The sequence below is a fragment of the Bradyrhizobium sp. IC3123 genome (assembly GCF_020193625.1).
Lineage (GTDB): Bacteria > Pseudomonadota > Alphaproteobacteria > Rhizobiales > Xanthobacteraceae > Bradyrhizobium > Bradyrhizobium yuanmingense.
The window spans coordinates 172,084-227,608 of the sequence record NZ_JADYVF010000010.1 but is presented as its reverse complement, the minus strand read 5'-3'; the positions used below and the strand labels follow the sequence as shown (position 1 = coordinate 227,608).

The window sequence follows — 55,525 nt, the reverse complement described above, 5'->3', positions numbered from 1 at the left end:
TTGGCCGCCTCGGCACGCCGTTCGCCGCCAACTTCTTTGGCGTCACGCCGGACCTGATGACCACGGCCAAGGGCATCACCAACGGCACCGTGCCCTGCGGCGCCGTGTTCGCCAGCCGCAAGGTGCACGACGGCATGATGACCGGCCCGGAGAACCAGATCGAGCTGTTCCACGGCTACACCTATTCGGCGCATCCGGTCGCCTGCGCCGCGGGCATCGCGACGCTCGACATCTACAAGGACGAAGGCCTGCTCACGCGCGGCGCCTCGCTCGCCGAATACTGGCGCGATGCGCTGCATTCGCTCAAAGGCCTGCCGAACGTCGTCGACATCCGCAATTGCGGCCTGATGGGCGCGGTCGAGCTTGCGCCGCGTGGCGGCGCGGTCGGCGCGCGCGGCTACGACATGCTGGTCGAATGCTTCAACAACGGCCTCTATCTTCGCACCGGTGGCGATTCCGTCGCGATGTCGCCCCCGCTCATCGTCGAGAAGAGCCACATCGACCAGATGATCTCGATCCTCGGCGACGCCATCAAGAAGGTGGCCTGATAATTGCTCTCGCCGCTAGCGAGTTGTGTCCTTGCAGCGGCGAGCGCCGCGGGAGTTTGACGAAGCGTGAAAGTTCTGATCCTCGGCAGCGGTGTCATCGGTGTCACCTCTGCCTACTACCTCGCGCGTGCCGGCCATGAGGTGACGGTCGTCGACCGCCAGCCGGAGCCGGCACTGGAGACCTCCTTCGCCAATGCCGGCGAGGTGTCGCCCGGCTATTCCTCGCCCTGGGCCGGCCCCGGCGTGCCGGTGAAGGCGATCAAGTGGCTGTTGATGAAGCACGGCCCGCTGGTGATCCGGCCGAAGCTCGATCCTGTCATGTGGGTCTGGCTGCTCAAGATGCTGCGCAACTGCACCAGCGCGCGCTACGCGGTCAACAAGAGCCGGATGATTCCGATCGCCGAATACAGCCGCGATGCCTTGCGTGATCTGCGCCGCGACATCGGCATCCAGTATGACGAGCGCTCGCAGGGCACGCTGCAGCTGTTTCGCTACCAGGCCCAGCTCGACGGCACGGCCGAAGACATCGCCGTGCTCAAGCAATATGGCGTTCCCTTCGAAGTGCTGAACCGCGAGGGCTGCATTGCGGTCGAGCCGGCACTTGCCGGCGTGAAGGAGAAGTTCGTCGGCGGGCTCCGTCTGCCGCAGGACGAGACCGGTGACTGCCACATGTTCACGCAGGCGCTGGCGAGGCACGCCCAGGCGCTCGGCGTGCGCTTCCTGTTCAACACCTCGATCGACCGTATCGTCACCGATGGCGCGCGCGTCAGCGGTGTCGCCACCAGCGCCGGCCTGCTGCAGGCGGACGCTTACGTGCTCGCGCTCGGCAGCTGGTCGTCGCGGCTCCTGGCGCCGCTCGGTATTTCGCTGCCGGTCTATCCGGTGAAGGGCTATTCGATCACGGTGCCGATCAAGGACGCCTCCGGCGCGCCGGAATCCACCGTGATGGACGAGAGCTACAAGGTCGCGATCACCCGCCTCGGCAATCGCATCCGCGTCGGCGGCACCGCCGAAATCTCCGGCTATTCGGACAAGCTCTACGACGCACGCCGCGCCACGCTCGATCATTCGCTGACCGACCTGTTCCCGCGCGGCGGCGACCTGTCCAAGGCGACGTTCTGGAGCGGCCTGCGCCCGATGACGCCGGACGGCCCGCCCGTGATCGGCCGGACCCACTACGCCAACCTCCACCTCAACACCGGCCACGGCACGCTCGGCTGGACCATGTCGTGCGGCTCGGGCCGCGTGCTCGCCGACATGCTGTCGGGGAAGAAGCCGGACATCGACGTCAGTGCGCTATCGGTGGAGCGGTACAAGCACCGGTTTGGGTGAGTTCTTCCTCTCCCCGCGTGCGGGGAGAGGCCGGAATTTGCGCAGCAAATTCCGGGTGAGGGGGAGCCTCAGCGAGTCCCGTTGTGACCGTTTGTGTGGACAGAGCCCCTCACCCCGACCCTCTCCCCGTAAGAACGGGGAGAGGGAGAGCAGTCAGCCCGCCCCCGTGACGCAATTCACCCACAGCACCACGGCCTTCGCATCCTGCGCCGGATTGGAAAACCGGTGCGGCCTGCGGCTCGCGAAGCGAAAACTGTCGCCCGTCTTCAGCGACCACGTCTTACTGTCCACCGTCAGCATCATCTCGCCTTCGAGCACGAGCCCGGCCTCTTCGCCGTCGTGGGTGTAGAGCTCATCGCCGGTGGAGCCGCCCGCCTCCAGATGCACCAGAAACAGATTGAGCTTGTTGTCGCTGCTCGCGGGGCTCAGCAATTGCTTCGACACGCCGGTGCGCCACAGTTTCAATTCCGGCCGCTGCAGCCCGCGCGTTACCACCTGATCCGATGCGCCGTCGGCGCTCGGGCTCGCGCCGAACAGCGCGGCGATGCCGACGCCGAGCACGTCGGCGAGCGTCGCCAGCACCCGCAGCGACGGCGACGACAGCCCGCGCTCGATCTGGCTGAGGAAGCCGATCGACAGCTCCGTGCGCGCGGCGACCGTCTCCAGCGAGAACTGCCTGACTCGCCTGAGATCCCGGATGCGGCGGCCGACCGCGACGTCCATCGCCGGCTCGGCCGGCTTGGCAGCGGCTTTGGCTTTCACCTTGGCCGGCCTGTTCCTGGCCGGCTTTGCGGCGGCCGGTTTGCGCATTCTTTTGCCACCGCTCACGTCAAACCGCTTTCTTCATGTGCATGAAAACCGCTTGCATCACCCGCGAAAGTGTGGCCAAATTTTCATATTGGTGAAAATAGGCCGAAACGGGCCGGCCCGCAACGTTTGATCGCGACATGAGCGCGCCGCCGCCGGCCAGGCCCAAAAGGGGGATGCGATGAAGCGTTTTGTTCAGGCCGCAGTTGCGGCGCTCGCCATTGCCACAGCGGTGCCGGCAGCGGCGCAACAGGCTCTGAAGGTCGGCTCGACTCCGACGGGCATTCCCTTCACCTTCCTCGACACCAAGACCAACACCATCCAGGGCATCATGGTCGATCTCATCACCGAGGTCGGCAAGGATGCCGGCTTCAACGTGCAGATCGAGCCGATGGCGTTCTCGGCGCTGATCCCCTCGCTGACTTCGAGCAAGATCGACATCATTGCGGCAGCGATGTTCATCACGCCGCCGCGCAAGGAGGTCATCGACTTCTCCGACCCGATCTACAGCTACGGCGAGGGCCTCGTGGTGCCGAAGACCGACACCAAGGCTTACGCCACGCAGGAGGACCTGAAGGGCGAGACTGTCGGCGCCCAGGTCGGCACGGCCTTCGTCGACGCGCTGAAGAAGACCGGCCTGTTCTCCGACGTGAAGGCCTACGACACCATCCCGGACATCCTGCGCGACGTGAACACCGGCCGACTCAAGGCCGGCTACGCCGACTATCCGATCCTCGCCTACAATCTGAAGCAGGGCGGCTTCCCCGAGGTGCGCCTGGTTGACGGCTACAAGCCGGTCACGGTCGGCTCGGTCGGCATCGGCGTGCGCAAGGGCGAGAGCGCACTGCTCGGCAAGATCAACGCTTCGCTGGCGAAGCTGAAAGCCAACGGCACCATCGACAAGATCCTCGATAAATGGGGCCTGAAAGCACAAGGTTGATCGATAGAAGCTGATCGAAGGCTGCCCGATGAAAGGCTTCTGGCGCGACGCCGTCGAGTTCTTCCCGATCCTGCTGAACGGCGTCGCGCTGACGATCATCGTCACGATCGGCTCGCTGTTGCTGTCGACGGTGCTCGGCCTGGTCTGGGCGATGATGCGGGTCTCCGGCATCAAAGCGCTGTCGATGCTCAGCGCCAGCCTGATCAACGTGATCCGCGGCATCCCGATCATCGTGCTGTTGTTCTACCTCTATTTCGTGATGCCCGATCTCGGCGTTACGCTCAGCGCGTTGCAGGCCGCGATCCTCGGGCTCGGCATCGCCTATTCGGCCTACCAGGCCGAAAACTTCCGCGCCGGCATCGAGGCGATCGACAAGGGGCAGATCGAGGCGGCGCAGTCGATCGGCATGGGCTGGTGGCTCACCATGCGCCGCGTGGTGCTGCCGCAGGCCGTGCGCATCGTGCTGCCGCCCTACGGCAACGTCATGATCATGATGCTGAAGGATTCCTCGCAAGCCTCGACCATCACGGTCGCCGAGCTCGCGCTGCAGGGCAAGCTGATCGCGTCCTCGACGTTCAAGAACACCAGCGTGTTCACGCTGGTCGCCCTGATGTACCTCACCATGAGCATTCCGCTGATCCTCTTGGTCCGTCACTTCGAGAAGCGGGCCGGCAAGCGATGATCGAGCTGAGCGACGTCCACAAGAGCTTTGGCAAGGTCGAGGTGCTCAAGGGCATCACGGCGAGCGTCGAGAAGGGTGAGGTGGTCTGCATCATCGGCCCCTCCGGCTCCGGCAAGTCGACCATCCTGCGCTGTATCAACGGCCTCGAAAGCTACGACCGCGGCGAGATCAGCGTCGAGGGCTTGAGGGTCGATCGCGACGCGCCCTCGATCGTGAACATCCGCACCCAGGTCTCGATGGTGTTCCAGCGCTTCAACCTGTTCCCGCATCGGACAGCGCTGGAGAACGTGATCGAGGGGCCGCTCTTCGTGAAGAAGGAGCCGCGCGCCCAGGTGCTCGAGCGCGGCCGCGCGCTGCTCGCTCAGGTCGGGCTTGCGGAAAAGGCCGATGCGCATCCGCCGCAGCTCTCCGGCGGGCAGCAGCAGCGCGTCGCCATCGCGCGGGCGCTCGCCATGCAGCCCAAGGCGATCCTGTTCGACGAGCCGACCTCGGCGCTCGACCCCGAGCTGGTCGGCGACGTCCTCGGCGTCATGCGCAAGCTCGCCGACGACGGCATGACCATGGTCGTCGTCACCCACGAGATGGGCTTTGCGCGCGACGTCGCCGATCGTGTTCTGTTCATCGATGGCGGCGTCATCGTCGAGCAGGGCCCGGCGAAATCGGTGCTCAATCAACCGCAGCACGCGCGGACGCAGGACTTCCTGCGCCGCGTGCTGCATCCGCTCTGACCGGTTTCGACATGACGCGCCTGCCTCTGCCGCCCTCGCTCTATGCCGATACCGCCGTGGCGCCGGTTGCCACGCCGCTGCTCGATGTCGACAAGAGCGTCTCGGTCGCGATCGTTGGCGGCGGCTACACCGGCCTTTCCACCGCGCTGCATCTGGCCGAACAGGGCGTCGAGGCGCTGGTGCTGGAGGCGCAGGAGCCGGGCTGGGGCGCGTCGGGTAACAATGGCGGCCACACCAATCCCGGCCTGAAGCACGACCCTGACAAGATCGAGGCCGATTTCGGCACCGAGCTCGGCCGCCGCATGATCGCGTTCGCCTACGGCACGACCAACTTCACACACGATCTGATCCGCCGCTACCAGATCCCGTGCGAAGCGCGGCAGAACGGCACGTTGCGCGCAGCTTACAATGAGAGCAGCGCCGCTGCGATCGAGAAGACCGCGCAGCAATGCATCCGCCGCGGCATGCCGGTGACTTATCTGAACCGCGAGCAGCTCCGCGACATGACCGGCACCGATCGTTACATCGGCGCGATGTTGGATGCGCGCGGCGGCGATCTGCATCCTCTCAGCTACGCCCGTGGTCTTGCCCGCGCCGCGATGTCGGCGGGCGCGAAGGTTCATGGCGGGACACCGGCATTGTCGCTACGCCGCGAGGGAACGCGCTGGCGCATCGAGACGCCGCGGGCGGTGGTTCATGCCGACAAGGTCCTGCTCGCCACCAACGGCTTCACCGACGATCTCTGGCCGGCCCTCCGACGCACCATCGTGCCGGTGTTTTCCTCGATCGCCGCCACCGCGCCGCTTTCCGACGCAGTCTCCCGTTCGATCATGCCGACGCGTCCGGTGCTCTACGAGAGCGGCCATATCACGGTCTACTATCGCATCGATCAGCAGAACCGTCTGTTGATGGGCGGGCGCGGCCCGATGCGCTGGATCAGGTCGCCGCATGACGTCGCCTATCTCATGCGTTATGCGGAGCGACTCTGGCCGCAGCTCAAGGGCGTTGCCTGGACCCACGGCTGGAACAGCCGGCTCGCCATCACCGCGGACCATTATCCGCATGTGCACGAACCCGCCGAGAGCGTTTTGATCTCGCTCGGCTGCAATGGCCGCGGTGTCGCGCTTTCGACTGCGATGGGCGCGCAGCTCGCCCGCCGCCTGATCGGCGGCACCAAGGCCGAGATCGACATGCCCATCACGGGCATCAAGCCGATCCCGATGCACGCGTTCTGGCCGGTCGGCGTGACCACCGCCGTGATCGCGGGCCGGGTGCGGGACCGGCTCGGCATATGAAGAAGGCGCCGCTCGGTGAGGAGCGACGCCTTGCTCGAATCTTAGATCGGCTTTAGCAGCGACCCTGCTTCCAAAGTCCGGGCGGGCACGCGTGACCGCGCCAGCCGACCTTGCGACCGTGGTACCAGCCGAACGACTTGCCATGGTGATGATGGCCCATCTTGTGGCCATGACCATGTCCATGTCCGTGCCCACCCTTCGCCAGTGCGGGGCTCGTAAATGTGAAGCCGGCCGCAATGATCAGCGAGGCGGCGAGCGCAAGTTTCTTCATGATGTCCTCCGGTGGGGGCGAGCGCATTTGTCCGTTCAGTGAACGAACGGTGGGAGAGTAAGTTCCCTGCGAATGTGGAGGAGTCGTGACGCTCGCCTGGATACGTAATTGCGCTGGCGCTCAACGCGCGCTGGCATGTCGAGCGAAGTCAAGCCTCCGCCACCGCATCGGCCCAGGGTTGGAAAATCTCGACCGCGCCGGAATTGAGCTCGCCCTCGCGCATCACGACGCTCGGACAGGCGAATTTCTGCGGCAGCGCCTGCACCCGGCTCTCTTCATAGTCGAAGCGCGCGGCCAGAGCATTGCGCACCTCCGCCGGCAGCCGCGCATCGCCGATCACCACCGCGCCTTCGCTGGCGTCGATGCGCGGCTGGTGAATGGCGGCGTCGAGGTCCATGCCGTAATCCATCGCGAAGGATACGAGCTGCATCACCGACGGCAGGATGCGGCGTCCGCCGGAGGCGCCGATTGCGAGGCGCTTGCCATCCTTCGTCGCGGCGATGACGGGCGTGTAATTGCAGAGGCAGCGCTTGCCCGGTGCGAGCGAGTTCGTGGTACCAGGCGTCGGATCGAACCACATGATGCCGTTGTTCATGGTGATGCCGGTGTGCGGTGTCACGTATCGCGAACCGAACGACGAGAGCAGCGTCTGCGTCACCGCCGCGATGTTGCCGTGACGATCGACCACCGAGAAATGCGTGGTGCAGGCCGGCGCGAGATATTCGGCGCCGAGCGAGCGCTTGCCGTCGGCATCGCCCATATCCTTGAGACGCTCACGGAAGGCGGCCTGCAGGGCGAGCGCATATTCGACATAGGCGGCGGCATCCGGCGCGTCTGCCGGCGTCAAGCTCTGCTGCAACAGCCGTAGCGCATGCGCCATCGTCGGCCCTGCGGTGAGCTCGGGGGTCGCGAACACCTCGCCTTCGCGATAGGGAATCGCCAGCGGCTCGCGCAGATGGGCGCGGAAGGCTGCGAGATCCTCCACCGACAGCGAGCCGCCGTCGGCCTTGATGTCGGAAGCAATGCTCCTGGCGAGATCGCCCTGATAGAAATCACGCGCGCCCGCGTCCGCAAGATATGACAGCGTCGCCTTCAGGGCATCCTGCGGCAGCCGCGTCTCAGCCTTGATGCCCCACGGCGCGGTCGGCGGCAGGCCGTCCTTCAGATACGCGGCCGCGCTCGCGTGGTAGCGTCTGAGATCGGCGGCCGAGCCCGCGATCGTCACCGTCGTCCACCAATCGACCAGCAGGCCTTCGCCGGCAAGCCGAGCTGCCGGCGTGACCAGATCCTTCCACGGCATCTTGGCGTAGCGGCGGTGCGCCTCTTCCATTCCGGCGACGACGCCGGGCACGGCGATCGAGCCGGGGCCGTGGATGTTGCGATCGTCCTTCACCCTTGGCCAGGGAAACAGATCGGACGACGCGCCTTCGCCGCTGAGCGGATAATCGGCCGTGCGCAGGCTTTGCGGCGCGCACATGCCGTAGTCGATCACCTCATAGCGATTTTCCTTGGCGCGGTAGAGCACCATCGCGCCGCCGCCGCCGATGCCGCTGTTCCAGGGTTCCAGGACGTTGAGGGCAAACGTGGTCGCCACGATCGCGTCGACGCAATCGCCGCCGGCGGCCAGCACCTGCGCCCCGACTTCGGCCGCCCGCCGCGATTGCGAGGCGACGATGCCGCCCTTGGAGGTGACGGCGGGCTTGCGGACTGTCTGGTTGAGGCTGAACTGGTGAGGCATGGTGTCGTCTTGATGCTCGTCGATGGCTTCGCTGCGTTGAATGCGAGGCTCCGCAATTGGCGAAGCGCGCGGACAATGGCACATTGCCGCCAACGAGAACATCCAAAGGCAGGCGCGGCATGGCTGGTGTGATACAGGCGCGGGATGAGAGCTTTTCGCTGCGGCCATCCTTCGAGACGCCCGCTTGAGGCGGGCTCCTCAGGATGAGGGCGGAGTGCGCGGCAGCAGTTTCAACGGACACTGATGCCAAGGAGCCTCATCCTGAGGAGGCGCGTCAGCGCCGGCTCGGCGTGCACGCAGGCTGTCGCGATTCATATGCGATAGCCTTGGAAAGTGAAGTGCGGGGCTGCTCCCCAATGCCGTCATGCCCGGGGCTTGTCCCAGGCATCCACGTCTTTAGATCCGCGCCCCCAAAACGTGGATGGCCGGGACAAGCCCGGCCATGACGGAAGATACAAATGTCCCAAAAAGCGCGGTAAGCGCCGCCTCAGTGCTAGCGATCCAGCCGGCTGGCCTGGTACTTGGCGCGCCATTTCGGGCCGGGTCCGCGCATGTAGTGCAGCTCGGGGCGGTAGGGATTGGCTGCGACGCGGATCAGCGTCTGCCATCTGGTGGCGACGAAGCTGAGGGGCTGGCGCAGCAGGCTCAATGAAGCGAGCAACATGGCATCACCTCAATGCGGCTTGCCGAGCATGGCGGTGAAGGGGAGGTCGAACAGATCCTCGCCGTCGGAGCCGCTGACGTGGATCACCCAGTCGCGCCAGTCTTCGGCGCCGGGGGTCTGGATCATCGAGTTCATGATCTGAGCGGCGCGGTCGCGCGCCTCGGTCAGATTGGCGACTGCGGCGCCGTAGCGGTCGATCAGCGTGCCCTCGGTGTTGGAGCAGTGAAAATAGACCTGGACCATAGGCGCCTCCTGTAGAAAGCGATTGGGACGGCAAACCGATACCACCCCAAGCATTCGCGAAACATTCGGGTCGAGCCCGGTAAGGAAATCTACGGATATTGGTCGGACCCAAGGTCGTTACAGGTTTAATCACAGGCGGGTGATGACTGGACGGCGCCGCGGCGGCATGGAACAACGCCCGCGGGAAGGCGGCTCACGGTGAACCAGTTCACATTCGATCGCGAACGGCCAAATTTGCGCTTGTCTGCAGCGGTCGTTCTTGCAGCGGGCTTCGCCGCCGCGCTGCTCGGCTTCGCCCCGGCTTCGTCCGAGCCGGTCAGAAAGAGCGGCTACGCGATCGGCACGGAAGCCTGCGGCAGCGGCGATCTCGCCTTTCCCAGGATCCAGATCGACATGAAGGCGGGATTTTGCGCCGGCCTCGTTGCCAGCGAAGAGGACCGCCTCAAATTTCCGCGCTCGATCGTCCAGGTGCCCGGCCGCGACCTTTTGGTGGTCGCCGACATGGGCGGCTGGGGCCACACCGACGGGCGGCTGCTGCTGCTCGATCCGCGTGGCCCGCAGGGGCAACGCTTCAAGGAGCTGCTGACGGGGATAGAATACCCGTTCGCTCTCGTCATCGGCCCGGACAAAAAGCTTTATGCCTCGACCGCGGAGACGATCTTCCGGTTCGACCCGCTCGCGGACAATCCACGCAGCACGGTCGAGACCATCATCCGCCACTTGCCCGGCCGTCGGATCACGCTGCCCGATGGCACGAGGACCGATGAGAGCGCGCATCCGCTCAAGCAGTTCGTGTTCGACCGGAACGGCCGGCTGTTCGTCAATGTCGGCTCGCACAGCGACGATTGCATCACGCCTGCGCCGATCACAAGACCCTGTGCGGCGGCCGAGGGCGTGTCCGCGCTGGCATCGATCTGGCTGTTCACGCCGCCCGCAGGCGGCGTCTTCCCGGCATTGAAACCTGGCGATCCCGACCCGCCGCACATTGTCTATGCGCGCGGCCTGCGCAACTCGATGGCGCTGGTGCTGCACCCGAAGTTTCCGGACGCTGGCTACGCCTTCCTGCAAGGCGAGAACGCCCGCGACCTGCCCGACATCTTCAAGCCGAACGAGGAGATCAACGCGATCGAGCAGGGCAGGCACTACGGCTGGCCCTATTGCTACGATTTGTCGACGCCGAGCCCGGAATTCAGGCTAGTGCTGCAATCAGGCACGTACAAGTCGTTCTGCTCGGCCAATGTGCTCTACAAGGCGCCGTTGTCACTGCTGCCGCCACACGGGGCGCCGCTCGCGATGTTGTATTACCACGGCGCGAAATTCCCCGAGCTGGAAGGCAAGCTCTTGGTTGGCCTGCACGGCTATCGGCCGACCGGCAGCCGGCTGCTGGTCTATGACGTCGACGATCACGGCTTTCCAAAGCCCAGCGCGGCACCGGTGCGCTATCACGTCAGTTGCGCGGCCGAGCCGACCCGCAGTTTCCGGACCGACGCCGGCGAGGTCGCCGCCGCGCCGTTCGAAGAGCTGATCGCCGGCTGGCACCGCGTCAACGGCGCGCGGCCGCAAGGTGCGCCGGTCGGCATGACGGTGACGGAGGACGGCGCGATCTGGCTGGTCGAGGACAAGAACAGGACCGTGATCCGGATCGATCGCGCGGCCGGCGAGCGACCTCAACCGCTCCCCTGCGATACGCGCAGCCAGGCGATGATCGACCAGCTCGCAGCCTTCGTCGCCAGGGACCCGCAGAACAGCGTTCGCCTCACCATCTTGCGCAAGGGCCTTGTCGAGAAACATTGCGTCGGCTGCCATTCGGATTTCGGCCTGAGCGCGGGGCAATCGGATGCGGAGAAGGACAGGGCGGTGCTGCACTTCATGCTGGCGCAGGACGGCTGGATCTACCCTGGCGATCCCGACGCCGGCAGGCTGCGGACGCGCCTGCGCGGCCTAGGCGCCGAGAAGCTGATGCCGCCGGGCGGCGAGAGCCTGCCGAAGCTAGAACCCGGTTACACGCGCCTGCTCGATACCGCGGACCTGTTCGTCGCCAAAATGGTTCCGGGCACGCGGATGCGGATCAAGCCGGGCCCGCCGCAGCGGAAGTTTTTCAGCAAGGCCAACAAGGAATGCGGCGAAATACCGGCCGGAAAGGTCGTCGTGGTGACACAAAGGAACGCTGTAGACAGACCCGGCTTCAGCCGATTCTTCCGGCCAGCCGATCCCTATCTGAACGGCGAGTGCACCGACGGCGATGGCTATTACATCCGGCAGGAACTTCTGGTGCCTGTGCAGTAGCATCCTGCTCACGACGCTGCCGGCCGCTGCCGAAACAAAACTGTTCGAAAGCGCACAGGTGACGCCCGCCAGCGAATACACCTTCGGCATCGAAGGGCCGGCCGCCGATCTCGACGGCAATCTGTTCGTCGTCAATCTCGGCAAGCCCGGCACCATCGGCAAATTGCCCGCTGGTGGCGCCGCCTCGGAGCTGTTCACGACGCTCCCCGAAGGCAGCGTCGGCAACGCGATCCGTTTCGATCGCAGCGGCACCATGTTCATCGCCGACTACAAGAAGCACAACATCTTCGCCATCCCCAAGGGTGCGACCAAGCCCGCGGTGTGGTTTCACTCCGGCGAGATGAGCCAGCCCAACGACATCACGATCGCGCCGGACGGCACGATCTATGCGAGCGATCCGAACTGGAAGGGGCGCGAAGGCCACATCTGGCGCATCGCCAGGGGAGCGGACGGTACGGTGCGGGGGCAGGTGATGTCGACGCCGCGCGCCATGGGCACCACCAACGGCATCGACCTCAGCCCTGACGGCAAGACGCTCTATGTCGGCGAATCCAGCAGCGGCCAGATCTGGTCCTATGCGATCAGCGGCAACGAGCTGACGGCTGCAAAACTCGTCAAGGCGTTTCAGCCCGACACCATCGACGGCCTGCGCACCGACGTTGCCGGCCGCCTCTACGTCGCGCGCATTCTCAAGGGCACGATCGCGCTGATGAAGCCGACCGGCGCTGTCGAGCGCGAGATCCCGCTGAAGGCCAAGGAGCCGACCAACATTGCCTTCGGCGGCAGCGACGGCAAGACCGTCTTCGTCACCCAGCGCCAGGGTGGCTTCATCGAGTCCTTCCGCACCGACCAGCAGGGCCGCGAGCACTGCCTCCAGCGTGGGGGTTGCTGAGCTTCGCAAGCGCTCTGCTTTCCGCGCAGGGCAGCGCGACGATGGACGGCATTCTTCTTGCTTGCATCCGGCGGCCGTGGCGATCAAGACTCTGCGGCACGTCCAGTAGCAGGCGACCACGGAGTGTTTGAGTGAAAGCCGTCCATACCGAGCTGCACCGCAGCCACGACCCGCAATTCTTCTTGGTGCGTGGTGTCGTCAAGCGCACCACAGAGCAGCCCGAGCGCGCCGATCGCCTGCTCAGGGGATTGAAGGACGGCAGGCATCAACTGGTCGAACCAACCAAGTTCGGGCCCGGTCCGCGCGCACGCGTTCACAGTCCGGAATACCTGTCGTTCCTCAGCGAAGCCTGGGACGCCTGGACGGCGCTCGGCGATTCCGGCCCGGAGATGATCGGCAATGTCCATCCCGTGCGCCATGCCGCGACCTATCCGACCCACATCGTCGGCAAGCTCGGCTGGCACACCGCCGACACCGCAGCGCCGATCGGTCCGGGCACGTGGGCCGCGGCCTGCGCCGCCACCGACGTTGCGGTCACTGCTGCGCAGATGGTGATGGACGGCGAGGACGCGGTCTACGCGCTCTGCCGCCCGCCCGGCCATCACGCCTATCGCGATATGGCCGGCGGCTTCTGCTTCCTCAACAACAGCGCGATCGCGGCGGCGCATCTGCGGCAGAAGCACGAGCGCGTCGTGATCCTGGACGTCGATGTCCATCACGGCAACGGCACGCAAGGCATCTTTTATGCCCGGCCCGACGTCTACACGATCTCGATCCATGCCGACCCCGTTGCGTATTATCCGTACGTATGGGGCTATGCGCATGAGCGCGGCGAAGGACCCGGCCTCGGCACCAACCTCAACATTCCGCTTCCCATCGGCACCGGCGATGACGGCTATCTCCAGGCGCTGGACATCGCGCGCAAGGCGATCGAATCCTTTGCACCCGGCGCCCTCGTCATCGCACTCGGCCTCGATGCCTCCGAGCACGATCCGCTCAAGGGATTGGCCGTCACCACACCCGGCTTCCGCCGCATCGGCCAGGCCATCGCGAAGCTGGGCCTGCCGACCGTGCTCGTGCAGGAAGGCGGCTATCTCTCGGACATTCTCGGCGCCAACCTGACCTCTGTGCTGGCGGGATTCGAAGAAGCGCGGTGATGCTTACCTCTCCCCGCTTGCGGGGAGAGGTCGGAATTTGCGCAGCAAATTCCGGGTGAGGGGGTACAGGTCGCGCGGCGGTCCCCTGTGCGGAGAGAGGTCCCTCACCCCGACCACTCAACGCGAGCGAAGCTCGTCGCGTCCCCGTAACAACGGGGCGAGGGAGAAGAAGCCGCGTCGCTCGCGACTCAAAACATCCCACTCGGCGCACGCGCCTTGCAGACACGAGCCGCCTCACTCAGCCGCTTCGCGGAGGGGCCAGGCATGGCGGCTGATGGGAAGGCCGCCGTCCGCGCGGGAGCCGTCGGCGATCGCGAGGCGATGCGCGGGCGATGGCGAGCACAGCGAGAAGCGCCAGGCGTCCGGATCGTCGACGATGTCGGGCTTGAAGCTGATCTCGATGGCCTCGCGTGACACCTGCATGGCGAAGGCGTCGAGCGGCAGATTGAGCCCAAAGCCCCTGGCCTTCAGATAGGCCTCCTTGAGCGTCCAATAATCGAAAAAGCGCTCGATCGCCGCGGCCTCCGGCAGTCCGCGCAAGGCTTCGACCTCTTCCGGCGCAAAGAAGCGAAGCGCGGTGGACAGCGGCGCGACGCGCCGCGACACGGTTTCGACGTCGACCCCGACGGCCTCATGCCGCGACACCACGCAGGCGACGCAGCCGTCGGCATGCGACAGGCTGAAATGCAGCGCGGTCGAGGTGGCTGGTGCTGCGACGAACGGCCGGCCATAGCGGCCCGCGCCAAACGACCAGTCGGTGGGCGCGACGTTGGAAGCGACCTGTGACAGCGCCAGGCGCAACATCGCATGCGCGAAGATGTATTGCCGCCGATGCCGCTCGAACACGAAGCGATCGGCCCGGGCCCGCTCGTCGACGGAGAGCAGGCGTCGGCACGCCTCCGCCGCGCCCGGCACGTCAATGCTCTCGATCAGTCCGACAAAGAGTTCGATTCTGTCGTCTGCCATCAATTGGGCCCATGGCGTCGGGCGAGGCCAAATCCCTCGGTGCCGACGGAAGAAACAACTGCGCAAGAATCAGCCGAGAGGACCGTACCTAGCGGTCCACCCGGGCGAATTCTTGTCGATTTGCAGGCCGGTTTACAGGCGCAAGCTTGTGCGAGCCCCCAAACTCGACACGCAAGCGGCCGCTCCGAAGATTCGTACGGCCGTCCCCGACCGACGAGTTTACTTCTTCTTGGACTTCTTCTTCTTGGACCCGCGCAGAGCCTTAAGGCTGGCGTCGACATCCTTCAGTGCGAGCTGGAGTTTTTGCTTCTCGAAATTGAGCAGGTCTTGCAGCGCCTTGCGGTCCTCCGCGCTGAGCGAGGTCTTCTTGGTAAATTTGATGAAACCCATAACACTCCCCCGGTTGAAAATGATCATCCCAAATCAAAATCCGAGAATAATCTTGCGCGACGACGCCAAATAATCAAGCTGCAACTTGATCATTCACAGCTTTGGGGCGTGAACCCGTATTCTGGCGCGATGTCGCGGCATCAAGCGGCCCTGCGCGCGAGCAATCTGCCGAGTGGTGCGTTGGGCTGGGCGATCGCCGCCGTTAGCAGGGCGACGAGGTCCTCCATCCATTCGCCGACCGCTCGGCCCTCGAGCAAATCGCGCTTGTAATTGCAGGAGCCGGTAATGCCGGTCGGGCGCTCCTTGAGCATCAGCGACAGCCAGGTCTGGTCGATCGGCAGCACCGGCTGGCCTTCGCGCGCGACGTTGCCGATCGATTCCGTCGCGAGATCCGGGAGATCGAACGGCCGGCGCAACGGATTTTGCAGCGTGAAATAGACCTGGAGCAGCGAGGCCGGATCGATCCCCTCCTGCTCCAGTCGATCGGCCAGGACGTTGAACGGCAGCTCCTGCCGCGCATGCGCCTCGAGCACGCTCTGGCGCACCCGCAGCAGGGCCTGCGTGAAGGACAGGTCCGGCGTGATTGTCGTGCGGACGATCACCGTGTTCTCGAACGGGCCGATGATCCGGTCGGTGTCCGGCTGGGTACGATTGGCCATCGCGGTCGCGACCGCGATGTCGGTGCGGCCCGCCCTCGCCAGCAGCATGGCCTTCAAGCCGGTGAGCAGGCACATGAACAGGGTGCAATTGTGCTGGCCGGCAAACGCCGTCAGCCGGATGATCAGCTCGCGCTCGAGGCTGACCGGATGATGTCCGGTGGCGGCGCCCGGGCTCGATTCGCCTTCGAAGAGGGGACCCGCCCCGCGCAAATTCTCGATCCAGTCGGCAGCCTGGCGGCGCGCCGCGTCGGTGCCGCACCACCAGCGCTGCCAGCGTGCGACATCCGAAAAGGCCGGCGGCGGGCTCAGTAATGGCGCGGACGGATATCCGGCCAGCGCGGCATAGCGGCTCGACAATTCCTCGAACAGCACGCCGATCGACCAGCCGTCGACAACGGCGTGATGCAGCGTCAGCAGCAGCACGTGGTCGTCGTCGTGGAGCCGCAACAGCCGGGCGCGCAACAGCGGCGCGCGCGTGGTGTCGATCGGGGTATAGGTCTCCTGCTCGATCAGGAGATCGATCTTCCTGAGCTCGAGCGCCTTGCGCCGCTTGTTGTTGTGGGGATGACCGTCGCCGATCGTCTCGATCGTCATGATTCGGCCGAGCGTGCGCGGCGCGGCGATGCAGCTTTCGGGCTCATCGCCGTTCCAGGCGAACGCGGTGCGCAGCGATTCGTGCCGGCGCACCACGTCGTCGATCGCCTTTGCCAGGGCGGCCGGATCGAGCGGGCCCTGCAGGCGGAAGGCGAAGGGCAGGTTGAGCTGCGGCAGGCCCGGCAGATTCCGCTCGATCTGCAGCATCTGGTCCTGCCCGATGGAAGGCGCCGGCGGCCCGCCTGCAGCCGATCGCGGCAGGCTTGCGGCAGGCTTGTGCGGCTTCGTGGCCAAGGCCTGTTCGACCCGCCGCGCCAGCCCCTCGATCGTCGGCGCCTCGAAGATAGCCTTGATCGGCAGCGAGACGCCGAGCGCCCGCGCGATGCGCGCCATCACCTGGCCGGCCAGCAGCGAATGGCCGCCGAGGTCGAAGAAATTGCCGGTGACACTGATGCGCTCGACGTGCAGCAGGTCGATCCAGATGTCGGAGAGCACCTTTTCGGTGAAGCGCCGGGCCGGGACGACCGCATCCGGGCCGGACGTTTCCGCCGGGACGGACGCCAGCAGCGCCGAGCGGTCGATCTTGCCATGGGCGTTGAGCGGCACCTGATCCAGGAACAGGAAGGCGGAGGGGACGGCGTGGACGGAGAGGCGGCTCTTCAGGAAGTCGCGCAGCTCGATCGCACTGCTGCGGCTGCCGGGCTTGGCGACGACATGGGCGATCAGCCTGATGTCGCCGCCCGCCTCGCGGCGCGGTTCGACGATGGCGGCGCGCACACTTCGATGCTCGGCAAGCGCGTTCTCGATCTCCTTGAGCTCGATACGATAGCCACGGACCTTGACCTGATGGTCGGCGCGGCCGAGGCATTCGATCGTTCCGTCGGCGCGGCGCCGGGCCAGATCGCCGGTCCGGTAGAGCCGGCTGCCGGCCTGGCGCGAGAACGGATCGGGCAGAAAGCGCTGCCGGCTCTGCGCGGGATCGTTGACGTAGCCGCGGCCGATTCCGGCGCCGCCGATGCAGAGCTCGCCGGTCACGCCGATCGGTTGGGGCTGGAGGTTTGCGTCGAGCACGTAGAGCTGCGTGTTCGGCAGCGGCGCCCCGACCGGAACGTTGGCCGTCGCGATCGCCGGCGCCTTGGTCAGGCGGTGCAGGGAAGCGTCGTCCGAGCATTCCGAAGCGCCATAGGCATTGATCAGCGGCACCCTCGGGCAGCGCGCAAACCAGGCGCGGCAGAGCTCGACGGGCAACGGCTCGCCCGTCGAGATCAGCAGCCGCAGCTGCGCGAAGGCGCGCCGGATCGGCGCCTCGTCCATGCGCTCGAGAATGAGGCGCAGCAGCGAGGGCACGATCTCGAGCACCGTGATGCCCTCGCGCTCGATCTCGCGCGCCAGCAGCATCGGGTCCTGCACGATCGCGTTGCCGCAGACATGGACGCGCGCGCCGACCATGGGACCGGCGAGGAGTTGCCAGACCGAGATGACGAAGCTCTGCGGCGCGGTCTGCGCGATCACGTCCTTAGGCGAGAGACCGAGCTCGGAGATGAGCGAGGCCAGATGGTTCGACAGGCCGCGCTGCTCGATCATGACGCCCTTCGGCGCGCCGGAGGAGCCGGACGTATAGACGAGATAAGCAAGGCTCGAGGCGGCGCGCCGTGCGCCGCGGGCCGGCTTTGTCGATCCGGATGCAAGAGCGTCGTCGAGCTCGGCCACGTGGATGCGCTCGACCAGCGGTTCGAGCAGGGCCTCGACCATGGCAGACTGAGCCCGTCCGGTCAGCAGCACGCGGGCACAGCTCGATCCGAGGATGGTGGAGAGCCGTGCCGTCGGCTGGTCGGGATCGAGATTGAGGAAGGCCGCGCCGACGCGCTGCACCGCGATCATCGCGGCGAGCAGGTCGGGCCCGCGCTCCGCGAGCAGGCCAACCACGCTCTCGGCGCCGACGCCCTCGCGGGCCAGCCAGCACGCGGCCGCTCCACTGCGGCGCGCCAGCTCGCGATAGGTCAGGGACGTCCGACCGTCCGAGACCGCGACGGCGTTCGGCGTCGTCCTCGCCTGGCGCTCGAAACGTTCGCTCAAGTTGCCGCGCGTGGTGAAATTGGCCGGCACGCCCCGGCCTTTCGCCAGCGCTTGCCGGCGGTCGGCCTCGGTCAGGAGCGGCAGGCGCGAGACGCGCTGCTCCGGATTGGCGATGACGGCCTTGAGCAGCGTCTTGAACTGGGTCGCCATGGCTTCGATCGTCGCGGCATCGAACAGATCGGTGGCGTATTCGAAGAAGCCGGTGAAGCGGCCATCGGCCTCGACCAGTTCGAGCGTGATGTCGAAGCGCGCCACCCCGGGATCGACTTCCAGCCGCCGCGTCGACAGGCCGGGAAAGCGCGCCGCCTCGATCGAGGCGTTCTGGAGGATGAACATGGTCCGGAACAGCGGATTGCCGTCGCTGCGGCGCGCCACCTGCAACGCGCGCAGCACCTCCTCGATCGGTAGGTCCTGGTTGCGGTAGGCGTCCAGCGTGACCTGCCGCACCCGCCGCAGCATCTCGCCGAAGCTCGGATCGCCGCTGAAATCGTTGCGCAGGACCAGGGTGTTGGCGAACAGCCCGATCAGGCGTTCGCTCTCGATCTGGTTGCGATTGGCGATCAGCGATCCCGTGGCGACGTCCTCATGGGAGGTGTGGCGGAACAACAGGCACTGGAAGGCGGCGAGCAGCGTCATGAACAGCGTGACGCCCTGGTTCTGGCTCAGCGCGCGCAGCTCGGCCGACAGGGGTTTTGGCAATTCGAGATAATGGCGCGCGCCGTGTCCGCTCCAGGTCTCCGGCCTCGGCCTGTCGGTTCGCAGCGGCAGCATGGTGACGCCGTCGAGCTGGGTCCGCCAATAATCGAGCTGCTCCCTGGCCGCGGGCGTCCGCGCCCAGCTTTGCTGCCAGAGTGCGAAGTCGCGATATTGGAAAGCGGGCGGCGGCAGTGCGGTCGAGTGCTTCCTGCGTGCCGCGGCGTAATGGACGGCCAGCTCCTGCCAGAACAGCCGCTGCGACCAGCCATCGGTGGCGAGGTGATGGACGTTGATCACCAGCGCATGGCTGTTCCTGTCGAACGACAGCAGTATCGCCTTCAGGGGCGGCGCGTGGGCCAGATCGAACTGATGTTGCGCAAGCTTGAGCGCCTCGCGCCGGATGGCCGCAGGCCGCCTCTCGGCAGGGCACGGTTTGAGCTTGATGCGCTCCAGCCGCGGCGTCGATGAGAGCACGAGCTGCACCGGCTCGCCCTGGCGCTCGATGAACACCGAGCGCAGCGCCTCATGGCGCGTTGAGATCGCAGCCAGGCTCGCAGACAGCGCGGCGGCGTCGACGAGGCCCTTGAGGACGGCGACTTCGACGACATTGTAATTGTACCGGGTCGGGTCCAGCCGCGAGAGCACGTACATCCGCTGCTGCTGGAGCGACAGCGGTGCGTCCGTGCCCGCAAGCCGGCGCCAGCTCGGCAGCGCCGTCTCGCGCCGGCTTGCGGCGGTCTCGATCCGGGCCGCGAGCGCTGCGACCGTCGGGCAGTCGAAGATGTCCTCGAACGAGAACTCGACATTGAAGCGGTCGCGCAGGCGCGAGCGCATCTGGGTCACCGCGAGCGAATCCGCGCCGAGCGCGAAGACGTCCTGGTCGGCGCCGACCTGCGGCAGCTCCAGCAGGCCGGCCCAGATCTCGGCGAGCTGGCTCTCGACCGCATTGCGCGGCGGCCGGGTCTCGTCGCCCACGTCGACCGTTGCAATCAGCCCGGCGAGGGCGTTGCGCTTGACCTTGCCGCTGGCGCCCTTCGGCAGCGCCGCCACGCTGCGGATCAGGCTCGGCACCTTGTAGGCCGCAAGCCGCTTTCGCGCGAATTGGCGCAACTCGTCCGAGGTCGCCCCGGCATTCGGCCGCAGCACCACGACGGCCGCGACGTTCTCGCCGAGCTTGTCGTGCGGGACCGCGAACACGCCGGCTTCCAGCACCGCCGGATGGCTGAGCAGGACGTCTTCCACCTCCAGCGGCGAGATCTTCTGCCCGCCGCGGTTGATGACGTCCTTGATGCGGCCGACGATGAAGAGATAGCCGTCGTCATCGAGATAGCCGAGGTCGCCGGTCCTGAACCAGCCGTTGCGGAATGCGGCCTGCGTCGCCGCCTCGTCATTATAATAGCCGCGGCTCATGTTCGGCCCGCGCAGCACGATCTCGCCGTGCGCGCCGCTTGCGAGCGTGCGGCCGGTCTCGTCCATGATCGCGATCTCCGGGCCGGCGGCGCGGCCGACCGAGCCGACCTTGCGCAGCTCGAACGGATTGGCCGCGATCTGCGAGGCCGCCTCGGTCATGCCGTAGGTCTCGAGCACGGGAACGCCGAACGTTGTCTCCAGCCCGGCGAGGATCGCCGGCGCGAGCGAGGCCGACGCCGACCGGATCACGCGCAGCGACGATGGTCGGGCGCGGTCCGGATTTACTTCCGCCGCCGTCAGCAATGCGCGATGAATGGTCGGCACCGCCGTGTACCAGGTCGGCTGCAGCTCCCGCATCCAGCCGAAGAACGACGCTGCGTCGAAACCGTCGGTGCAGATCACGCTGGAGCCCGCGGCCAGCGCCGTGAGCAGGCCGGAGATCAAGCCATGGGCATGAAACAGCGGCAGGACGTTGAGCAGGCGATCATGCGTCGTGAGCGACAGCACATGGCCGGCATTGTAGGCGGACAGGCAGACATTGCGGTGGGTCAGCGGCACCATTTTCGGCCGCGCCGCCGTGCCCGACGTCAGCAGGATGAACGCATCGTCGTCGCCCCGCGAAGCGCCGCCGGCATTGGCCGGTCCGATCGCCGGAGCGACGAACGCGCAGCCGCCGAGATCGTGGGCGGGTCCCGCCACGAAATCGATCAATGCGATGTCGAGCACGCGGGCGGCGTCGCGGCTCGCCGAGTTCATGTCGGCCCGGGTCACGAGCGCGGACAGCTTCAGTTCGCTGAAATAGCGTTGCAGCTCGTCCGCCGTCAGATCCGGGTTGACCGGGACGCAGGCGCAGCCCGATGCGACAGCGATCAGCGCCAGCGCAGTATCGGCACCCCGCGGCAGCGCGACCGCGACGCGGTCTGCGGGACCGATGCCGAGTTCACGCAAGCTACGCACCAGTTGCCGGATCGTCGCGGCCAGCGCGCCATAGCTGAGCGCCGGCCGGCCGGGAGCGAGGAGTGCGGGTGCCGCCGGCGTCCTGCGGGCGTAGAATTCGAGAAGGCCGCTGATATGCGCGAACACCTTCGTTTCGACCGTGGTGCCGGCGGAAGCTTGGTCCGCTCCGGATGCAATGTCCGACAACGCCATTCCCTTTTGGTCCGATTAAGTTATTCTTCCAAGAAGTTGGGGAATGCGTCCAGTCCGAGGTGAAGTTTGGACCCCAAAATCTGTGGTTGAGGGGCCCTCGAGCCCTTCGACGGAGTAAGGGTCGGGCAGAATCGCGATGCTGGAGAACGAGCCGAACACGAGTTTGGAAGGTGGGCTGAAGCACTGGCTCGAAAGTATCGGCCTCGGGCACTACACCGATCTTTTCGCGCAGCACCGCCTCGATCTCGACGTCATCGGCGATCTCACCGAAGCCGATCTGGTCGAGCTCGGATTGCCGCTCGGCGATCGCAAGCGGCTGCAGCGGGCGATGGCGGCGCTGTTTCAAGCGGAAACCACGGAGGCGCCGCGTCCGCAAATCCGGGCGGAGGTCGGAGCCGAACGGCGCCAGCTCACCACCATGTTCTGCGACATGGTGGATTCCACCTCGCTGTCCGCGCAGTACGATCCGGAGGACGTCCGCGACATGATCGCGGACTTTCGCGAGACCTGCGTCCGGGTGGTCAAGCAATACGAGGGCTTTGCCGCCCGTTTCGTCGGCGATGGTATCCTGATCTATTTCGGCTATCCGACCGCACATGAGGACGATGCCGAGCGCGCGGTGCGCGCCGGGCTCGAGATCGTGCGGGTGCTGTCGATAGCGCACGCGGTCGAGCCGCCGGGCGCGCTCAGCCATTCACCGGCCGTCCGCATCGGGATCGCGACCGGCCTCGTCGTGGTCGGCGACCTCGTCGGGCAAGGCACCGAAGAACGCGACTCCGCGGTCGGGGAAACCGTCAATCTCGCGGCGCGCCTGCAAGGCCTGGCGCCGCCCAACGGCGTGGTGATCTCGGCCTCGACGCAGGCGCTGCTGAAGGGAAAGTTCGATTACCGCAATCTCGGCGTCCACGACTTGAAGGGAATTTCCGAGAAGGCCCAGGCCTGGCACGTGGTGCGCGCCTCGCGGGTGGAGACCCGCTTCGCTGCGGCAATGGGTACGCGGCTGACGCCGCTCGTCAACCGCGAGGAGGAGATCGCGCTGTTGATGGGGCGCTGGCAGCAGGCCAAGGACGGCGACGGCCAGGTCGTGGTCAAGTTCGGCGAGCCCGGAATCGGCAAGTCGCGCATCATCCAGGAGATCTTCGAGCGGATATCGGGCGACCGCCATGGACAGGTCTCGCTGCAGTGCTCGCCCTATTACACCTCCACCGCGTTCTATCCGTTCGTCGAGCAGCTCAAATTCTCCCTCGGCCTCGATCGCGAGGATTCGTCCGCGCTGTCGCTGGCGAGCCTGGAGAACGCGGTCGCCGCCACCGGCGGCGACATCGAGCAGGTCACCCCGCTGTTTGCCGCGCTGCTGTCGATACCGACCGGGGACCGCTATCCGCCGCTCGAGCTGTCGCCGCAGCAGCAGAAGGATGCGACCGTCGCGGCGCTGGTCAACCATTTCCTCGGCCTTGCGCGCGATATGCCGCTGGTGATCGCGTTCGAGGATTTGCATTGGATCGACCCGACCTCCCGCGAGGTGATCGACCTTCTGGTCGACCGGGTGCAGAACCAGCCGATCCTGGCGATCGTCACCGCGCGCTCGGAATTCCAGGCGAGCTGGAACGCGCATTCGCACATCACCACCCTGGTCCTGAACCGCTTGAGCCGGCAGCTGCGCACGACGCTGGTCGAGCGCGTCGCGGGACGCGAGCTGCCCAAGGAGGTCGTCGAGGAGATCATCGTCAAGACCGACGGCGTGCCGCTGTTCCTGGAAGAGCTGACCAAGACGGTTCTGGAATCCAATCTGCTGACCGAGCGGCACGGGCGCTACGTGCTGTCGGGACCGTGGCGGCAGCTCGCAATCCCGGCCACCCTGACCGACTCGCTGATGGCGCGGCTCGATCGGATGGGACCCTTCAAGCGCATCGCGCAGATCGGCGCCACGATCGGCCGCGAGTTCTCCTACGAGACGCTGCACGCCGTTGCCAATGCGCCGGCCGAGCAGATCGAGGCGGCGCTCAGCCATCTGCAGGAGGCCGGGCTGATCATGCGCCGCGGCCATCCGCCGGATGCGCTGTACTCCTTCAAGCACGTGATGATCCAGAACGCCGCGCATGCGAGCCTGTTGCACAGCGAGCGGCGCAAGCTGCATGCGCGGATCGCCCAGGTGCTCGCCGAGATGTATCCGGAGAGGACCGAGCGCGAACCGGAGCTGCTCGCCCATCATTTGACCGAATCCGGCCAGAGCGAGGGCGCCGCCAGCTTCTGGCTCAAGGCCGGCAAGCAGGCGGCCAAGACCGGGGCCAATCTGGAGGCGATCGGCCACCTGCGCCGCGGCCTTAACGTCGTGCAGGCCCATGCGCGCATGCAGGGCGCCGACGAGATGGAGCTCAAGCTGCGCATCGCGCTCGGCAACGCGCTGATCGCCGCCAAGGGCTACGCGGTGCAGGAGGTCGAGGAGAACTACATCCGCGCGCTGGAGCTCGGCCGTCAGCTCGATGACGACGAAAAGGTCTTCGCTGCGACGCGCGGGCTCTGGGTGTGCCATTTCATCCGCGCCGATCTCACCCGCGCGCACGATCTCAGCGTCGAGCTGTTGAAGTTTGCCAAGCGCGAGCGGCTGAACGAGCGGACGCAGCCGGCGCAGCAGACCGGCTATCTGATCGAGGCGCACCGCGCGATCGCGATGACCATGCTCTATCGCGGCCGCTTCGCAGCCTCGCAGCACCATTTGCACCGCTGCATCAACCTGTTCAGCCCCGATCTGCACTCCGACCTGATGGAACGGCACGGCATCGATCCCGGTGTCGTTTCGCTGTCCTATCTCGGTTACCTCCTGTGGTTCCTCGGTCGGCCCGACGCGGCGCGCCAGCACAGCGAGCAGGCGATCGCGAACGCCGAGAAGATCCGCCACCCTTTCACGCTCGCCTTCGCGCTGGTGTTCGGCGCCTATCTCCGCCAGCATTTGCGCGACGTCGAAGGCACGCGCGACTACGCCAATCGCGCCATGATCATTGCCACCGAGCACAATTTCCTGCACTGGAAGCAGCAGGCGGCGATCCTGCGCGGCTGGGCGCTGGCTCAGCTCGGCGAAGCCGACGAAGGCCTCGGCCAGATGCGCTTCGGCCTCGACGAGTACGAGGCGATGGATTCCTGGCTCGCCGGCTGCTGGTTCCGCTGTCTGCTCGCGGAAACCTACGCCAAGGTCGGGATGCGCGACGCCGCCTTGCGCGCGCTGGATGGTGCGCTTGCGACCGCAAGGCGGACCGGCGATCACTTCTATCTCGCCGAGGTCTATCGCATGCAAGGCGAGATCACGCTGGCGGGTGGCGACCCGGCGTCGGTACAGGAGGCGGAGGACCTGTTCGGCCTTTCGCTGGAGACCGCACGCAAGCAGGGTGCGCTGTCCTGGGAGCTTCGCACCGCCCTCGGCCTCGCGCGCCTGTCGCAACAGGCGGGCAAGCGCGAGCACGCAAGACTCCTGCTCATGCCGATCGTCGGCAAGTTCAGCGAGGGCTTTTACACGCCGGACCTGAAGCAGGCGTTGCAGCTCCTCGACGAGCTCGGTTCTATAACATGAGCGATCTTGCCGCCGCGCGTGCGCGCTACGCTGAGTTGATCGCCAGGCGCGAGCGGATTGCCTCGAAGCGTCTGCTCGCCGCGCTCGCCGCCGTTCCGCGCGAGGAATTTCTGCCAAGGGGACCGTGGCGCATCAAGGGCGAGGCAGCGCGCAGTTACCGGCTGACGCCCGACGCCGATCCCCTTCATCTCTACGACAACGTGCTGGTCGCGATCGATGCGCGCCGCAAGCTCGACACCGGCCTGCCGAGCCTGTGGGCGCATTTGATCGACACTCTCGACGTCAAGCGGGCGGACCGTGTGGTGCAGATCGGCTGCGGCCTCGGCTATTTCTCGGCGGTGCTGTCGATCATGGTCGGCGAGAAGGGCCGCGTCCATGCGATCGAATGCGACGAGCGGCTCGCGACCCGGGCGGCGAGCTATTTGCGCGGCTATGGCAATGTCACGGTCGTCCACGGCGATGGATGCAAGGACGTGAGCGAGCCCGCCGATGTGATCATCGTCCATGCCGGCTTCCCGCACCCGCACCCGCTCTGGCTGCGGTCGCTCCGTCCGCGCGGCCGTCTTCTGGTGCCGCTGACGCAGCGCGACCGCGAAGGCGCCGCCCTCAAGATCACGCGGAGGGCCAGGGGTTTCGAGGCAGAGGCGATCCAGCAGATCCGGATCTTTCCCGGCCGGGGCCGCGGCGTGACCGCCCTCGACGACCGCGTCGCCAACTGGTGGCAGCGCGCCTCAGCCCTGGCGCCGCTCCGCTTTCGCGGGCTGGAGCGGGGGCTGCCGTCGGATGGCTAACACTTCGTTTCGCTTTACCTTGATTTCGATCGTGAGTTTCCGGCATCTCGCATTGCCGCTATCAGTGCCGGTCTGATGGCCATTTGAGCGTGCTCCATGCATTCCGTTGCCCTGCTGACTGCCAGCTACGCCAAGGATATCGAACGCTTTTCGCTGCTCAGCGAGAGCATCGACACCTGGCTGTCGGGATACACGCGCCATTATGTACTCGTTAACGATGAGGACGTGCCGCTGTTCGCGCGCTTCGCGTCCGACAAGCGGGTCATCGTTCCGGCCTCGCGCTATCTGCCGAAATGGCTGTTCGCGCTGCCGCCGGCGCTCCAGTTCGGCAGCCGGCGCGTCTGGCTGTCGCTGCTGTCCTCGCCCGTGCACGGCTGGCACATCCAGCAGATCCTGAAGATCGCCGGCGTCCTCAACGCGCCCGAGCAGCGCGTCTGCATCCTGGATTCGGACAATCTGTTCTTCCGCGAGTTCGACGTCAGCCGATATGCCGGCGCCGAGACGACGCCGCTGTTCGTCACGCGCAAGGCGATCGCCGCCGACCACCCGTTGCACGGCCTGTGGCTGCGCACCGTCGACCAGCTTCTCGGCATCAAGGAGCGCGCGTTCCCGGCGGACGATTATGTCGGCAACGCGCTGGTCTGGGACAGGGACACGGCGCGTGCGATGACGGACGCGATCAAGTCGGCGACCGGCCTGAGCTGGGCGCTGGCGCTGTGCCGGAAGAAGAAGTTTTCGGAGTATCTGCTTTACGGAAACTTCGTCGCCAATGCGCCGGAACACCTGGCGCGACATCGGCTCACCGAAGACAGCATCGCGGTCTCGCACTGGGACGACACGCCGCTCGACCGCCCGGCCATCGAAGCGATGATGCGCACGGCCTCGCCCGAGCAGGTCGCGCTTTGCATTCAGTCCTATTCGTCGACGTCGATCGCCGACATCCGCGACGTGTTCCGCCTGTCCTCGCGCGAGCGGCGCGCGCCGAGCCTGGCCCCCGATCATATCGGCGATGTGGCCGCGTTCGAAACGCCGAAGACGCGTTGATCTCTAGGCGCCCTTCGTGAACTTGCTGATGACGTCCATGAACGGCTTCGGCTTGAACTCGCCGTCGAGCGGCAGGGGGCGGTTCGGCTGCTTGTCCTTGCGGGCAAAGGTGCCGTTGATCCAGCTGTAACGGTCCGAGATGCCCCAGGTCAGGATCGACCGCACCGGGCCGCTCGCGGCAACGGCCGTCAGCAGGTCGTCGACGCGCTTGGCGACGACGGCGTCGCGCTCCGCAGGACTTCCCGCCAGCTTCTGGTCGTCGACGTCGAGCTCGGTGATGAGAACCTCGAGCCCCCAGGAACGCAGCTCGGTGACGAATTCGGCGAGCCCGTGCGTGTCGATCTCAAGCTCGGCGTGAAGATGCGCCTGCAGCCCGACGGCGTGGAGCGGAACGCCCTGATCGAGCAGGTCCATGATGAGGGTGCGATAGGCGGCCCGCTTGGCGATGAAGGAATCTTTCGCCGATTCGATGTCATATTCGTTGATCGCGAGCTTGACGAAGGGGTCGGCCGCCGCCGCCGTGCGGAACGCCAGCGGAATCCAGCGATCGCCGAGATGTTGCGTCCAGAAGGTGTCGCGCCGGTCCTTCGGGCTGCGCGGATTATCCGGGATCGGCTCGTTGACGACGTCCCACGACGTCAGCTTGTCCTTGTAGTAGGAAACGACGGTGCTGATGTGGTCGAGATAGGCGCGTTCGACGCCCTTGCTGCCCTTGATCTGCTTGGTCCAGTCCGGAATGTCGTGATACCAGGCGAGTGCGTGGCCGCGCATGGTCAGATCGTTGTCGCGCGCGAAATCCAGGATCGCGTCGGCGCGCTCGAAGGTGAACGTATGGGCGTCCGGCCGCAGCATCGGCCATTTCAGCTCGAGCACCGGCACCACCTGCGTGCAATAGGTGCTGATGGCCTCGCCGAGCCGCGGATCGGCTTGCAGGTCCCAGAGCGTGGCGGCTGCGCCGTAGCCCGGGCGGCGTTGGACGCGTTTCGAGGCCGGCACCGCGGACGCCGATGCGCCCGCCGCGAGCGTTGCGACACTGCCGAGCAGGAATTCGCGTCGGTCGAGCCCGGTCACGCGTGCCGCTGCATCGCGGCTTCCGCGATTTCGTAATAGTGAAGCGCGCCCTTCTCGAGCGTCAGGTGGTCCAGCACATAATCGCGCGGCGCGAAGCCTCCTGCGTCGACCTGCGACCAGAAACGGCCCCAGCCCGCCGCGAAGCTGCCCGCATCAGTGAAGGTCATGCCGCAGCGCGCGTCGAAATAGGGCACCGAGGACACGTTGCCCTCGTATCGCACCTTGTCCGGGAAATATTTCGGATCCTGCCAGGGTCCGCCGCGATCCCAGGCGAAGACGGGCACGCCGCTCGACAGTGCTTGCTGGCAGGCGATGCCCTGGCTCTCGTGCTCGCAGAGGAAGATCATGCTGCGGCAGCGCGCCAGCGCGGTCTTGTAATCCTCTTCCTTGTAGTGCCCGTAGCGGATCGTTTCGACCGTGCGTCCGCTGGCTTCGAGAAACTTTCGGATCGGCTCGATCAGCTCCGGTTGATACCGGTCGTAATCCCAGCGGACCTTGTCGTAGAGCAGCACGTCGATCTTCTTCTGCGCGGCCGGCGCCGGGACCCACAGATCCGTCTCGATGCCGACGGGCCAGGCACCGACATGGGGCCAGTGCGGACGGAACATGTCGGCATACCAGGCGCACGGCAACAGCACCTGCCTCACGTCGAGATCCTCTAGAGTTTCTGGTGCGTCGATTGGATGGTCATACATGGCGACGCCAAGCAGCAGTGGATTCTTCCACTTGAACCAGTCGAGCACGAACGGCCGGCCGATGATGCAGGCCAGTTCCTCCGGATGCTTCCGAATGTAGCGATAATCGTTGACGCGGTAGCGAATGCCAAGCCGATCGAGACCTGCGCACAGATTGAGCAGAACGCGCCGCTGTCCGCTGATGAAGGACTTGCCCAGCAGCAACCGGCGCAGCAGCGGCCGAAGGTGACGGTCGCCGGGAAACCAGCGGTCGTCTCGTTCCTCGAAGAAGAGGTTGAGGACCATCCTGTCGCGGCCCTTCGCGCCGGGATACGCCGGAGCCGCGGGAGCAGTGGCGGTTCGACGCGGCAGGGAGGTCGATCTCGCCCGTGTTCGTTCGACAACGTCCATATCAGTTACATCAGTGCGTCGGAGGAGTCGGGCGACGTTTCGCTATCATTGCTTCTTTTCTGTGATCGCGCCCGCTCCTTCAAGGACAGGGCAAATTTAACGCTAACGCGCGATAACCGCGTGCTCGCTCCATTAGCGATCCGATTTGCAGGGTTATCCGGCTATCCTTGACTTGTCCTTGACCTATCCTTGGCAATGCCAGCGGCGAGCCCCGATTGTCGCACCCAATCGTCTTAACGATCCGTTAATCCTGATGGCCGCCCACGGTCCCGTGCTCGCATGCTGAACCGCCATTTCTCGATCTATCTCGTCGCCTACATCCTGCCTGCGGCGGTGGGCTTCTTCGCCGTCACGGCCTATACGCGGCTCCTCAGCCCGGCGGAGTACGGCGTCTATGTCGTCGGCATCAGCCTTGCCGGGATTCTGGGCGCGATCTTCTTCGCCTGGATCAAGCTGTCGGTGTCGCGCTATCAGGCGATGTCGGCGGAGGTCGATTTTCGTGGCACGGCAATCGTCGCCTTCGCGCTCACGGCCGCGGTGCTCTGCGCCACCACTCCGCTGGTCGTCCTGTTCCGCAGCGATGTCAGCGTCGAGCTGCTGCTCGCCAGCATGTTCGTCGCGATCATGGCCAATGCAGTCGATGTCGGCCAGGAGTTCGAGCGCGCTAAATTGCGCCCCTACCGGTTCGCGGCGATCTCGATCGTGCGCAGCGTCTCCACCGTCGGCTTCGGTCTTCTCGGCATCTGGCTCGGCTGGGGTGGATTGGGGCTGCTCGCCGCATTCGGTCTGGGATCCCTCGCCGGCATCATTCTCAATCTCGTCGGCGACCGCACCAGCATCGCGCGCTTCCAGCGCAGCCAGTTCATGCAATTGGCGCGCTACGGCCTGCCGCTGACGTTGGCAGGATTGTCAGTGGCCGTTTATTCGGCCTGCGACCGGCTCATCGTCGCCTATCTGCTCGGCAAGGACGCTGCCGGCATCTTCGGCGTGGCCGCCGATCTGCCGCGCCAGTTCATGGTCATGATCGCATCCAGCGTCGCCGCGGCGACCGTGCCGCTGGTGTTCCGGTCATTGTCCGAGAACAACGGCGAGACGACGCGGGAGCGGCTGACCGAAAGCCTCGAGCTGCTGCTCGTCGTGGTGGCGCCCGTTGCGGTCTGGCTTGCGCTTGCGGCGGACCAGGTGGCCGGAACGCTCGTCGGGATCGACTTCCGCGCCGGCGTCTCGGCCCTGTTGCCGACGCTGGTGCTTGCGCGCTTCTTCGGCATCGCCAATCAGTTCTACGTGCAGATCAGCTTCCAGCTCGCCGAGCGGCCGTTCATGCTGGCGACGCAATCTTTCCTCACGCTGGTGATCAGCGTGATCCTGATGTTCGCGCTGATCGGCGGCTACGGCCTTTACGGCGCGGCGCTGGCGACCTTGGCGACCGAGGCGATCGGCTTCCTCGTCGCACTCGTCCTGATGCATCGGGCCCATCCGGTTCCGTTCGAGCTCAATCGCCTCGCCGGCGTCGCTGCCTCCGCGGCCGCGATGGCCGCCGCGATCCTGATTGCGCGGTCGCAAGTGGGCGGCACCGGCCTCGTGCCGCTCGTCATCGTCAGCCTCGCCGGCGGCCTTGCCTATGCCGCCGCGGCGTGGCTGCTGAATGTTGCGAACGTGCGAACGTTGTCGCTGCGTTTCCTGCGAACGTTGAACCGCAAGGCTCTCGGCGTCTAGCGAGGGACTATCCGCGCGTTCGTACGGTTGCACCAAAAGGTGATCCGGACATTCTGCCGCAGCGATCGAGGCAGCTCCGGACCGCCCCCGGCTGAAGGCCGCCTTCCGCCTTCGCCAACCCTCGTATATGAGAGATTTGTCGCCCGAACGTACCGAATCCCGCCACAGAGGGAACGTAAGGCGGCTGCGATTTCTTAATCCAATGATTCCAATCTGACACGTGAGCGACACCAGCCGACTGGCAGCTCGACCGAGGATGGCATGAAAAACCGATCGACGACGGCGCAATCCATCAGGGCGGTGGGGCGCCGGGGGCCTGCCGGAATCATGGCGCTCGTGGCGGCGGCGACCCTTGCGGCGGCCACCCCGGCGATTGCGGCCAAGCAGCAGCGCCAGGTGGCCGAGGCAGTCGCGCCGCGGGTGGCCGGCGATCCGGTCATGGCGATCGTGTCGATCAAGAGCCAGCAGGTCACTTTCTACGATGCCGACGGCTGGATCGTGCGCGCGCCGGTATCGACCGGCACCACCGGACGCGAGACGCCGGCTGGCGTCTTTGCCATTCTCGAGAAGAACCGGGAGCATCGCTCGAGCCTTTATGACGATGCCTGGATGCCGCACATGCAGCGCATTACCTGGAACGGCATCGCCCTGCATGGCGGACCGCTGCCCGGCTATGCCGCCTCGCACGGCTGCGTGCGAATGCCGTTCGGCTTCGCCGAGAATGTGTTCGACAAGACCTATATCGGGATGCGCGTGATCGTCTCGCCGCATGACACGGTCCCGACGGAATTCTCTCATCCGTCGCTGTTCGTGCCAAAGCCGGAGGCCATCGCGGCCGTGCCCGGCCGTGCCGACAAGCTCTCCGCCGAGGCGGAGGAGGCCACAAGGGCGGCCGACGAGGCCAAGAAGGCTGCGTCCGCCGCCGCGAAGGAAGCCGCCTCGCTCCCGGCCGCGTTGCGCAAGCTGGAACAGCAGAAGACCCGCGCCGATGCCGAGCTCGCCTTCGCCGACAAAATGCTCGCAAATGCCAAGACGGATCAGGCCCGCGCCAAGGCCGAGGAGCTGAAGCAGAAGGCAGCAACCAAGGCTGCCGACGCGGCGACGCAGCTCGAGGCCGCCAGGGCCGCCGCGCAGCCGAAGCGCGATGCGGTGGCTGCGACCAAGGAAGCCGCGAAGACCGCTGCGGCCAGAAAGACCGAGGCCGTGAAGGCGGCGACCGACGCGAAGCTCGCGGGCGAGCCGGTCTCGGTCTACATCAGCCGGGCGACGCAGAAGCTCTATGTGCGTCGGAACACGCACAAGCCGGCGCCCGACGGCGGCGGCGAGGTGTTCGACACCAGCATCGAGGTCCCCGTCACGATCCGCAATCCCGAGCAGCCGATCGGCACGCATATCTTTACGGCGATGGCGAAGACCGGGACGGGCCTGCGCTGGAGCGTTGTCACGATCGAGAACGGCGATGAGGCCCGCAACGCACTCGACCGCATCACCATCCCGCAGGACGTATGGGACCGCATCGGGCCGACCGCGTTGCCGCGCTCCTCGATCGTCGTCTCGGACGAGCCGCTGAGCAGCGAGACCAATTACCGCACCGAGTTCGTCGCGGTGCTGAGCAACGAGCCGCAAGGCGGCTTCATCACGCGCAAGCCGACCGCGCCTGCCATGATCGCCAGCGATGACGGCTGGGACAACGGCTTCGGCTTCTTCTACCGCGATCCCTACGTCCAGCCGGCCAACCCGCGCCGGCGCAGCCAGTACCAGTACTATCAGCCGGCGCAGCCGTTCCAGCGCGGCTTCTGGTAAAGGACGCGCCGCCTCGGCCAACGCCCCTGCTACGGGCGGGCCTCGATCACGATCGCCTGGATCTTGCCCTCCACCGGACCGGATCCACGGCGGGCCCGGATTGCCTCCGCAACCGTATCGGTCGCAGCCTGAAGCTTGCCGGCATCCCGTGCCTCGATCTCGCTGCGCAGCGGCGTGCCCTGGCAGAGCGCAATGGCGACATCTTCGGCTAAAGGCGCGCGGCTGATTTCGGATCGGGTTTCGATCGAGATGTCGCGGAAGCCAGCTCGTTCGAGATCGCTCCTGATGACGGCCTTGTCGTGATAGCCGTGCGGCGTCCGGACCATGAAACGCGGCGGATCATTGGGAAACAGCTTCTCGAGCGCGACCGTTGCTTCATGCGTGAGCGCATTCTCCTCGATGCGATCCCAAACGTTGAACACGAACGTGCCGTCCGGCTTCAGGACGCGCCTGACCTCGCCATAGGCCTTGATGCGGTCCGGAAAGAACATCGCGCCGAACTGGCAGCAGACCACGTCGAACTCGGCGTCGCCCAAGGGCAGGGCCATTGCGTCCGCCTGGCGCCAGGTGATGCGATCGTCATTCGCCTGGCGCTGCGCTGCGACCGCGAGCATCGGTTCGTTGAGGTCCGTTGCAACGTATCGAACGCCGCGCGGCAGCGCCGCCGCCACGGCACGCGTCACCGCACCGGTGCCCGCTGCGATCTCGAGCAATACAGCGGGAGAGCGTGCGGCAACGCGCCTTGCGATGTCCTCCGCATAGACGGCGAAGATCATCGGGACCAGATACTCGTCGTAGATTTTCGGAATCGAGCCGGCGAAAACCTTGTCAGTGTCGGGCATGCTAGCCTCGCTGAAGGTTCGGACACGAGGCCACGTTACCATGGTTTCCCGCAAGAGCCAGCAACGGCGTACATTGCGGGCAATCGGTTCTACGATCTCCCGCCGCCGATCTCGCGGATCGGCCGCGTGCCGTCCCAGCTCATCGCGGCCTGCCGCACCTTCTCGAAGAACGGGCCCTTGGTGCCGCTGATGTCGGAGATTTCGATCACCGTGCCCGGATGCGCCTGCGTGTCGAAATAGGCAAAGCGTCCCTTGTTGCCGCCGATCTGGCCCTCATGGCCGATCCGATAGCCGAGCCCGAGCGCCTTGTCGTAGAGCGCCTGATAGTCGTGGCTCCAATACGACATGTGCTGGAGCCCTTCGTGCCCAGCATCGAGGAATTCCCTGTAGAGCGAGGGCGCGTCGTTGCGCTGCTGGATCAGCTCGATCTGGAGATCGCCGGAATTCGCCAGCGCAATGCTCATCTCGACGGCCGAATCCCGGCCGCGATGCCGGAACCAGTCGGTCTTGACCCGGTCCATGTAGTACCAGGGGCCGACGCCCATCACCTCGATCCAGTGCTTCATCGCGGCGTGGATGTCCCGCACCACATATCCGTTCTGGCGCACCGCGCCGAAGATGCGGCTCATGTCCGCGCTCCTGTCGTCAGCTTGCTCACTTGACCTCGATGCCCGCGTCCTTGGCAACCTGCTTCCAGGCCGTGATGTCGCGCGCGTTGATGTCGCGTTGCTCCTCGCCTGGCACGAATTGCGGGGTGATGCCGAGCGTCAGCAGCTTCTGCTTCACCACCTCATCGCCAAGGGTCTCCTTCAGGGCCGCCGACAGCTTCTGCGCGATCGGCGGAGCCACGCCGGCGGGCGCATACATCGCCCATGACAGGCTGCGGTCGAACGCGACGCCCTGCTCCTTGTAGCTGGCGATTTCGGGCAGGCTCGGCGACCGCTCGCCGCAGGCCGCCAGCGCCTTGATCGAGCCCTCCTTCACCAGCGGCGTTGCGGTGGCGACGTCGAGCGTCGCCAGGGAAATGTGGCGGCCGAGCAAATCGCCGGCCAGCTTTGCGATGCCGTTGAACGGCACGTGGTCCATCTTGATGCCGGTCTGCTGCATCAGGATTTCCGCGCAGAATTGCCCGGTCGAGCCGACGCCCCAGCTGCCGTACTGGATCGGCTCGCCCTTCTTGGCCAGCGCGACCAGACCCTTGATGTCATTGGCGGCAAAGTCCTTGGTCGCCACCAGCATGATGGAGGAGACGCCGACGCGCCCGATCGTCGTGAAATCCTTGATCGGATCGTAGGGCAGCTTTGGATAGATCGCGGGCGCCAGCACATGCGTGGTCATGCCGCCGACGGTGATGGTGTAGCCGTCATTCGCGGAAGTCGCGACCATCTGCGTGCCGATCGTGCCGGCGGCGCCGGTGTGGTTCTCGATATAGATGCTCTGTCCGAGCGTCTTGCCCATCCTCTCCGCAAGCAGCCGGCCGACTACGTCGCCGCCGCCGCCGGCCGCGTAAGGCAGCAGCATCCTGATCTTGCGGGTGGGGTAGGCGGCAGCATCCTCGGCACGGGCCGACGCCGCCGCAGACAGGATCAGCAGCAATGATGCGACGATGCGAAGCGCTGCGATGGTTTGCGCGGGCAAAAGGCGAGCGTGGCTTGCCATGGCATTCTTCCCCAATTGCTCTCCGCTTATCGAGCGGAGTTGAAACGAACGATCGTTCGTACGGTTGACTAGCGAACGAGCGTTCGTTAGTCAAGCAGCATGGCTGTCGACACCTCCAGCGCGGCTGAAGCGGCTGCGCCCACGACGCGCGAGCGCATCCTCGCCGAAGCGCTCAATTTGTTCGCGCAGAGCGGTTATGGCGGCGCCTCGATGCGCGAGCTCGCGCGCCGCGTCGGCATCCGCGAGAGCAGCCTCTACAACCATTTCCCCGGCAAGGCGGCGATCCTCGAGGCGATCGTCAGCGAGCATGGCCCGGCCAGCTCGGCGAGCCGGCTGGAGGAGCCGCGCTACAAGCAGCTGGCGCGGCAGCCGGCGGAGTTCTGCCGGCAGTTCGCGCTCGACCTCGTCGAGCAATGGTCCGATCCGCGCGAGCACCAGTTCCAGAAGGTCATCACCGCCGAGCGCAACCGCGTGCCAGGCATTCGCGCCAAATTCGCCGATCATTTCTACGCGCGCGAGCAGAGCCTGATGACGGATTATTTCCGCGGCTTCGCGCTCGCCGGCCTGATCTCGACCACTGATCCGCGCGAGACCGCGCGGCTGTTCGCCGCCGGTCTGATCTACATCCGCCTCGAGCATTACGTGATGGGCGCGGTGCCGTCGCCGCGGCCGAAGGTGATCGAGGCGATCGACCGCTATCTCGCCTTCTTCCTGTCGCTGATCGCGGCAGGTCAAGACGCCGACAACAAGAAACGAAAGCCCAAGGGAGAAATGCGTGGCAAGGCTGCCCCTGATTGATCCGGAGACGACGAGCGGCGACATTCGCGCCTCGTTCGACCGCATGCCGGTCAAGCTCAACATCTTCCGCATGATGGCCCATGCCGAGGCCAACATGATTCCGGCGATGCGGCTCGGCAATTCCATCCTGCACAAGCAGAAGCTCAGCGCGGTCAACCGCGAGCTTCTGATCCTCCAGTCCGCCCAGCTCGAAGGCGGCGCCTACGAGTGGCGCCAGCACGTGCCGATCGCGCTCGGCGTCGGCTGCACGCAGGACCAGATCGACGCCGTCGAGCGTAGTGACTACGACGCCGCCGGCCTGAGCGAGGCCGAGCGCGCGCTGCTGAAGTTCGGCCGCGAAGTGGTCGAGAACGTCCGTGTCCCCGAGACCATCTTCGCGGCCGTGCGAAAACATTTCAGCGACCAGGAAATCGTCGAAGCCATCGTCGCGCTCGGCTTTTGCATGATGATGGCGCGCCTGACCGAAGCAACGGAAACCGATCTCGATCCCGCCGCTGGCATGAAGGTCTATGACGGCGGCAAGAAGCCAGGCGGCTGAGATGGCGGACACCGAGAGCAAGCCGGAGCGTTACATTCGTCCGCCGAGCGCGGAATCATCCGGAGAAGCGCCGGGCAGGGGGCGCCTCAAAGGGCGCCGCATCCTGATCGTCGGCGGCGGCCAACGCGTGTTCGACGCAGCGAGCGATCCAATCGGCAACGGCCGTGCCATGAGCATCCTGTGCGCCCGCGAGGGCGCCAAGGTCGCGGTCGCCGATCTCAACCGCAGCTCCGCCGAACAGACGGTGAAGCGCATCACGGATGAAGGCGGCGACGGCTTTGCCATCGCGGCCGACGTCACCTCGGAGGCCGACGTCGTCCGCATGATCGACGAAGCGCGCCGCGCCATGGGCGGGCTCGACGGCATGGTGCTGAACGTCGGCACATTCGGCAAGGTCGGGCTCGATGCCGTCAGCCCCGAGGAGTGGAACAAGATCTACGACGTCAATGTCCGCGGCCCCATGCTGTGCTGCCGCGCCGCGATGCCGAGGTTCGATGATGGCGGCGCCATCGTCTTCATCTCCTCCATCGCCGCGCTGAAGGCGGGTTCGCAGATGGCGGTGTACGATTCCTCCAAGGCCGCGCTCGGCGGCCTGATGCGCAACATCGCCCATCTCGGAGCCCGCCGCGGCATCCGCGCCAATCTCGTCTATCCCGGACTCGTCGACACCCCCAACGGCCGCGAAGCCGGCGCCGGCCGTCCCTCCCGCGGCAAGAGCCACATCCCGTTCGGCCGCCAGGCGACAGCCTGGGAGATTGCCTATGCCGTGCTGTTCTTCCTCTCGGACGAAAGCGTCTACGTCACCGCACAGACCCTCGCAGTCGATAGCGGCCTGAGCGGGATGTAAGTGCTCTTCTGTAGCCCGGATGGAGCGCAAGCGTAATCCGGGACCGATGCCTCACCGCGCAACCTGCCCCGGATTGCGCTGCGCTCCATCCGGGCTACGGATGCGACAGATCAGACGATCGAGCGAGATGTGCCCCGGCCCGTAAGCCATGAGGGCAAGCGCCATCGCCGCCCAAGTGAGGTGAATCGGCCAGCCGTCGGGCACCGTGAGCTCGACGATCACGGTCATGAACAGCAGCCCGAGCGCGGCGAACCGCGTGCCCAGTCCCAGCACCAGCAGGATCGGGAACATGATCTCGCCGGAGCCCGAGAGAAAGGCCATCACCGTCGGGGCCGGAAAGTGATAGGGCCCGCCGGGCAGATGCAGCATGAATTCGTCGCTGAACAGCGTCACCGCGGTGTCGTTGAGCTCGAGGAAGCCGCTCCATTTGAGCAGGCCCGAGCGCCAGAACGGCACGGCCAGCGCGAGGCGCAGCACCAGCTGGACCAGCGATGGCATCGCGAGCGCCTGCATCAGATGATTGGCTCTGTCGACGAGTGCTCCGGGCGACGCCAGGCCGCTGGCGGACGTCATGGGCTGCTCCGTGATCATGATGGGTCTCCGCAACAGAGCGAGGTGAAGGCGCCGGCTTCGATCAGCCCGGCAATGTTCGCGGCGATGTCGAATTCGCTTGCCGCCTCCAGCGCCGCCGCCGCGGCTTCGCCGAGCGGCCGGCCCAACATGAGATGGTGCGCGAAGACCGCGCCGCCGGGTGGAAGGCGGCGCACGGCGATGTCGAATTCGCCGCGCGTGATCAGGGCATCCTCCGGCGTCGAGGCATCGATCCGCATAATCGGTGCGTCGTCGCGGTTGGCCGCAAAGATCGTCACGGCAGCGTAATTCGAACGCAGGCACCGCGCGGCCGGGTGCGGAATGAAAACCAGATCAGCCAGGCGGTCGGGCGTCACCGCCGAGAGCCGGGCCGGCGACAGCGGGATGGCGTCGGCGGCGTGATAGGCGTCGAGCCAGGCCCGCTCGAGACGCGCGACGTCGCCGAGCCAGGGCAGATCTTGCGCATGCTCGTAGGCTTCGATGAAGTCCGGAAAGTCGCGGCCATATTCGAACAGCAGCGGCGATGTCGGCGGATTGCTGCGCACATGGAAGCGCGCCATGGCGCGGAAGAAGTCGGTGCCGGTGATGCGCTGCACCGCCGGATAGATCGCGGCGAGCGCGTCGATCAGGCTGACCGTGACGTTGTTGCGGTAGACGTCATAGCGCCGGCCAGCGGCCTTGCCGTTGGGGCCGGTCACGAATTCAGGCGTGCTGCGCTCCGGATCCAGCAACGCCGGCGCGAACGATGCGGCAAAACACAGGCCGGGTTCAGGCGGCATGACGCTCTCCTGCCGGTATGACGGACTGATGGCGGTCGAGGATCGCCTGGGCGGCCGCGGCTTCCGCTTGCAGCACCGGCCAGTCCGGAATCTTGCTGTCCCATTCGATCAGCGTCGGCACCGGCCCGCGGCGGCGGATCACGATCTCGTAGAGTTTCCAGACGGCGTCGGCCACCGGGCCATCGTGGCTGTCGATCAACAGCAGGTCACCTTCGTCGTCGGCCTGCTCGGCATGCCCGGCGAGATGAATTTCCTCGACGCGCGACAGCGGGAAATCAGCGAGGTAGTCGAGCGCAGAATATCCATGGTTGGCCGCGGAGACGAACACGTTGTTGACGTCGAGCAGCAGGCCGCAGCCGGTGCGCTCCGCAATGGCGCGGATGAATTCGGTCTCGTGCATGGAGGATTCGCGGAAGGCGAGATAGGTCGACGGGTTTTCCAACAGCAGCGGTCGCCGGATCGCCTCCTGCACCTGATCGATGTGATCGCAGACGCAAGCGAGTGTCGCCGCGGTATAGGGCAGAGGCAACAGATCGTTGAATAAGCTGGTCTCGTGCGTCGACCAGGCGAGATGCTCGGAGACCAGCGCCGGCTGATAGCGCGCGACCAGGCCGCGGAAGCGCGCCAGATGCGCCTTGTCGAGCGGCCGGGGTCCGCCGATCGACATGCAGACGCCGTGCAGCGAGAGCGGATGGTCGCGGCGGATCGCCTCAAGCGCGCGATGCGGCGGCCCTCCGGCGCCCATGTAGTTCTCGGCGTGGACCTCGAAGAAGCCGCGTTGATCTTTTGCCTCGAGGATTGCCGGGAGGTGCTCGGGCTTGAAGCTCGTCCCGGCAACGCCGCCGATCGGCGTTGCGAAGCGGAGCGGCAGCGCTGCTGGCGGGGCCGGCTTGATCGTGCTCATCGTGCTGCTCCGTTCGCGCCTGCCGTTGCGCCGTTCAGATCGGCTTCAGCGAACCCTTCTTGCCGCCCGGCAGCTCGATGCTGGTGCAGGTGCCGCCCTTGACGAATTTCCAGGCATTACCCTGGTAGTCCACGGTCGAGGTGCCCTGGCAGGTGGTGCCCGGTCCCGCCGCGCAATCGTTCTGACCTTTCAGTGCGACGCCGAAGCACTTTTCTTTCTTGGCGGCCATTGCGGCATCGGCTTCGGCCTTGCTCAGGGGGGCGGCGGAGGCAAGGGTCGCGAGCGCGGTCGACACCGCACCGGCGAGGACGAGGGAGGTGACGGTATGTTTGGCAGACATCGAGATTCTCCTGTTCGAATGGTGCCGCCCGGCAGGCGAGCGCGCATGATCTCCTTCGTTCCGCGCGCCGCCCGTGTTACGGCGGGCTGCTCACGAAACCGTGAGATCGATTGGATCGGGCGCACGGTCGGTGCGCTTGGACGGGATTAGCGGGCAAGTGGGTGCCCAAATCCAATGCCTTGGCGCTATCGACACGTTAGAGCGAGAGCATTGGATGCGTCCGACCAAACTTGGCAGAGGTAACGGACGGTAGGAAATCTGCGTAGGAAGATGACAGGAGTCGCGCCCACCCAAAGGCGGATAAAACCATGAACGTCGATCCCGGACGCCAGCTGCGCGCGATCGCAAGGATGACGGTCAGTATCCGCCTTGCTGTCTCCGCGCTGGTCCTCGCCGCGATCCTGCTGACCGCGGCGCTCTCCAGCCTGCTGTGGTGGCGCACCGCGGAGGCGGCCAGCCGGCAGCTCGCCTCGACCATCAACGAGCAGATCGTCGCGGCGGTGCGCAAGGAGGTCTCGGCCATCGTCGACGAGGCGCGCGCCGCGCATACCGCGATCCGCACCCTGTTCCTCCAGAACGTGCTCGACACCCGCGAGGCCGACAAGCGTGAGTTCGTGTTCCTGTCACAATTGCAGTCGCAGGCGACGATTTCCTGGGTCGCGTTCGGCTGGCCCGACGGCTCCTTCTTCGCCGCGCACAAGCTCGGCGATCGGCGCCTGGAGATGATGGAGATCTCGCTGACGGATCATCCGGGCGAGCGCCGGGTCGACGAATATGACGTGGTGCCCGGCGACATCGAATTTGCCAACCGCCGCTTCGAGCCGACCGATTTCCGCGTCGCCGATCAGGCCTGGTTCAAGGCCGGCCTCGGCGCGGACGACCCGCAATGGTTCAGGGTCATGAACCACGCGACCGGCGAACGGCCGTCGATCGCCTTCGCCGGCCCGATCGACGTCTACCAGGAGCGGCAAGGCGTGCTTGCCGTCATCATCGAATACACCAGGCTTGCGCGGTTCCTGTCGCAGCTGGAGGTCGGGCGCACCGGCACCGCCTTCATCGTCGACGGCAGCGGCGAGCTCGTCGCGGCGCCGGACAAGGACGCCGACGAGCTCCATCCGGCCCGCGGCGACACCGCGCTGCTGCCACTGGCGCGCGCAGCGCTCGGCCAGGCCGGGGAAGCCGGCCGCAAGGAGGCTTGGCGCAGCCGGCTCACCTCGGGCGGCGCGGCCTATGAGGTCGCGCTGACGCCGCTGCCGTTTCCCGGCTGGTCGCTCGCGACCGTGATCCCCGAGGCCGAATTTCTCGGGCCGGTCGAGACGACATTGCACCGCCTGATCCTCGGCCTCGCCGTCGGCGCCGTGCTCGCGGCGCTGGCCTCGGCAATGCTGGCGCGGTCCGTCATCGCCGCGCCGCTGTCGCGCGTCGTCGGCGAGCTGCGCCATGTCGAAGCCTTCGCGCTGGAGCAGGTCCGTCGGCATCCGTCGCGGCTCAAGGAGATCGCAAGCCTGTCGGGTGCGATCGCGGAGATGGCGGCCGGCCTGTCCGCATTCCGCAAGTTCATCCCGGCGGATCTCGTCCGCGGCCTGCTGCGCCAGGGCGTCGAGGCGAAGCCCGGCGGCAGCGTTCAGGAGCTCAGCGTGATGTTCATCGACATCGCCGGCTTCACCGGACTGTCGGAGCGGCTCGGCGATCGCGTCGTGCCGCTGCTGTCGCGCTATCTCGACCTCACCTCGGAGATCATCGTCGCCAATGGCGGGACCATCGACAAGTTCATCGGCGATGCCGTGATGGCGTTCTGGGGCGCGCCGCAGCCGCAAGCCGATCACGCCGCACGATGCTGCCGCGCCGCGCTCGCCTGCCGCCGGGCGATCGACGAGTCGGGCCTCGTCGACGATCTCGGTCAGCCGCTCCAGATCCGCATCGGCATCAATTCCGGCCGCATGCTGGTCGGCAATATCGGCTCGGAGCTGCGGCTGAACTACACCGTGATCGGCGATGCCGTGAACGTCGCGAGCCGGCTCGAAGGCGCCAACAAATCCTACGGCACGCAGATCCTGATCGGCGCGGCAACCGAACGTCTGGCGCGCGGCGCCGTCGTCACGCGCGAGGTCGACAGCATCGCGGTCTACGGACGCGAGGAGGGACTCTCCGTCCACGAGCTGATCGGGATGGTGAACGAGAATGCGGTCGGCAGCATCGGCTGGATCGCGGATTACGAACGCGGCCTCGCCGCCTATCGCGCCCGCCGCTTTGCCGATGCGCTCGCCGATTTCGAGGCGGTGCTGAAGCGGCGCGGCGACGATCGCCCGGCCGAGCTGATGCGTGACCGCTGCCGTCGGCTCGCTGCAGCTGCGCCCGACGTCAGCTGGCGGCCTGTGGCGGCATTGGCGTCGAAATAGCGACATCATCCGGGGACCTGTAGCCCGGATGGAGCGGAGCGTAATCCGGGGCCGGTGCTTCACGGCGCGAGCTAACCCGGATTGCGCTGCGCTTCATCCAGGCTACAAACTCGGTTACATTCCTGACTTTCCCGGATGAGTTCGAGACATGAAGACCACATTGCTCAATCCTGAAAACTACACCCGCTCGCCGTGGAAGAACGGCGCCGGCGTCTTCACCGACATCGCGGATGCGCATCGGGCCGATGCGCCGCGGAAGGACTGGGACAGCCTGCTCTGGCGCTTTGCGTCGACGCCGATTCTTGCGTCCGGTCCGTTCTCCCACATGCCCGGCATCGACCGCTTGCAAATGGTCGTCGAGGGCCGCGGGCTGGTGCTGAAGTCGCCGACGCAGGAATTCGACGAACGTGAACCTTTTACGACGGTGCGGTTCACCGGCGAGCTCGAGATCGTGACCGAGCTCGAGGCCGGTCCCGTCGAGGTCGTGAACCTCATGGCGCGGCGCGGCGCGGCCGAGATCGATCTCCTCGCGTTGAAGCAGCCCGGCGACCGGCACCTCGCCGCCGGCACGCATCTGGTCTACGCCCCGCGCGGCGAATGCCGCATCCGCCTCGACAACGAGGAATTTGCGATTCCCCGCACCGGCACGTTGAAGGTCGAGCTGGCCGGGCCGTCGCAGCTTGCGCTCGTCGCGGGTCTGGCGGTGCTGGGGTCGATCCGGCTTCTGGTCTAGAACCTCAGACCGATGCGCACAATCCATGCAACTAGCTAGGTTGACGCCGCCGGGCCGGCGCACGATATCTGCTGGCTAAACCGCAGCTCGAGGGGCAGGATATGAATGCGCCACACACATACGCCCCCACACTGGCCGACGGCGTCATCGACTGGCTGACCAACGGCACGCGCGACGAGCGCTTCATCGACGACATCTTCGCGCTGATGTGCATCCGCCTGCAGCAGGCGGGCATTCCGCTCAAGCGATCGACGCTTCACGTGATGATCCATCATCCGCAATGGCTGGGTGCCCGCATGATGTGGTCCGACGGCAAGCGCGAGGCGGAGATCACGCTGGCCGACTATGACGTTCGCGAGCGGTCCGAATATATCGGCAGCTCCGCCAACGAGATCCATGACGGTGCCGACGAGGTCCGCGAAAAGCTCGAGCAGGATTCCTCGCTCGGTCGCAAGCATGCCCTCTATGACGACATGCGGTCGCTGGGCATGACCGACTATGTGGCCTGGCCGCTGCTGCACACGCTCGGCAAGCGCCACGTCGTGACCTTCGCCACTGATCGTCCCGGCGGTTTCGAGGATGTCCACATCGCCGGCCTGAAGAAGCTGTTGCCGGTGCTGGCGCTGGTCAGCGAGATCCGCATCAAGAATCGCCTGGCGCGCACGCTGCTGGAAACTTATGTCGGCTCCCATGCCGGCGAGCTGATCCTGGCCGGCGCCACCAGGCGCGGCACCGGCACGACGGTGCGCGCCGCGATCATGATCTGCGACCTCAGGGACTTCACCAAGATCTCCGACAACTGGCCGCGCGACGATGTCATCGACCTTCTCAACGACTATTTCGACGCGATGTCGGAGCCGATCGCGCGGCACGGCGGCGAGATCCTGAAGTTCATCGGCGACGGGCTGCTCGCCATCTTCCCGCTGCATCAGCCGAACGCCTGCGCCAATCTTCTGCATGCGGTGGCCGAGGCGAGGGGAGCCATGGCCGCGCTCAACGATCGGAACAGCGCGACCGGCCGCGCGCCGCTGAACTACGGCATCGGCGTCCACGTCGGTGATGTCATGTACGGCAATATCGGATCTGCCCAGCGGCTGGATTTCACGGTGATCGGCCCGGCCGTCAACATGGCCTCCCGCCTGGAGGCGCTGACCAAGACGCTCGGCAGGAACGTGCTGCTGTCACGCGATTTCGCCGAGCTTGTCGAGAAGGAGTTCGCATTGGAGCATGTCGGCCGGCACGAGGTGCGCGGCTTCAACGCCCCCATCGAGCTCTATGCCTATCCGGCTCGCGCTATTTCCGGTTAGTTCCGGGGGCGTTCGGCAGGGCCTGTTGGCCCCCCTGGGTCTGCCTGGCCGGATCGTTGTCGCCCGGCCTCATCGTTGACGACTTCGCCGGTGCATTGGCGCCGCCGTTGTTGGCGTCCGACGACGTATTGAGGCTGGAGGCGCCCGCGCCGGTCGTGCCGCCGGTGCCGGTCGAATTGATGCCGGAGCCCGTCCTCGACGGCCCCGCGCCGCTTTGCGCGAAGGCGGAAGGAGACGAGGCGAGCGCCGCGATGAGCCCTGCTATGACGAGTGCTTTCATGTCCGCTCCTGTGCTCGGCCTAGTGCATGATCCGGACCCGGAGGGCCGCGCAGCGCAAAGTGCGCAGCGGTTTCCAAAAAGATCATGCTCAAACAATAACCTGGAGCGCGATGACGGTTCATCCTAATCGCATCGCGCTCTAGGCGGCCCCGGCCCGGCATCCGGGGGCGGGCTTGAGCCGGGGCCGCCATTTGCCGGAATGGTGAGACGCCGGCGAAGGGCCAATGCGCAGGAACGCGTGGTCGTTCCAAATTCGATGGGGCGCCGCAAACCCGCTGAACTAGGCTGACCAGCGGTCCTGCTCTTCCTGGTGGGCTTGCTCGTTCAGCCGGTCGGCGATCTCGTCCGCAATCTGCTCGGTCTCGGCCGAGGCCACCGGCTCGCCCTTGTGTGTCTTCAGCTTGTCCTTGTCGGCTTCGATCGGAAAGTCGTCGGGTGTCAGTCCGGTCGTCTTGTTCATGGTGCGCCTCACTGTCTCCAGTTGGGGAAAACACACGTGAAGGGCCGATCGTTGCTACGAAGATGAAGCCGCTGGACGAGGCGGCGTCAGGCGCCGCCGACCGCCCGCGTGATGGTGCCGCTCCCGCCGCAGGTGGCGCAAGGCGCGCCGTCGATGCGTCCCTTGCCGTGACAATCGGGACAGACGTCGTCGCCGGTGCCCTTGGTTCCGGGCGGAGCTTCGTCACCGGGATTGAGCGCTGCTTGCGTGGGAATCTTGGCGTCTTGTGCGTGGGCAGCCTTGGTCTTGGTCATCTGCGCCTCCTCGACAACACCGCAACGCGCCTTGCCGCAGAAAGTGCCAATCGGAGTTCGCAGCGCAGTCAACGGAACCGCGCCGCTGTTCTCGCTACTTCTCGACTGCGCCCGTCCAGTCCTTGAAGCCGCCGACGTTGTAGACGTTCTCGTAACCCATATCCTTCAAGAGCTTGCCGGCCAGCGCCGACCTGCCGCCGGATGCGCAATAGAGGATGACGGTCTTGTCCTTGTCGAACGCCTTGTCGTGATAGGGCGACTCCGGGTCGGCGCGAAACTCCAGCATCCCGCGCGAGACGTTCACGGCGCCGGCGATCTTGCCGCTGGCGGCGACTTCCGGCGCATCGCGAACGTCCACGACCAGCGTGTTGCCCTTGTTGATCATCTCGGCCGCCTGCTCCGAGGTGATCTTCGGGACCGCCGCGTTCGCAGCTTCCAGCATTTGCTTGACACTCGTTGCCATAAATTCTCTCCGGATTTTCTTCTGCCGCCCCATAGGAGGATAGCACATCGATCTGGACATCGCTCCTGGATAAGCTTGTCCCGCCGGAGTCAGAGGCCGGAGGTCCGGTTGCCAAGGCCGGATTGTCCGACTAGCCTTGCCGAAGCTACGCCCAAACGGTCTCTGGCCGCACCTTCATGCCCAAATTTCTCCGCATCGGTGTCCATCAGTCCAACGTCTCCGGATACACCTCGAAGGCGTGGTGCGTCAGACGCGTCGGCGCGGCGGTCTTCCTGAAATGGGGCGCGGTGGAGGTGCAGGGCGCCGGCGCCGGGCGCAAGGTCTACTGGTCGCGGTCGCCGCAGGAGAAGACGATCCGTTGCGGCACCGCGCAGCGCGCGCAGGAGTACACGAAAGCCGCGATCGCGCGGCGCCGCAATCACCGCTATGAGCCGCTGACCGGACCCATCGCGAACCGGCGCCGGTCGGCTGCCCGCGCCGCCGAGCTCAAGCAGGCGCTCGCCACCATCCTCATCGTGGACATCGTCGGCTCCACGGCGAAGGCAGCCAAGCTCGGCGATGCGCGCTGGACCAAGGTGATAGGCCATTATTACGCGGCGGTCCGCAAGGAGCTGAAGACGTGCCGCGGCAAGGAGGTCGTGACCACGGGCGACGGCGTGCTGGCGACCTTCAGGAAACCCGCTGCCGGCATCGCCTGCGCGGCCGCGATTCAGAAAGCCGTGCGCACGCTCGGCCTCGAGATCAGGGTGGGTCTCCACGCGGGCGAATACACCATCAGCGGCGGCGAAATGGTCGGCCTCGCGTTCCACATCTGCACCCGGGTTGCAGCGAAAGCACGCGCGGGCGAGGTGCTGGTTTCGAGCGCGGTAAAGGAACTGATGGCGGCGCAGTCCGCAATCAACCTGAGGGATCATGGCCAGCACCGGCTCAAGGGGGTGCCCGAAAGGTGGCGGCTGTACCGGGTGGAGGGCTGAGGGCATCGCGGCGCAATAAGCCTTGCGAGGCTGCGCCTCAGTCACAGCCCCTGGATTCAAGCTTCCGCCTTCATGTTTGCGAAACGGTCCCGCAAATAGGCGGCGAAGGGACGCCTTCCCTCATCCTGGCTCCAACTGTCGATCGCAAGGCGAAAAGCTCCGATTGAGACCATCGCGACTATGCGGAGTGCCGTTCGCCGCTTGGGCTGCGGCCACATCGTGCATAGCGCGTCGAAGACCGCCTGTTCCTGTTGGGCGTATTTGGTGGCCTCGCGGGCGCGAAGCGTCTCGTTGGTGCGGATGAACCGGTCGATCTCCATCATTTGTTTCCGGGCCTGGACGTCCTCGTAGGACGCCGTGAGTCTGACCAGTGCATTCTTCACCGCTTCGAGCGGCGGCTGCTTGGTCGATTGCTCCAGAACGGCGCGCCCTATGGCTTCGGCGAGACCGCCCTGCCAGGCCAGGATGATGTCTTCCTTCGACTTGAAATAATAGAAGAAGGTCCGACGCGAAATTCCCGCTGCCTCCGCGATGGCGTCGAGCGTCGTCGCCTCATAGCCGTTCCGAAGGAAGAGCCTCAGACCGGTGTCGGTGATCCGTCGCAACGTTTCGCGGCGCTTTTGCTCCCTCAGTCCCTCGCTTTTCGGTGATGGGTCGTCTCCGTCCTGTTTCGACACACAACGGCCTCATTCAAAATTACACTCAGTGCGATAAAATTCCGCATCAAGTGCGAAATTACTGCATGTGAGGCCGGCCAGCAAGGCTCGGGCCGATTCGAGGCGTCCAAGACCAGCGAACTGGATCAAGATGACTGCAGACAGGGACGGCCCGGCGAACGACCGGGATGCCGATGCTTCGCGTTGCGATTTCCACGATGCCGAGGCCGGTTTGCTGCAAGCGGCGGCCGGGAAGGACCAGCGCACGCGCAGCTCCGGCAACATCGAGCTTCTACGCCGCAATCCTGCCGGTTACGTCGCCTCCAGCCATCGCCAGGGCGCGCCGCACCGGCCTCGCCGTGCAATCAGCAGACCTCGCAGGAGCCTGCAATCCGTCCCCCGGACGATACATGACGCGCGAGCCCGTCATGCCGGCGAGCAGCGCCTCGACGGCGCCGTGCAAGGCTCGTCAAGGGAACGTGACCAGCGTCGATTTGTCGCTCGGACCCTCGCGCGCGCGGTGAAGGCCATACGTTCGCCGCATCTCGGCAATTTCGGCGTTCTCATCCTGCTGTGCGCCATCTCGTTCCATCCCTGCTTCGATCTGGCGAACGTCGTTTCGAACAGCTTCCTCTGTCTCGGTGCGAAGGCGGCGTTCGCCGCGACTGTCAATCTCGTGGTGGACGAATGGACCCCGACGATCCAGGCCTTTCTGGCCGGCCGCCTTCTGCGCTGGATTGGCCTCAGCCTTCTGCTCGCGCTGCTCCCCGTGCTGACCGTCATCCGCGCCGGGACGCTGGCCAAGCTGCGGGCGCTAGCCGCCCTCTTGCTTGTCCGGCTGCGCGGGATCCTCAGAGCTTCGCTGCGGCCACTGAATCGCGCAGCGCGGGAGGGCCGCGGCGCAGGTGTCGTTCACGAGAAGGTCAACAGGCTCGGGCGGCACAACGCTTGAAAATTACACTAGGTGTAATTTAACTGGCCCGATGTGATGTTGTGCCGTGGGAGATGGCCCGATGCCTGGTTGGAGTGCGAGCGATATTCCGTCCCAGCGGGGGCGTTGCGCCGTTGTCACGGGCACGGGTGGCCTGGGTTACCAAGATGCGCTGGCGTTGGCGCGTGCGGACGGCGAAGTGATCATTGCCAGTCGCAATGCCTCGAAGGGAGCAGACGCCGTCGCGCGGATCCGATCCCGTCAGCCCAACGCGAACGTCCGGTTCGAACGGCTCGACCTTGCGGATATTCATTCGGTGCGGGCCTTCGGCTCCCGTTTGCGTGGCCAACGGGACAGTCTCGACCTGCTCGTCAACAATGCCGCGGTCATGATGCCCCCTGTCCGGCAAGTAACGGCCGACGGGTTCGAAATGCAGTTCGGCACGAACCACCTCGGCCATTTCGCGCTGACGGCCGAGCTTCTGCCGCTGCTGCACAAGGGCGTCGAGCCGCGCGTCGTCACCGTGTCCAGCCTGGCAGCGCGCAGCGGAGCGATCGAGTTCGACAATCTGCAGGCTGAGCGTCGCTACCAGCCGATGCCGATCTACAGCCAGTCCAAGCTTGCGAACCTGATGTTTGCGTTCGAGCTGCAGCGACGCAGCCGGAGGTTCGGCTGGGGCATCACCAGCGTTGCGGCCCATCCCGGCGTATCGCGGACCGACCTCATTCCGAATGGCGCCGGCCGGATGAGCCTTCCCGGCCTGGCGCGGACCGCCCTCTGGTTCCTGTTTCAGCCGGCGGCGCAAGGTGCGCTGCCGACGCTGTTCGCGGCGACGTCGCCGGACATCGTCCCCGGCGGCTATTACGGTCCGGACAAGTTCGGCGAAATCCGCGGTTCGCCGTCCGTGGCCCGCGTGCCGCCGCAGGCCGATGACGATGCGGTGGCGTCTCATCTGTGGGATGTCTCGGCAAGACTGACCGGCGCTCGCTTAGCGACGGAGTCGTCCCGCACCCAGGCGAGGACGGATCTGTGCACTTGAAGCGGCCTCGCGCAGGTCCGCCATTCCGAGGCCCGGCGGCCGCGTAGAAAGACGAAGCAGAGGACTCCAACATGACCCGTCGAAATCTGGTGATGATCGCTTTGGGAGTTTGCCTGATGAGTGCTCCAGTCCACGCTACGCCGCCGAACAAGGTGCTCGGCACCTGGAGAATGGTCTCCGCTCAGATCGATCCGGAAGGAAAGAACCTGCCGGCCTATGGCGCGCGGCCGAACGGGCTGCTGACCTTCACGCCGGACATGCACTTCATCGAGGTGCTGACCGACTCGGACGTCCCGCGCTTTGCCTCCAGCGTGCGGGGCGAGGGCACGGACGCGGAAAACCGCGCGGCCATGGCCGGCAGCATCGGCTTTTTCGGCACCTACACGGTGGATGAGAACGGCGAGTTCAGCGGCAACAAGGTCGAGGGCTGCACCTTTCCGAACTGGATCGGCAGCGTTCGGACGCGGAAGGAATTGCGTCTGGTGGTCGACGGCGACGTCATGACCGAGAATTTTGAACGACCTGACGGCACGAAGATCCGCATCACGTTCGAGCGGGTCCGCTAGCGCCGTTCACGCCGACGGCGTTACCTTCGGCTCCGGAAAGGGGCAGGGCGATCGCATATGGGAGCGATCTCGCCTGTGGCCATTCTTCGAGACGCCCGCCGTTAGCGGGCGTTGAAGGACGAGGCGCGCGCTCAGCTCGCGCAAAGCACCATATGCAATAGTCCTGGGAGAGGGGCTCGGCCCGACCGTCGCCGCCTTGATGTTGACATTCAGCTTCAACCTGCTGACGAGTCTGGGGCTTGGCGAATCCGCCAAGCTGATGCTGCAGGGTGCGATCATCGGCCTTGCAGCGGCCGCATATTCGGCAAGGCGCCAGTCATGATTGCCTCGATATCGAAACGAGAACGGATGCGGCCGCAGCCGCGATGACAACAGGAGAGATGACATGACCGATGTGATGGCTGGAGCCGAACCATTCTTCATGCAGGGCAAGGGGCCTGCGGTCCTCGTGCTCCACGGCTTCACGGGAACGACGCAAAGCATGCGGTATCTCGGCGAAGAGCTTCACCGGCGCTTCGGCTTCACCGTCAGCGGGCCTCGCCTGCGGGGCCACGGCACCTCACCGGACGACATGGAAACGACCGGCTATCTCGATTGGCTCGCGTCGGCGGAGCAGGCGCTTCACGAGCTGGCTGGCCAGGGCACCAAGGTCTTCGTCACCGGCCTGTCCATGGGAGGCACGCTGACGCTCAACCTAGCCGCACGTTTTCCGAACATCGTCGCAGGCGCCGTGCCGATCAACGGTGCCGCCGGAATCTTCGATGGCGCGATGGCCGAGCTCGTATCGGACGGCGCGGCGCCGAAGCGCGTTCCCGGCATCGGATCGGACATCAAGGCCGCCGGCGTCAAGGAGCTGGCCTATCAGGAGGTGCCACTCGCTTGCCTCCGGCAGGTCCACGTCCTGATTGCTGCGACCGAAAGCCTGCTGCGCAAGGTCAGCTGTCCCACGCTCGCCATTCATTCCAGAGAGGACCACGTCGTGCCGGCGGCCAATGGCAAGCGAATCGCGCAGGAGGTCAGTTCCAACGACGTGCGCCTGCTTTGGCTCGACAATTCCTATCATGTCGCCACGCTCGATAACGACAAGGATCTGATCGTAGAGCGCTGCGGACGATTCATCTCGGAAATCGCCGGGGCGGCGCCTGGATAGAACAGCGCTTCTGCATACGGCGGTCGTAGAATGATGGGCTTGAGATCCTACGATAGCCGCTTTCGCATCTTCGGGCTGGCTCAGCCTTCGAACCGCCAGTTCGCCGGCACCCAGCGATAGCCGTCGTCCGTCTTCCTGATGTTGCCGATGCCCGGAAACGGGAAATGGAATCCAAGCACCGGGATGCGGTCCGTCGCAGCGCGGTCGAACAAGCGCCTGCGCGACTGCAACGCGGTATCGGGATCGAGATCCGGCCCGGGCCGCCAGGCATTGTCGATGTTGAGTAGGGGGCTATAGGCGGCATCGGACGTGATCAGCAATGCTTGCGCGCCGGAATGCACCAGGATCGCCGACATGCCCGGCGTGTGGCCGCCGGCGGCGATCGTCGTTATGCCCGGCAACAACTCGCTGCCCGGCCGGTACAGCACGGCAGACTTGGCGACGGGCGCCACGCTTCGCTTGATATTGGCGATGAAGGCGCGCCGGAAATCTTCCGGCATGGGCAGCCGCGACAGGTCAGGCTCGTTACGGATGAAGAACGCAAAATCGTCCTCGGGAAGATGGACCGTCGCCTTCGGAAAAGCGCTCGATCCGTCGGCGCGGCTGAGATTGCCGACGTGATCGGGATGGGTATGCGTGATCACGATGGCGTCGATGTGCTCGGGCTCCACGCCGATCGCCGCAAGATTGCGGAATAGATGTCCGCCATCGGGGCCGAGCGTTTGCGCTGCACCTGCCTCGATCAGGATTCTCCTGCCACCGGTTTCCAGCAGAAGCGTGTTCAGGTTGAGCCTGAAGGTGTCGGTCGGCAGGAACGCATCGCTCAGCGTCCTGCCGAGTTCCTCCGCCTGGGCGGTGTGGGCATAGATGCGCGGATTGCCGCTCAGCGTGCCGTCGCTGACGACGGTTGTCTTGATATCGCCGATCCGAAAACTGTAGTGGCCGGAATTGGCCCTGCCAGCAGGCGTTTGCGCGATCGCGGCCGGCATGCCCAGCAGCGGCGTCATCGCTCCGGCCGCGCCGCCTGCGAGCATTATGCGGCGGCTGATGTTCAGATGTGATGGCATACGGCTTCTCCAGCCTATCGCGGTGGGGTCTGTGTACGATGATCTGGCATCATCCACAAATGTCATGATAGAATTTACATTATGCGTTCGATGGATTTGGCGAAAGTCGACCTCAACCTGCTGGTGGTGTTGCATGCGCTGCTCGAGACCGGCAGCGTCACGCGCGCCGCTGAGCGTCTCGGCAGCAGCCAACCCGCGATCAGCCGTGCGCTGGCAAAGCTGCGGCGCCTGTTCGGTGACCGGCTGATGGTGAAGGCGGCAAGCGGCATGACGCCGACGCTGCGCGCCGAGGCGATGCGCGAGCCGCTGGCGACCTTGCTCGGCGGCGTCGAGACATTTCTCCACAAGCCGAAATTCGATCCTTCCGCCACCGACCGCGTCTTTCGCATCGCGACGACCGATTATGGGGCGCTCGCCATCCTGCCCAATGTCGCCGCCCACTTTGCGCGCGAGGCACCCGGGGCGGCGATCGAGGTCGTCAGCTTCTCGCGTGATGTGTTCCGCATGCTCGCTGACGGTCAGGTCGATTTCGTGCTGTATGCCGATAATCCGGTATCCGGCTCGTTTCGGGCGCGCGAGCTGTTCCGCGAAAATTTCGTGACGCTGGTCCGGCAAGGGCATCCTTTGCTCAAGCAGATGCGCGGGGCAAAGGACGTGCTGCCGATCAAGCTGTTCACGGCCTGCCCGCACATCGTGGTCAGCATTTTTGGCGGGCAGGGCGGGCCGATCGATACCGCATTGGCCGAGCGCGGCTACAAGCGGCACGTCGCGCTGCGTGTTCCATATTTCGCAACGGCCGCGGTGATCACGGCTGCGTCGGATTACCTGGTGACCATGCCCTCGCGGGCGGCCCGGCAGCTTGCGCCGCGGCTCGGTCTCGTGATGCTGAAACCGCCGGCGCAGGTGACGCCCTACGGCTATCGCCTGCTCTGGCACGAACGAAGTCACGACGATCCCGGCGCGGTCTGGTTGCGCCGGCTGGTGGTCGATTCTGTCAAGTCGGGCGCCGCCTAAACCAAAACATGGAGCAAGACGCCGCAAAGCGTGCTCGTCATGAATGTTGCTCCCGATGTCGGAACCCGGGCCGGCCGTTCGTCTTGAATCCAAGTCGCCTCGAACCGGAGTTCTGCGTAAATGGCCCCGCGCGCCAATTGGAAAGGCTTCCTGAGACTGTCCCTCGTCACCTGTCCCGTGGCGCTCTATCCCGCTACCTCCGAGAGCGAGAAGATCTCGTTCAACCAGCTCAACCGGCAGACCGGCCACCGCATCAAATACGTGAAGGTGGACGCGGAGACCGGCGACGAGGTGACGAACGAGGACATCGTCAAGGGCTATGAGCTCGAGAAGGGCCAATACATCGAGGTCTCCAAGGAAGAGCTCGAGGAGATCGCGCTGGAGTCCACGCGCACCATCGAGATCGACGAGTTCGTCGACAAATCGGACATCGACGCGCGCTATCTGATCCGCCCCTATTACATCCGGCCCGACGGCAAGGTCGGCCACGACGCCTTCGCGGTGATCCGCGAGACCATTCGCGAGATGAACAAGGTCGCGATCGGGCGCGTGGTGCTGACCAACCGCGAGCACATCATCGCGCTGGAGCCGATGGACAAGGGCCTCGTCGGCACCCTCTTGCGCTACCCCTACGAGGTGCGCAGCGAGGCCGAATATTTCGACGACATCCAGGACGTGAAGGTCACCAAGGACATGCTCGATCTCGCCCGGCACATCGTCAACCAGAAGGCCGGACGCTTCGCGCCCGAAAAGTTCGAGGACCATTACGAGACCGCGCTGATCGACCTGATCAACGAAAAGCGCGCCGGCAAGGTGATCCGGCCGAAGGAGCGGCCGAAGGGCGAGAACGTCGTCGACCTCATGGAGGCGCTGCGGCGGAGCGTCGGCAAGGAAGTCGGGAAGCAGGCCGCGCCCGCGAAGGCGGACAAGCCGGCGAAGAAGCCGAGGAAGGCGGCGGCCGGCCAGAAGGAGATGCTGATGCCGATCGCCGGCAAGAAGGCGGCCGCCAGGGAGACGTCCGCGAAAAAGCCGGCCGCAGGGGCGCGGCGGAAATCGGCATGAAGCATCCCGTGACGCCGGAATTAAATCGAAAACACGCCCTATGCCGCTTGGTACGCGAAGGTCCTAGTCGCAGGCCTCAAAGGCCCTCGTCAGGGCACTCCGGACATGTATCGCCGATCGTATCGAGGACATCGTTGATCTCCGCGACGGCCTGATCGGCAGAGACGCCGTCCGGCGGATCCTGGCGCGCAAGCGCGACCGCGCGATGGCGCGCGTGCGGGTCGGCGCGATCCCTGGCCCAGCCGTGCTCCTCGCATTCGCAGATCGCGCCGGCCTCGTGCAGCACGTGGGTGGCCCATCCCCGTAAGGTCCGGATCGCCGGCCGTCTTTCCCTGGTCATCAGCATGCGAGATTGCTCCTGCGGGACGAATCCGTGCCGCCGCCACATCGTTCCGGGCTGTTAACACGGGTCAGAGATTCCCAAACGGCAGGGCTGGGCTTGTCCACGTGTTCCGGATGAAGGGGAGCGCGCGTTGTGACGCAGCGTCTGTATGCGTTGCAAGCACCCAGCAGAGCCAGGCAGGTTTCCTCCTGAGGAACCCTGGTGCTGAGAGGCGGCTTAGTCGTCATCGGTTTCGGAGGAAAAGCCATGGTCATTGATGCGTTCGCTGGCACCACGCCGGTGTTTCTCCCTGAGCAGTTCTTCGTTGGTCGCTTGGAAGGATGGGCGGTGGTCGAGAGTCTCGTCGGCGGGCTGTTGAAGCGGGCGACGATCACGGCGCATGGCGAATTGGACGCGGACACCGACACTGTCGTTCTGACTGAAACCTACACCTTTGATGACGGCCATAGCGACACGTTGCGCTGGACGATCCACAAGCTGGGCGAAGGCCAATACACCGGCCATGAGAACCGCCTGGAAGGCGAAGCCACCGGCGAGCAGGCCGGTTGTGCATTCCATTGGATGTACACGCGCGACACGCCCCAAGGCGATGGAAAGTCGTTCAAGCTGAACTTCGATGATTGGTTCTATGCGATCGATGACCGCGCCTGCATCGTGCGCGGATCCGCCGGGCGCGCGGGCATTCCGTTCGCGACGGCGCATGTGACGTATCGGAAGCTTTAGGTTCGCCCGACGCGGGCTGCAGCCCCGCTCTCCGGTGCGCACTTCTTTCTCGAACTTAACATTTTTGAATCGCGAAGGCACCGAAGCAAAGTACGGTGGGCGTTTTCGCGGCAGTGAATCTTCTGGCGCTGATTGAGCCAGAGCGGGGGCCGGGGCGTGAATTTCCAGG

The 55,525-nt window shown here is 65.7% G+C and carries 55 protein-coding genes (2 of these 55 running past the window's edge); 31 read left to right on the top strand and 24 right to left on the bottom strand.

Annotated features, from left to right (window positions below):
* Together aptA and I6F20_RS28110 are read left to right on the top strand one after the other, a co-directional pair.
* A protein-coding gene (gene aptA / locus I6F20_RS28115; protein WP_036026788.1) for an omega-aminotransferase AptA crosses the window boundary here: on the top strand, positions 1-548 show its final stretch. 781 nt of this gene lie to the left of the window's left edge; 548 of the gene's 1,329 nt are visible here — the last part of the coding sequence; its start codon lies off the left edge, out of view; it ends in the stop codon at positions 546-548.
* A gap of 66 nt (positions 549-614) precedes the next feature.
* On the top strand, positions 615-1,880 hold the full coding sequence (locus I6F20_RS28110) for a D-amino acid dehydrogenase (protein WP_036011809.1): 1,266 nt from the start codon (positions 615-617) through the stop codon (positions 1,878-1,880).
* 153 nt (positions 1,881-2,033) lie between these two features.
* Here the strand turns inward: I6F20_RS28110 and I6F20_RS28105 are convergent, their stop codons facing one another.
* A complete protein-coding gene (locus tag I6F20_RS28105) occupies positions 2,034-2,690 on the bottom strand; it encodes a helix-turn-helix domain-containing protein (RefSeq protein ID WP_036026786.1) in 657 nt (218 codons plus the stop codon).
* Between I6F20_RS28105 and I6F20_RS28100 the strand changes: the two genes are divergently transcribed.
* From I6F20_RS28100 to I6F20_RS28080, 5 genes are read left to right on the top strand one after another with little or no spacing between them, the layout of a single operon-like run.
* Entirely contained in the window at positions 2,578-2,820 is a 243-nt protein-coding gene (locus I6F20_RS28100; RefSeq protein ID WP_225128805.1) for a hypothetical protein, read from the top strand. The two genes, I6F20_RS28105 and I6F20_RS28100, sit on opposite strands and share 113 nt — an antisense overlap.
* Positions 2,821-2,868: 48 nt before the next feature.
* Positions 2,869-3,627 (top strand): ABC transporter substrate-binding protein, encoded by a 759-nt coding sequence (locus tag I6F20_RS28095; protein ID WP_036011803.1) that lies wholly within the window; start codon positions 2,869-2,871, stop codon positions 3,625-3,627.
* A gap of 28 nt (positions 3,628-3,655) precedes the next feature.
* Positions 3,656-4,309: an amino acid ABC transporter permease gene (locus I6F20_RS28090; protein WP_024341720.1), complete on the top strand. Its 654-nt coding sequence runs from the start codon at positions 3,656-3,658 to the stop codon at positions 4,307-4,309.
* A complete protein-coding gene (locus I6F20_RS28085; RefSeq protein WP_036011798.1) occupies positions 4,306-5,037 on the top strand; it encodes an amino acid ABC transporter ATP-binding protein in 732 nt (243 codons plus the stop codon). Before I6F20_RS28090 ends, I6F20_RS28085 begins: the two co-directional genes overlap by 4 nt.
* Before the next feature lie 11 nt (positions 5,038-5,048).
* Positions 5,049-6,332 carry an NAD(P)/FAD-dependent oxidoreductase gene (locus tag I6F20_RS28080; RefSeq protein ID WP_225128760.1) on the top strand — a complete coding sequence of 428 codons (1,284 nt, stop codon included), beginning with the start codon at positions 5,049-5,051 and terminating at the stop codon, positions 6,330-6,332.
* Positions 6,333-6,384: 52 nt separating this feature from the next.
* Here I6F20_RS28080 and I6F20_RS28075 read toward each other — a convergent pair whose 3' ends face one another.
* The 4 genes from I6F20_RS28075 to I6F20_RS28060 form a co-directional block, all read right to left on the bottom strand.
* A complete protein-coding gene (locus I6F20_RS28075) occupies positions 6,385-6,603 on the bottom strand; it encodes a hypothetical protein (protein ID WP_081494583.1) in 219 nt (72 codons plus the stop codon).
* A gap of 148 nt (positions 6,604-6,751) precedes the next feature.
* Positions 6,752-8,341, bottom strand: a complete 1,590-nt coding sequence (locus I6F20_RS28070; protein ID WP_225128758.1) for a gamma-glutamyltransferase family protein — start codon at positions 8,339-8,341, stop codon at positions 6,752-6,754.
* 493 nt (positions 8,342-8,834) lie between these two features.
* Positions 8,835-9,005 carry a hypothetical protein gene (locus I6F20_RS28065; protein WP_193374989.1) on the bottom strand — a complete coding sequence of 57 codons (171 nt, stop codon included), beginning with the start codon at positions 9,003-9,005 and terminating at the stop codon, positions 8,835-8,837.
* A gap of 9 nt (positions 9,006-9,014) precedes the next feature.
* On the bottom strand, positions 9,015-9,248 hold the full coding sequence (locus I6F20_RS28060; RefSeq protein ID WP_036011788.1) for a DUF6894 family protein: 234 nt from the start codon (positions 9,246-9,248) through the stop codon (positions 9,015-9,017).
* A 198-nt stretch (positions 9,249-9,446) separates the two neighbouring features.
* Here I6F20_RS28060 and I6F20_RS28055 point away from each other — a divergent pair, with 198 nt between their 5' ends.
* From I6F20_RS28055 to I6F20_RS28045, 3 genes are all read left to right on the top strand, one after another.
* On the top strand, positions 9,447-11,534 hold the full coding sequence (locus tag I6F20_RS28055; RefSeq protein WP_225128756.1) for a PQQ-dependent sugar dehydrogenase: 2,088 nt from the start codon (positions 9,447-9,449) through the stop codon (positions 11,532-11,534).
* Positions 11,491-12,426: an SMP-30/gluconolactonase/LRE family protein gene (locus tag I6F20_RS28050; protein WP_225128753.1), complete on the top strand. Its 936-nt coding sequence runs from the start codon at positions 11,491-11,493 to the stop codon at positions 12,424-12,426. Before I6F20_RS28055 ends, I6F20_RS28050 begins: the two co-directional genes overlap by 44 nt.
* A gap of 131 nt (positions 12,427-12,557) precedes the next feature.
* The gene (locus I6F20_RS28045) at positions 12,558-13,583 is read left to right on the top strand and encodes a histone deacetylase family protein (RefSeq protein ID WP_036011774.1); all 1,026 of its coding nucleotides are present in this window, start codon (positions 12,558-12,560) and stop codon (positions 13,581-13,583) included.
* 234 nt (positions 13,584-13,817) lie between these two features.
* Here the strand turns inward: I6F20_RS28045 and I6F20_RS28040 are convergent, their stop codons facing one another.
* From I6F20_RS28040 to I6F20_RS28030, 3 genes are all read right to left on the bottom strand, one after another.
* Entirely contained in the window at positions 13,818-14,549 is a 732-nt protein-coding gene (locus I6F20_RS28040) for a 4'-phosphopantetheinyl transferase family protein (RefSeq protein WP_036011772.1), read from the bottom strand.
* A 219-nt stretch (positions 14,550-14,768) separates the two neighbouring features.
* On the bottom strand, positions 14,769-14,939 hold the full coding sequence (locus I6F20_RS28035; protein ID WP_167361674.1) for a hypothetical protein: 171 nt from the start codon (positions 14,937-14,939) through the stop codon (positions 14,769-14,771).
* Positions 14,940-15,079: 140 nt separating this feature from the next.
* The gene (locus tag I6F20_RS28030) at positions 15,080-21,523 is read right to left on the bottom strand and encodes a non-ribosomal peptide synthetase (protein ID WP_225128752.1); all 6,444 of its coding nucleotides are present in this window, start codon (positions 21,521-21,523) and stop codon (positions 15,080-15,082) included.
* Positions 21,524-21,659: 136 nt separating this feature from the next.
* Between I6F20_RS28030 and I6F20_RS28025 the strand changes: the two genes are divergently transcribed.
* From I6F20_RS28025 to I6F20_RS28015, 3 genes are all read left to right on the top strand, one after another.
* Positions 21,660-25,088: an ATP-binding protein gene (locus I6F20_RS28025; RefSeq protein WP_225128750.1), complete on the top strand. Its 3,429-nt coding sequence runs from the start codon at positions 21,660-21,662 to the stop codon at positions 25,086-25,088.
* Positions 25,085-25,879 carry a protein-L-isoaspartate O-methyltransferase family protein gene (locus I6F20_RS28020; RefSeq protein WP_225128748.1) on the top strand — a complete coding sequence of 265 codons (795 nt, stop codon included), beginning with the start codon at positions 25,085-25,087 and terminating at the stop codon, positions 25,877-25,879. Before I6F20_RS28025 ends, I6F20_RS28020 begins: the two co-directional genes overlap by 4 nt.
* A 96-nt stretch (positions 25,880-25,975) precedes the next feature.
* Positions 25,976-26,923 carry a DUF6492 family protein gene (locus tag I6F20_RS28015; protein ID WP_036026769.1) on the top strand — a complete coding sequence of 316 codons (948 nt, stop codon included), beginning with the start codon at positions 25,976-25,978 and terminating at the stop codon, positions 26,921-26,923.
* A gap of 3 nt (positions 26,924-26,926) precedes the next feature.
* On the opposite strand, the gene I6F20_RS28010 is transcribed toward I6F20_RS28015, so the two are convergent.
* Together I6F20_RS28010 and I6F20_RS28005 are read right to left on the bottom strand one after the other, a co-directional pair.
* Positions 26,927-27,994 (bottom strand): endo-1,4-beta-xylanase, encoded by a 1,068-nt coding sequence (locus tag I6F20_RS28010; protein WP_225128747.1) that lies wholly within the window; start codon positions 27,992-27,994, stop codon positions 26,927-26,929.
* Complete coding sequence (locus tag I6F20_RS28005; protein WP_036011738.1) at positions 27,991-29,079, bottom strand: glycosyltransferase; 1,089 nt, start codon at positions 29,077-29,079, stop codon at positions 27,991-27,993. The genes I6F20_RS28010 and I6F20_RS28005 overlap by 4 nt, the downstream gene beginning before the upstream one ends.
* A 279-nt stretch (positions 29,080-29,358) precedes the next feature.
* Between I6F20_RS28005 and I6F20_RS28000 the strand changes: the two genes are divergently transcribed.
* Together I6F20_RS28000 and I6F20_RS27995 are read left to right on the top strand one after the other, a co-directional pair.
* Positions 29,359-30,795, top strand: coding sequence for a lipopolysaccharide biosynthesis protein (locus I6F20_RS28000; protein ID WP_225128746.1), 1,437 nt, complete (start codon positions 29,359-29,361; stop codon positions 30,793-30,795).
* 261 nt (positions 30,796-31,056) lie between these two features.
* Positions 31,057-32,598 carry a L,D-transpeptidase gene (locus I6F20_RS27995; RefSeq protein WP_036026748.1) on the top strand — a complete coding sequence of 514 codons (1,542 nt, stop codon included), beginning with the start codon at positions 31,057-31,059 and terminating at the stop codon, positions 32,596-32,598.
* Positions 32,599-32,627: 29 nt separating this feature from the next.
* Here I6F20_RS27995 and I6F20_RS27990 read toward each other — a convergent pair whose 3' ends face one another.
* The 3 genes from I6F20_RS27990 to I6F20_RS27980 all read right to left on the bottom strand — a co-directional run bounded on the left by I6F20_RS27990 (position 32,628) and on the right by I6F20_RS27980 (position 35,099).
* Positions 32,628-33,440, bottom strand: coding sequence for a class I SAM-dependent methyltransferase (locus I6F20_RS27990; protein ID WP_036011720.1), 813 nt, complete (start codon positions 33,438-33,440; stop codon positions 32,628-32,630).
* An 89-nt stretch (positions 33,441-33,529) separates the two neighbouring features.
* On the bottom strand, positions 33,530-34,069 hold the full coding sequence (locus I6F20_RS27985; protein ID WP_036011717.1) for a VOC family protein: 540 nt from the start codon (positions 34,067-34,069) through the stop codon (positions 33,530-33,532).
* Positions 34,070-34,094: 25 nt separating this feature from the next.
* Positions 34,095-35,099 (bottom strand): Bug family tripartite tricarboxylate transporter substrate binding protein, encoded by a 1,005-nt coding sequence (locus I6F20_RS27980; protein WP_051057094.1) that lies wholly within the window; start codon positions 35,097-35,099, stop codon positions 34,095-34,097.
* Between the two features lie 99 nt (positions 35,100-35,198).
* On the opposite strand from I6F20_RS27980, the gene I6F20_RS27975 reads away from it, so the two are divergent.
* Genes I6F20_RS27975 through I6F20_RS27965 form a run of 3 tightly spaced genes read left to right on the top strand, consistent with a single transcriptional unit; the run spans position 35,199 to position 37,282 of the window.
* Positions 35,199-35,897, top strand: a complete 699-nt coding sequence (locus tag I6F20_RS27975) for a TetR/AcrR family transcriptional regulator (RefSeq protein ID WP_036026741.1) — start codon at positions 35,199-35,201, stop codon at positions 35,895-35,897.
* Complete coding sequence (locus tag I6F20_RS27970; protein WP_225128745.1) at positions 35,875-36,435, top strand: carboxymuconolactone decarboxylase family protein; 561 nt, start codon at positions 35,875-35,877, stop codon at positions 36,433-36,435. The genes I6F20_RS27975 and I6F20_RS27970 overlap by 23 nt, the downstream gene beginning before the upstream one ends.
* A gap of 1 nt (position 36,436) precedes the next feature.
* Positions 36,437-37,282, top strand: a complete 846-nt coding sequence (locus I6F20_RS27965; protein WP_036011702.1) for an SDR family NAD(P)-dependent oxidoreductase — start codon at positions 36,437-36,439, stop codon at positions 37,280-37,282.
* A gap of 51 nt (positions 37,283-37,333) precedes the next feature.
* On the opposite strand, the gene I6F20_RS27960 is transcribed toward I6F20_RS27965, so the two are convergent.
* The 4 genes from I6F20_RS27960 to I6F20_RS27945 are packed head-to-tail and all read right to left on the bottom strand — an operon-like array spanning position 37,334 to position 39,896.
* The gene (locus tag I6F20_RS27960; RefSeq protein WP_051057089.1) at positions 37,334-37,873 is read right to left on the bottom strand and encodes a DoxX family protein; all 540 of its coding nucleotides are present in this window, start codon (positions 37,871-37,873) and stop codon (positions 37,334-37,336) included.
* Positions 37,870-38,652, bottom strand: a complete 783-nt coding sequence (locus I6F20_RS27955; protein WP_225128744.1) for an HvfC/BufC N-terminal domain-containing protein — start codon at positions 38,650-38,652, stop codon at positions 37,870-37,872. The genes I6F20_RS27960 and I6F20_RS27955 overlap by 4 nt, the downstream gene beginning before the upstream one ends.
* Positions 38,642-39,556, bottom strand: coding sequence for an MNIO family bufferin maturase (gene bufB / locus I6F20_RS27950; protein WP_225128743.1), 915 nt, complete (start codon positions 39,554-39,556; stop codon positions 38,642-38,644). Before bufB ends, I6F20_RS27955 begins: the two co-directional genes overlap by 11 nt.
* Before the next feature lie 34 nt (positions 39,557-39,590).
* Positions 39,591-39,896, bottom strand: coding sequence for a BufA1 family periplasmic bufferin-type metallophore (locus I6F20_RS27945; protein ID WP_225128742.1), 306 nt, complete (start codon positions 39,894-39,896; stop codon positions 39,591-39,593).
* 308 nt (positions 39,897-40,204) lie between these two features.
* Here I6F20_RS27945 and I6F20_RS27940 point away from each other — a divergent pair, with 308 nt between their 5' ends.
* From I6F20_RS27940 to I6F20_RS27930, 3 genes are all read left to right on the top strand, one after another.
* A complete protein-coding gene (locus tag I6F20_RS27940) occupies positions 40,205-42,295 on the top strand; it encodes an adenylate/guanylate cyclase domain-containing protein (protein ID WP_225128741.1) in 2,091 nt (696 codons plus the stop codon).
* Positions 42,296-42,443: 148 nt separating this feature from the next.
* Positions 42,444-43,028: a HutD/Ves family protein gene (locus I6F20_RS27935; protein ID WP_225128740.1), complete on the top strand. Its 585-nt coding sequence runs from the start codon at positions 42,444-42,446 to the stop codon at positions 43,026-43,028.
* Between the two features lie 101 nt (positions 43,029-43,129).
* Positions 43,130-44,335: an adenylate/guanylate cyclase domain-containing protein gene (locus I6F20_RS27930; protein WP_036011675.1), complete on the top strand. Its 1,206-nt coding sequence runs from the start codon at positions 43,130-43,132 to the stop codon at positions 44,333-44,335.
* On the opposite strand, the gene I6F20_RS27925 is transcribed toward I6F20_RS27930, so the two are convergent.
* From I6F20_RS27925 to I6F20_RS27910, 4 genes are all read right to left on the bottom strand, one after another.
* Positions 44,322-44,615: a hypothetical protein gene (locus I6F20_RS27925; RefSeq protein WP_074448097.1), complete on the bottom strand. Its 294-nt coding sequence runs from the start codon at positions 44,613-44,615 to the stop codon at positions 44,322-44,324. The genes I6F20_RS27930 and I6F20_RS27925 overlap by 14 nt on opposite strands.
* 280 nt (positions 44,616-44,895) lie before the next feature.
* Positions 44,896-45,075, bottom strand: a complete 180-nt coding sequence (locus I6F20_RS27920) for a hypothetical protein (RefSeq protein WP_036011671.1) — start codon at positions 45,073-45,075, stop codon at positions 44,896-44,898.
* Between the two features lie 86 nt (positions 45,076-45,161).
* Entirely contained in the window at positions 45,162-45,368 is a 207-nt protein-coding gene (locus I6F20_RS27915; protein WP_050991724.1) for a hypothetical protein, read from the bottom strand.
* Between the two features lie 94 nt (positions 45,369-45,462).
* Complete coding sequence (locus I6F20_RS27910; RefSeq protein WP_109145166.1) at positions 45,463-45,831, bottom strand: rhodanese-like domain-containing protein; 369 nt, start codon at positions 45,829-45,831, stop codon at positions 45,463-45,465.
* A gap of 176 nt (positions 45,832-46,007) precedes the next feature.
* On the opposite strand from I6F20_RS27910, the gene I6F20_RS27905 reads away from it, so the two are divergent.
* Entirely contained in the window at positions 46,008-46,805 is a 798-nt protein-coding gene (locus tag I6F20_RS27905; RefSeq protein ID WP_057026102.1) for an adenylate/guanylate cyclase domain-containing protein, read from the top strand.
* A gap of 56 nt (positions 46,806-46,861) precedes the next feature.
* Here the strand turns inward: I6F20_RS27905 and I6F20_RS27900 are convergent, their stop codons facing one another.
* Entirely contained in the window at positions 46,862-47,410 is a 549-nt protein-coding gene (locus tag I6F20_RS27900; protein ID WP_225114033.1) for a TetR/AcrR family transcriptional regulator, read from the bottom strand.
* Between the two features lie 283 nt (positions 47,411-47,693).
* On the opposite strand from I6F20_RS27900, the gene I6F20_RS27895 reads away from it, so the two are divergent.
* From I6F20_RS27895 to I6F20_RS27880, 5 genes are all read left to right on the top strand, one after another.
* A complete protein-coding gene (locus tag I6F20_RS27895; RefSeq protein WP_225128739.1) occupies positions 47,694-48,413 on the top strand; it encodes a hypothetical protein in 720 nt (239 codons plus the stop codon).
* Positions 48,414-48,474: 61 nt separating this feature from the next.
* A complete protein-coding gene (locus I6F20_RS27890; protein ID WP_225128738.1) occupies positions 48,475-49,431 on the top strand; it encodes an oxidoreductase in 957 nt (318 codons plus the stop codon).
* Positions 49,432-49,547: 116 nt separating this feature from the next.
* Entirely contained in the window at positions 49,548-49,997 is a 450-nt protein-coding gene (locus I6F20_RS27885) for a lipocalin-like domain-containing protein (RefSeq protein ID WP_225114035.1), read from the top strand.
* 199 nt (positions 49,998-50,196) lie between these two features.
* On the top strand, positions 50,197-50,319 hold the full coding sequence (locus tag I6F20_RS38015; protein ID WP_260345905.1) for a hypothetical protein: 123 nt from the start codon (positions 50,197-50,199) through the stop codon (positions 50,317-50,319).
* Between the two features lie 63 nt (positions 50,320-50,382).
* Positions 50,383-51,147: an alpha/beta hydrolase gene (locus I6F20_RS27880; protein WP_225128737.1), complete on the top strand. Its 765-nt coding sequence runs from the start codon at positions 50,383-50,385 to the stop codon at positions 51,145-51,147.
* A gap of 80 nt (positions 51,148-51,227) precedes the next feature.
* On the opposite strand, the gene I6F20_RS27875 is transcribed toward I6F20_RS27880, so the two are convergent.
* Positions 51,228-52,214, bottom strand: a complete 987-nt coding sequence (locus I6F20_RS27875) for an MBL fold metallo-hydrolase (protein ID WP_370129345.1) — start codon at positions 52,212-52,214, stop codon at positions 51,228-51,230.
* A gap of 81 nt (positions 52,215-52,295) precedes the next feature.
* On the opposite strand from I6F20_RS27875, the gene I6F20_RS27870 reads away from it, so the two are divergent.
* Both I6F20_RS27870 and ku read left to right on the top strand, forming a co-directional pair.
* Positions 52,296-53,228, top strand: a complete 933-nt coding sequence (locus I6F20_RS27870) for a LysR family transcriptional regulator (protein ID WP_225128735.1) — start codon at positions 52,296-52,298, stop codon at positions 53,226-53,228.
* Between the two features lie 120 nt (positions 53,229-53,348).
* On the top strand, positions 53,349-54,290 hold the full coding sequence (gene ku, locus I6F20_RS27865) for a non-homologous end joining protein Ku (RefSeq protein ID WP_109145160.1): 942 nt from the start codon (positions 53,349-53,351) through the stop codon (positions 54,288-54,290).
* Between the two features lie 76 nt (positions 54,291-54,366).
* Here ku and I6F20_RS27860 read toward each other — a convergent pair whose 3' ends face one another.
* The gene (locus tag I6F20_RS27860; protein ID WP_225128734.1) at positions 54,367-54,636 is read right to left on the bottom strand and encodes a hypothetical protein; all 270 of its coding nucleotides are present in this window, start codon (positions 54,634-54,636) and stop codon (positions 54,367-54,369) included.
* 243 nt (positions 54,637-54,879) lie between these two features.
* Here I6F20_RS27860 and I6F20_RS27855 point away from each other — a divergent pair, with 243 nt between their 5' ends.
* Positions 54,880-55,356 (top strand): DUF3833 family protein, encoded by a 477-nt coding sequence (locus I6F20_RS27855; protein WP_225128733.1) that lies wholly within the window; start codon positions 54,880-54,882, stop codon positions 55,354-55,356.
* A 156-nt stretch (positions 55,357-55,512) separates the two neighbouring features.
* Positions 55,513-55,525, top strand: the 5' portion of a protein-coding gene (locus I6F20_RS27850) for a hypothetical protein (protein WP_225128732.1). The gene runs 410 nt beyond the window's last position; the window shows 13 of its 423 coding nt (coding positions 1-13); the start codon lies at positions 55,513-55,515; its stop codon lies beyond the right edge, outside the window.

Bases quoted from the DNA above. Each gene is read 5' to 3' on its own strand.
- I6F20_RS27995 (WP_036026748.1), top strand. From the start codon at position 31,057: ATGAAAAACCGATCGACGACGGCGCAATCCATCAGGGCGGTGGGGCGC.
- I6F20_RS27960 (WP_051057089.1), bottom strand. From the start codon at position 37,873: ATGATCACGGAGCAGCCCATGACGTCCGCCAGCGGCCTGGCGTCGCCC.
- I6F20_RS27990 (WP_036011720.1), bottom strand. From the start codon at position 33,440: ATGCCCGACACTGACAAGGTTTTCGCCGGCTCGATTCCGAAAATCTAC.
- I6F20_RS27920 (WP_036011671.1), bottom strand. From the start codon at position 45,075: ATGAACAAGACGACCGGACTGACACCCGACGACTTTCCGATCGAAGCC.
- I6F20_RS38015 (WP_260345905.1), top strand. From the start codon at position 50,197: ATGTTGACATTCAGCTTCAACCTGCTGACGAGTCTGGGGCTTGGCGAA.
- I6F20_RS27935 (WP_225128740.1), top strand. From the start codon at position 42,444: ATGAAGACCACATTGCTCAATCCTGAAAACTACACCCGCTCGCCGTGG.
- I6F20_RS28080 (WP_225128760.1), top strand. From the start codon at position 5,049: ATGACGCGCCTGCCTCTGCCGCCCTCGCTCTATGCCGATACCGCCGTG.
- I6F20_RS28095 (WP_036011803.1), top strand. From the start codon at position 2,869: ATGAAGCGTTTTGTTCAGGCCGCAGTTGCGGCGCTCGCCATTGCCACA.
- I6F20_RS27910 (WP_109145166.1), bottom strand. From the start codon at position 45,831: ATGGCAACGAGTGTCAAGCAAATGCTGGAAGCTGCGAACGCGGCGGTC.
- I6F20_RS28085 (WP_036011798.1), top strand. From the start codon at position 4,306: ATGATCGAGCTGAGCGACGTCCACAAGAGCTTTGGCAAGGTCGAGGTG.
- I6F20_RS28000 (WP_225128746.1), top strand. From the start codon at position 29,359: ATGCTGAACCGCCATTTCTCGATCTATCTCGTCGCCTACATCCTGCCT.
- I6F20_RS27860 (WP_225128734.1), bottom strand. From the start codon at position 54,636: ATGCTGATGACCAGGGAAAGACGGCCGGCGATCCGGACCTTACGGGGA.
- I6F20_RS27985 (WP_036011717.1), bottom strand. From the start codon at position 34,069: ATGAGCCGCATCTTCGGCGCGGTGCGCCAGAACGGATATGTGGTGCGG.
- I6F20_RS28100 (WP_225128805.1), top strand. From the start codon at position 2,578: ATGCGGCGGCCGACCGCGACGTCCATCGCCGGCTCGGCCGGCTTGGCA.
- I6F20_RS28035 (WP_167361674.1), bottom strand. From the start codon at position 14,939: ATGGGTTTCATCAAATTTACCAAGAAGACCTCGCTCAGCGCGGAGGAC.
- I6F20_RS28005 (WP_036011738.1), bottom strand. From the start codon at position 29,079: ATGGACGTTGTCGAACGAACACGGGCGAGATCGACCTCCCTGCCGCGT.
- I6F20_RS27945 (WP_225128742.1), bottom strand. From the start codon at position 39,896: ATGTCTGCCAAACATACCGTCACCTCCCTCGTCCTCGCCGGTGCGGTG.
- I6F20_RS27915 (WP_050991724.1), bottom strand. From the start codon at position 45,368: ATGACCAAGACCAAGGCTGCCCACGCACAAGACGCCAAGATTCCCACG.
- I6F20_RS27890 (WP_225128738.1), top strand. From the start codon at position 48,475: ATGCCTGGTTGGAGTGCGAGCGATATTCCGTCCCAGCGGGGGCGTTGC.
- ku (WP_109145160.1), top strand. From the start codon at position 53,349: ATGGCCCCGCGCGCCAATTGGAAAGGCTTCCTGAGACTGTCCCTCGTC.
- I6F20_RS27925 (WP_074448097.1), bottom strand. From the start codon at position 44,615: ATGAAAGCACTCGTCATAGCAGGGCTCATCGCGGCGCTCGCCTCGTCT.
- I6F20_RS28020 (WP_225128748.1), top strand. From the start codon at position 25,085: ATGAGCGATCTTGCCGCCGCGCGTGCGCGCTACGCTGAGTTGATCGCC.
- I6F20_RS27980 (WP_051057094.1), bottom strand. From the start codon at position 35,099: ATGGCAAGCCACGCTCGCCTTTTGCCCGCGCAAACCATCGCAGCGCTT.
- I6F20_RS27880 (WP_225128737.1), top strand. From the start codon at position 50,383: ATGACCGATGTGATGGCTGGAGCCGAACCATTCTTCATGCAGGGCAAG.
- I6F20_RS28025 (WP_225128750.1), top strand. From the start codon at position 21,660: ATGCTGGAGAACGAGCCGAACACGAGTTTGGAAGGTGGGCTGAAGCAC.
- I6F20_RS27975 (WP_036026741.1), top strand. From the start codon at position 35,199: ATGGCTGTCGACACCTCCAGCGCGGCTGAAGCGGCTGCGCCCACGACG.
- I6F20_RS27905 (WP_057026102.1), top strand. From the start codon at position 46,008: ATGCCCAAATTTCTCCGCATCGGTGTCCATCAGTCCAACGTCTCCGGA.
- I6F20_RS28105 (WP_036026786.1), bottom strand. From the start codon at position 2,690: ATGCGCAAACCGGCCGCCGCAAAGCCGGCCAGGAACAGGCCGGCCAAG.
- I6F20_RS28015 (WP_036026769.1), top strand. From the start codon at position 25,976: ATGCATTCCGTTGCCCTGCTGACTGCCAGCTACGCCAAGGATATCGAA.
- I6F20_RS27870 (WP_225128735.1), top strand. From the start codon at position 52,296: ATGCGTTCGATGGATTTGGCGAAAGTCGACCTCAACCTGCTGGTGGTG.
- I6F20_RS27885 (WP_225114035.1), top strand. From the start codon at position 49,548: ATGAGTGCTCCAGTCCACGCTACGCCGCCGAACAAGGTGCTCGGCACC.
- I6F20_RS27955 (WP_225128744.1), bottom strand. From the start codon at position 38,652: ATGCCGCCTGAACCCGGCCTGTGTTTTGCCGCATCGTTCGCGCCGGCG.
- I6F20_RS28075 (WP_081494583.1), bottom strand. From the start codon at position 6,603: ATGAAGAAACTTGCGCTCGCCGCCTCGCTGATCATTGCGGCCGGCTTC.
- I6F20_RS28030 (WP_225128752.1), bottom strand. From the start codon at position 21,523: ATGGCGTTGTCGGACATTGCATCCGGAGCGGACCAAGCTTCCGCCGGC.
- I6F20_RS28060 (WP_036011788.1), bottom strand. From the start codon at position 9,248: ATGGTCCAGGTCTATTTTCACTGCTCCAACACCGAGGGCACGCTGATC.
- I6F20_RS28050 (WP_225128753.1), top strand. From the start codon at position 11,491: ATGGCTATTACATCCGGCAGGAACTTCTGGTGCCTGTGCAGTAGCATC.
- I6F20_RS28090 (WP_024341720.1), top strand. From the start codon at position 3,656: ATGAAAGGCTTCTGGCGCGACGCCGTCGAGTTCTTCCCGATCCTGCTG.
- bufB (WP_225128743.1), bottom strand. From the start codon at position 39,556: ATGAGCACGATCAAGCCGGCCCCGCCAGCAGCGCTGCCGCTCCGCTTC.
- I6F20_RS28065 (WP_193374989.1), bottom strand. From the start codon at position 9,005: ATGTTGCTCGCTTCATTGAGCCTGCTGCGCCAGCCCCTCAGCTTCGTC.
- I6F20_RS27875 (WP_370129345.1), bottom strand. From the start codon at position 52,214: ATGCCATCACATCTGAACATCAGCCGCCGCATAATGCTCGCAGGCGGC.
- I6F20_RS27930 (WP_036011675.1), top strand. From the start codon at position 43,130: ATGAATGCGCCACACACATACGCCCCCACACTGGCCGACGGCGTCATC.
- I6F20_RS28070 (WP_225128758.1), bottom strand. From the start codon at position 8,341: ATGCCTCACCAGTTCAGCCTCAACCAGACAGTCCGCAAGCCCGCCGTC.
- I6F20_RS27940 (WP_225128741.1), top strand. From the start codon at position 40,205: ATGAACGTCGATCCCGGACGCCAGCTGCGCGCGATCGCAAGGATGACG.
- I6F20_RS28040 (WP_036011772.1), bottom strand. From the start codon at position 14,549: ATGGCAGACGACAGAATCGAACTCTTTGTCGGACTGATCGAGAGCATT.
- I6F20_RS27965 (WP_036011702.1), top strand. From the start codon at position 36,437: ATGGCGGACACCGAGAGCAAGCCGGAGCGTTACATTCGTCCGCCGAGC.
- I6F20_RS27855 (WP_225128733.1), top strand. From the start codon at position 54,880: ATGGTCATTGATGCGTTCGCTGGCACCACGCCGGTGTTTCTCCCTGAG.